The 57,671-nt window shown below is 68.0% G+C and carries 46 protein-coding genes and 1 riboswitch (1 of these 47 running past the window's edge); of the genes, 21 read left to right on the forward strand and 25 right to left on the reverse strand.

Going from position 1 to position 57,671, the window contains the following annotated elements; translation table 11 throughout:
• Positions 1 to 612, reverse strand: a 612-nt coding sequence (locus J7520_RS16880; RefSeq protein WP_291190781.1) for a TonB-dependent receptor plug domain-containing protein, incomplete at its 3' end; no start/stop codon positions are given.
• 414 nt (positions 613 to 1,026) lie between these two features.
• Positions 1,027 to 2,055, reverse strand: a complete 1,029-nt coding sequence (locus tag J7520_RS16885) for a hypothetical protein (protein WP_291190784.1) — start codon at positions 2,053 to 2,055, stop codon at positions 1,027 to 1,029.
• A 364-nt stretch (positions 2,056 to 2,419) separates the two neighbouring features.
• Here J7520_RS16885 and J7520_RS16890 point away from each other — a divergent pair, with 364 nt between their 5' ends.
• The 6 genes from J7520_RS16890 to J7520_RS16915 all read left to right on the forward strand — a co-directional run bounded on the left by J7520_RS16890 (position 2,420) and on the right by J7520_RS16915 (position 11,863).
• Positions 2,420 to 5,959, forward strand: a complete 3,540-nt coding sequence (locus tag J7520_RS16890; protein WP_291190787.1) for a S8 family serine peptidase — start codon at positions 2,420 to 2,422, stop codon at positions 5,957 to 5,959.
• 92 nt (positions 5,960 to 6,051) lie between these two features.
• Positions 6,052 to 6,762, forward strand: coding sequence for a monofunctional biosynthetic peptidoglycan transglycosylase (gene mtgA / locus J7520_RS16895; RefSeq protein ID WP_291190790.1), 711 nt, complete (start codon positions 6,052 to 6,054; stop codon positions 6,760 to 6,762).
• A 63-nt stretch (positions 6,763 to 6,825) separates the two neighbouring features.
• Positions 6,826 to 7,755: a glycosyltransferase family 2 protein gene (locus J7520_RS16900; RefSeq protein ID WP_291190793.1), complete on the forward strand. Its 930-nt coding sequence runs from the start codon at positions 6,826 to 6,828 to the stop codon at positions 7,753 to 7,755.
• Positions 7,756 to 7,893: 138 nt separating this feature from the next.
• Positions 7,894 to 10,881: a hypothetical protein gene (locus J7520_RS16905; protein WP_291190796.1), complete on the forward strand. Its 2,988-nt coding sequence runs from the start codon at positions 7,894 to 7,896 to the stop codon at positions 10,879 to 10,881.
• A gap of 103 nt (positions 10,882 to 10,984) precedes the next feature.
• Positions 10,985 to 11,413: a CBS domain-containing protein gene (locus J7520_RS16910; protein WP_291190799.1), complete on the forward strand. Its 429-nt coding sequence runs from the start codon at positions 10,985 to 10,987 to the stop codon at positions 11,411 to 11,413.
• 6 nt (positions 11,414 to 11,419) lie between these two features.
• On the forward strand, positions 11,420 to 11,863 hold the full coding sequence (locus tag J7520_RS16915; protein WP_291190802.1) for a hypothetical protein: 444 nt from the start codon (positions 11,420 to 11,422) through the stop codon (positions 11,861 to 11,863).
• Between the two features lie 7 nt (positions 11,864 to 11,870).
• Here J7520_RS16915 and maiA read toward each other — a convergent pair whose 3' ends face one another.
• The 4 genes from maiA to hppD all read right to left on the reverse strand — a co-directional run bounded on the left by maiA (position 11,871) and on the right by hppD (position 16,185).
• Complete coding sequence (maiA, locus tag J7520_RS16920; protein WP_291190805.1) at positions 11,871 to 12,548, reverse strand: maleylacetoacetate isomerase; 678 nt, start codon at positions 12,546 to 12,548, stop codon at positions 11,871 to 11,873.
• 4 nt (positions 12,549 to 12,552) lie between these two features.
• Positions 12,553 to 13,539, reverse strand: coding sequence for a fumarylacetoacetate hydrolase family protein (locus tag J7520_RS16925; RefSeq protein WP_291190808.1), 987 nt, complete (start codon positions 13,537 to 13,539; stop codon positions 12,553 to 12,555).
• 109 nt (positions 13,540 to 13,648) lie between these two features.
• Positions 13,649 to 14,947, reverse strand: a complete 1,299-nt coding sequence (gene hmgA, locus J7520_RS16930; protein ID WP_291190811.1) for a homogentisate 1,2-dioxygenase — start codon at positions 14,945 to 14,947, stop codon at positions 13,649 to 13,651.
• A 152-nt stretch (positions 14,948 to 15,099) separates the two neighbouring features.
• Positions 15,100 to 16,185: a 4-hydroxyphenylpyruvate dioxygenase gene (gene hppD / locus J7520_RS16935; protein ID WP_291190814.1), complete on the reverse strand. Its 1,086-nt coding sequence runs from the start codon at positions 16,183 to 16,185 to the stop codon at positions 15,100 to 15,102.
• A 114-nt stretch (positions 16,186 to 16,299) separates the two neighbouring features.
• On the opposite strand from hppD, the gene J7520_RS16940 reads away from it, so the two are divergent.
• Complete coding sequence (locus J7520_RS16940; protein ID WP_291190818.1) at positions 16,300 to 16,740, forward strand: MarR family transcriptional regulator; 441 nt, start codon at positions 16,300 to 16,302, stop codon at positions 16,738 to 16,740.
• A gap of 85 nt (positions 16,741 to 16,825) precedes the next feature.
• Here J7520_RS16940 and J7520_RS16945 read toward each other — a convergent pair whose 3' ends face one another.
• Positions 16,826 to 18,325, reverse strand: a complete 1,500-nt coding sequence (locus J7520_RS16945; RefSeq protein WP_291190821.1) for an oligopeptide:H+ symporter — start codon at positions 18,323 to 18,325, stop codon at positions 16,826 to 16,828.
• Positions 18,326 to 18,532: 207 nt separating this feature from the next.
• On the reverse strand, positions 18,533 to 19,387 hold the full coding sequence (gene kynA / locus J7520_RS16950; protein ID WP_291190824.1) for a tryptophan 2,3-dioxygenase: 855 nt from the start codon (positions 19,385 to 19,387) through the stop codon (positions 18,533 to 18,535).
• A gap of 210 nt (positions 19,388 to 19,597) precedes the next feature.
• On the opposite strand from kynA, the gene pdhA reads away from it, so the two are divergent.
• The 5 genes from pdhA to J7520_RS16975 all read left to right on the forward strand — a co-directional run bounded on the left by pdhA (position 19,598) and on the right by J7520_RS16975 (position 24,013).
• Positions 19,598 to 20,677, forward strand: a complete 1,080-nt coding sequence (gene pdhA, locus J7520_RS16955) for a pyruvate dehydrogenase (acetyl-transferring) E1 component subunit alpha (RefSeq protein ID WP_291190827.1) — start codon at positions 19,598 to 19,600, stop codon at positions 20,675 to 20,677.
• Positions 20,678 to 20,693: 16 nt separating this feature from the next.
• Complete coding sequence (locus J7520_RS16960; protein ID WP_291190830.1) at positions 20,694 to 21,674, forward strand: alpha-ketoacid dehydrogenase subunit beta; 981 nt, start codon at positions 20,694 to 20,696, stop codon at positions 21,672 to 21,674.
• Between the two features lie 14 nt (positions 21,675 to 21,688).
• Positions 21,689 to 22,045: a DUF1304 domain-containing protein gene (locus tag J7520_RS16965; protein ID WP_291190833.1), complete on the forward strand. Its 357-nt coding sequence runs from the start codon at positions 21,689 to 21,691 to the stop codon at positions 22,043 to 22,045.
• A gap of 34 nt (positions 22,046 to 22,079) precedes the next feature.
• Positions 22,080 to 23,495, forward strand: a complete 1,416-nt coding sequence (locus J7520_RS16970; protein WP_291190836.1) for a dihydrolipoamide acetyltransferase family protein — start codon at positions 22,080 to 22,082, stop codon at positions 23,493 to 23,495.
• A gap of 128 nt (positions 23,496 to 23,623) precedes the next feature.
• Positions 23,624 to 24,013 carry a VOC family protein gene (locus J7520_RS16975; protein ID WP_291190839.1) on the forward strand — a complete coding sequence of 130 codons (390 nt, stop codon included), beginning with the start codon at positions 23,624 to 23,626 and terminating at the stop codon, positions 24,011 to 24,013.
• A 126-nt stretch (positions 24,014 to 24,139) separates the two neighbouring features.
• On the opposite strand, the gene J7520_RS16980 is transcribed toward J7520_RS16975, so the two are convergent.
• On the reverse strand, positions 24,140 to 26,749 hold the full coding sequence (locus J7520_RS16980; RefSeq protein WP_291190842.1) for a M36 family metallopeptidase: 2,610 nt from the start codon (positions 26,747 to 26,749) through the stop codon (positions 24,140 to 24,142).
• A 192-nt stretch (positions 26,750 to 26,941) separates the two neighbouring features.
• Between J7520_RS16980 and metK the strand changes: the two genes are divergently transcribed.
• From metK to J7520_RS16995, 3 genes are all read left to right on the forward strand, one after another.
• Complete coding sequence (gene metK / locus J7520_RS16985; RefSeq protein ID WP_291190845.1) at positions 26,942 to 28,141, forward strand: methionine adenosyltransferase; 1,200 nt, start codon at positions 26,942 to 26,944, stop codon at positions 28,139 to 28,141.
• 160 nt (positions 28,142 to 28,301) lie between these two features.
• Positions 28,302 to 29,333 carry a hypothetical protein gene (locus tag J7520_RS16990; RefSeq protein ID WP_291190848.1) on the forward strand — a complete coding sequence of 344 codons (1,032 nt, stop codon included), beginning with the start codon at positions 28,302 to 28,304 and terminating at the stop codon, positions 29,331 to 29,333.
• Positions 29,334 to 29,530: 197 nt separating this feature from the next.
• Positions 29,531 to 32,353 carry a hypothetical protein gene (locus J7520_RS16995; RefSeq protein WP_291190851.1) on the forward strand — a complete coding sequence of 941 codons (2,823 nt, stop codon included), beginning with the start codon at positions 29,531 to 29,533 and terminating at the stop codon, positions 32,351 to 32,353.
• Between the two features lie 101 nt (positions 32,354 to 32,454).
• Here the strand turns inward: J7520_RS16995 and J7520_RS17000 are convergent, their stop codons facing one another.
• Positions 32,455 to 33,909, reverse strand: a complete 1,455-nt coding sequence (locus tag J7520_RS17000) for a hypothetical protein (protein WP_291190854.1) — start codon at positions 33,907 to 33,909, stop codon at positions 32,455 to 32,457.
• A 123-nt stretch (positions 33,910 to 34,032) separates the two neighbouring features.
• The gene (locus J7520_RS17005) at positions 34,033 to 35,508 is read right to left on the reverse strand and encodes a hypothetical protein (protein WP_291190857.1); all 1,476 of its coding nucleotides are present in this window, start codon (positions 35,506 to 35,508) and stop codon (positions 34,033 to 34,035) included.
• Between the two features lie 179 nt (positions 35,509 to 35,687).
• Here J7520_RS17005 and J7520_RS17010 point away from each other — a divergent pair, with 179 nt between their 5' ends.
• Positions 35,688 to 36,923, forward strand: a complete 1,236-nt coding sequence (locus J7520_RS17010; RefSeq protein WP_291190860.1) for a delta-60 repeat domain-containing protein — start codon at positions 35,688 to 35,690, stop codon at positions 36,921 to 36,923.
• Positions 36,924 to 37,155: 232 nt separating this feature from the next.
• A riboswitch (S-adenosyl-L-homocysteine riboswitch) is annotated at positions 37,156 to 37,232 on the forward strand.
• A 40-nt stretch (positions 37,233 to 37,272) separates the two neighbouring features.
• Complete coding sequence (gene ahcY / locus J7520_RS17015) at positions 37,273 to 38,703, forward strand: adenosylhomocysteinase (RefSeq protein WP_291190864.1); 1,431 nt, start codon at positions 37,273 to 37,275, stop codon at positions 38,701 to 38,703.
• 136 nt (positions 38,704 to 38,839) lie between these two features.
• On the opposite strand, the gene J7520_RS17020 is transcribed toward ahcY, so the two are convergent.
• Together J7520_RS17020 and J7520_RS17025 are read right to left on the reverse strand one after the other, a co-directional pair.
• A complete protein-coding gene (locus J7520_RS17020; protein ID WP_291190867.1) occupies positions 38,840 to 39,802 on the reverse strand; it encodes an alpha/beta hydrolase in 963 nt (320 codons plus the stop codon).
• A 394-nt stretch (positions 39,803 to 40,196) separates the two neighbouring features.
• Positions 40,197 to 40,751, reverse strand: coding sequence for a DUF3228 family protein (locus J7520_RS17025; protein ID WP_291190870.1), 555 nt, complete (start codon positions 40,749 to 40,751; stop codon positions 40,197 to 40,199).
• Between the two features lie 125 nt (positions 40,752 to 40,876).
• Here J7520_RS17025 and metF point away from each other — a divergent pair, with 125 nt between their 5' ends.
• Positions 40,877 to 41,704, forward strand: a complete 828-nt coding sequence (metF, locus tag J7520_RS17030) for a methylenetetrahydrofolate reductase [NAD(P)H] (RefSeq protein ID WP_291190872.1) — start codon at positions 40,877 to 40,879, stop codon at positions 41,702 to 41,704.
• Positions 41,705 to 41,722: 18 nt separating this feature from the next.
• Here the strand turns inward: metF and J7520_RS17035 are convergent, their stop codons facing one another.
• Positions 41,723 to 44,116: a serine/threonine-protein kinase gene (locus J7520_RS17035; RefSeq protein WP_291190875.1), complete on the reverse strand. Its 2,394-nt coding sequence runs from the start codon at positions 44,114 to 44,116 to the stop codon at positions 41,723 to 41,725.
• Complete coding sequence (locus tag J7520_RS17040) at positions 44,113 to 44,667, reverse strand: ECF-type sigma factor (RefSeq protein WP_291190878.1); 555 nt, start codon at positions 44,665 to 44,667, stop codon at positions 44,113 to 44,115. The genes J7520_RS17035 and J7520_RS17040 overlap by 4 nt, the downstream gene beginning before the upstream one ends.
• Before the next feature lie 180 nt (positions 44,668 to 44,847).
• Between J7520_RS17040 and J7520_RS17045 the strand changes: the two genes are divergently transcribed.
• The 3 genes from J7520_RS17045 to J7520_RS17055 are packed head-to-tail and all read left to right on the forward strand — an operon-like array spanning position 44,848 to position 49,107.
• Positions 44,848 to 47,565, forward strand: coding sequence for an Ig-like domain-containing protein (locus tag J7520_RS17045; protein ID WP_291190881.1), 2,718 nt, complete (start codon positions 44,848 to 44,850; stop codon positions 47,563 to 47,565).
• Positions 47,566 to 47,617: 52 nt separating this feature from the next.
• Positions 47,618 to 48,133: a hypothetical protein gene (locus J7520_RS17050; protein WP_291190884.1), complete on the forward strand. Its 516-nt coding sequence runs from the start codon at positions 47,618 to 47,620 to the stop codon at positions 48,131 to 48,133.
• Positions 48,134 to 48,189: 56 nt separating this feature from the next.
• On the forward strand, positions 48,190 to 49,107 hold the full coding sequence (locus J7520_RS17055; RefSeq protein WP_291190888.1) for a branched-chain amino acid transaminase: 918 nt from the start codon (positions 48,190 to 48,192) through the stop codon (positions 49,105 to 49,107).
• 158 nt (positions 49,108 to 49,265) lie between these two features.
• Here the strand turns inward: J7520_RS17055 and J7520_RS17060 are convergent, their stop codons facing one another.
• The 10 genes from J7520_RS17060 to J7520_RS17105 form a co-directional block, all read right to left on the reverse strand.
• Entirely contained in the window at positions 49,266 to 50,555 is a 1,290-nt protein-coding gene (locus tag J7520_RS17060) for a HAMP domain-containing sensor histidine kinase (RefSeq protein ID WP_291190891.1), read from the reverse strand.
• On the reverse strand, positions 50,539 to 51,225 hold the full coding sequence (locus J7520_RS17065) for a response regulator transcription factor (protein WP_291190893.1): 687 nt from the start codon (positions 51,223 to 51,225) through the stop codon (positions 50,539 to 50,541). Before J7520_RS17065 ends, J7520_RS17060 begins: the two co-directional genes overlap by 17 nt.
• 420 nt (positions 51,226 to 51,645) lie before the next feature.
• Complete coding sequence (locus J7520_RS17070) at positions 51,646 to 53,592, reverse strand: M56 family metallopeptidase (protein ID WP_291190896.1); 1,947 nt, start codon at positions 53,590 to 53,592, stop codon at positions 51,646 to 51,648.
• Entirely contained in the window at positions 53,589 to 53,993 is a 405-nt protein-coding gene (locus tag J7520_RS17075) for a BlaI/MecI/CopY family transcriptional regulator (RefSeq protein ID WP_291190898.1), read from the reverse strand. Before J7520_RS17075 ends, J7520_RS17070 begins: the two co-directional genes overlap by 4 nt.
• A 61-nt stretch (positions 53,994 to 54,054) precedes the next feature.
• Entirely contained in the window at positions 54,055 to 54,549 is a 495-nt protein-coding gene (locus J7520_RS17080; RefSeq protein ID WP_291190901.1) for a hypothetical protein, read from the reverse strand.
• Positions 54,550 to 54,698: 149 nt separating this feature from the next.
• Positions 54,699 to 55,187, reverse strand: coding sequence for a hypothetical protein (locus J7520_RS17085; RefSeq protein WP_291190904.1), 489 nt, complete (start codon positions 55,185 to 55,187; stop codon positions 54,699 to 54,701).
• Positions 55,188 to 55,267: 80 nt separating this feature from the next.
• Positions 55,268 to 55,741 (reverse strand): hypothetical protein, encoded by a 474-nt coding sequence (locus J7520_RS17090; protein WP_291190908.1) that lies wholly within the window; start codon positions 55,739 to 55,741, stop codon positions 55,268 to 55,270.
• Positions 55,742 to 55,829: 88 nt separating this feature from the next.
• The gene (rimK, locus tag J7520_RS17095) at positions 55,830 to 56,735 is read right to left on the reverse strand and encodes a 30S ribosomal protein S6--L-glutamate ligase (RefSeq protein ID WP_291190911.1); all 906 of its coding nucleotides are present in this window, start codon (positions 56,733 to 56,735) and stop codon (positions 55,830 to 55,832) included.
• Positions 56,736 to 56,745: 10 nt separating this feature from the next.
• Complete coding sequence (locus J7520_RS17100) at positions 56,746 to 57,216, reverse strand: RimK/LysX family protein (RefSeq protein ID WP_291190914.1); 471 nt, start codon at positions 57,214 to 57,216, stop codon at positions 56,746 to 56,748.
• Positions 57,217 to 57,503: 287 nt separating this feature from the next.
• On the reverse strand, positions 57,504 to 57,671 hold the 3' end of the coding sequence (locus J7520_RS17105) for an Hsp20 family protein (protein WP_291190917.1). It continues 333 nt past the right edge of the window; only the last 168 of its 501 coding nucleotides appear in the window; the start codon falls outside the window, past its right edge — the gene reads right to left on this strand; it ends in the stop codon at positions 57,504 to 57,506.

Raw genomic sequence — 57,671 nt, forward strand, 5'->3', positions numbered from 1 at the left:
CATGCTGTAGGTCTGCTTGGTGCCGTCGCCGTCGTCGTACTGACCGATGTAGGCGCTGGCTTCCGCACCGTCGTAGTTGCGACGCGTGATGATGTTGACCACGCCCGCGATCGCGTCGGAACCGTAGATCGCCGAGGCGCCGTCCTTCAGGACTTCGATGCGCTCGATCGACGCCACCGGAACCTGCGAGAGATCCTGCAGGCCATCGCTGGTCGCGCCGAGGCGCTTGCCGTTCAACAGGATCAGCGTGCGGTTCGGGCCGAGGTTGCGCAAGTCGATGTAGTAGCCACCGACGTTCTCACCGGAGGCCAGCACGCTCGAGCGGCTGATCGGCGGCGAGCCGGCTTCGGTCAGGTTCGACAGGATGTCGACGACCGAGTTGAAACCCTGCTTCTCGATCGCGGCGCGATCCAGAACAAGGATCGGCTGGGCGGTTTCGACGTCCGCCTTACGAATGCGCGAACCCGTCACCGTGACGGTTTCCAGCGACTGCGTTTCGCCCTGCGGATCTTGCGCGAAGGCCGGTGCCGCGGTCAGGGTGACCGCTGCAGCGGCACCCGTGTACAACGCATAGCGCACGGCTTTGAAAAGCTCGTTGCTCGATAAATTCATTTCACTCTCCAACGTCAGAGTTGTGTCACAGCTCGGGACATGTGCTCTCCCATCCTGGGAACGACCAAAACGGTCCACCAAAACCCTCGGCAGTTGCCGATACTAACAAGATTCTTACGACATGGGAATCCCTGAGCGAGGGCTTAACGAATCTGTAAATTCTTTTTACTTCAATGATTTACAACTTTCAGCCGAAGCGGTCGGGCTCACGCGACCGGCGCCGAACGGAAATGCGGCCGGCGCTCGAATCGAGCCCGGATTACGTCCGTCATCGGCCGCCGCATCACATCGAGAGGGAGTTCGCGACGACGCCGGAAGAACGGCCGCCATCGAATCGACAGCGTCCGCCACGGACCGTGGCGAGGTCGATGCAATCACGCGAATGAGGAAGAGAGAATCGAGGGGCTTGCGCCCTCAGAGATCCTGGCGGTACTGGATATACGGCGTGCGGTTCTGCTGCCCGTCCGCATCGCGCGGAGTATTGAGCGGGGCATTCAAGATGTTCTGCGTGCCGACACTGAGTTCGCCGCTCCACGGCGTGCGCCACGAGACGCCGAGGTCGAGCGTGGTCCAACGCTTGCCGGCGAACATCGGATCGTCGCTGCGCAGGACGTGCCCGACGATCGCACCGCGCAGCGAACCTGCGCCGAGGCCCAGACTCAGCGAAAGCTGATCGAGGTCGATGCCGGGCAATCCGCCCTGACCGAGCGCGGAAAGACGTCCACGACCGTAGCTCGCCGACAGATCCAGCGCAGGACCGTTCTCGAACTGCCAGCGACCGCGCGCGTACAGCGAAGTCTCCGAGTCCAGCCCGTAGGAATTCAATCCGCCCGGCAAGGTCAGCACCGGCACGACACCGTCGCCGAGCGAAAGCGGCTGCTGTCCGAAAGCACGAACATTGCTGGGCTGCGATTGCAGCCAGGACAGGCCATAGGAGAGATCCAAGGCGCCGTCGACTCCGGTCCAGCCCAAGCCGACCGCACCCGTCATCGAATTGCGCGCCCACGGCGTGACCACTGCCGCATTGCAGTCGCTCGACGTGCAGTTGGCCGATGGCGTGGCCAGATACTGGCCGAGCACCGCATCGGCACGAAAGCCATTGCCGAGCTGCCAGCTCAAGCCACCCGCACTGGCGGTCGAGCTTCCGGCGAGATACCAGCTCGACGGACCGGCGTAGCCGGGAGTCGGATCGATCGGGGAGTGATTCAATTCGCGCGGCAACGCCACGACCGCCAGCAGCTGGCCGTCCGCGCCGGACCAGATCGGCACGACCGGCGCGCCTTGCGGCAGCGTCGACGGCGAGGCATCCAGCGCGAGCAGCTCATCGACCAGCGGCGTCTTGCCGTGCGCCTGCACCGGCGCCAGGGACGGCAACGGCTGCTGCGCCGCACCCGCAAGCGGGAACAGCGCAATCAACAGCCAACTGGCGAGGCGGGATTTCATCGATGCCGCTACTGCTGCAACCCTGGGAAAGACGTTAAGGAAAGAGTACTTGCGAACCGCCGAGTTCCCTGATCCTTTGGTGGCGGAGTATAGCTCATTTACGAAAACCTAACAGGGGCCTGAGGGCTCGAGCTTTGCGAAAAATCGCGTCGCAGCTCACGAAACCGCTCTTCCAAGCGCCCGTGCGGCGGGCTGCAGGCTTCTGCCGAGCGACCGTCAAGAAGAGCCGCGCCATTGCTACTCTGCCCAAGCCAGAGCCGAGCACCTCCAGCCGGATCGAGGATTCCATCTGGAGGCCTATGCCGAAACTCGAACCTCGTCGCATACTCGACCAGTTGTCGGCTCACTTCCTGGGGAACACCACATGCTGAACCTGCCTGCCCGCACCGCGCTCGCCGCGGCTCTTGCCGTCGCCTTGAGCGCCGGCGCACCCGTCGCTTCCATCGCTGCAGAAACAGTGGCCGCCGCCGCGCCGTCGATCGAGGCCATCGAAGCCGCGCGCGCGAATCCGAATCTCATCATCCTGCGCAGCGGCGTCCTGAACCCCGCCACGCAACAGCTGGACGCCAGCGCCGTCGGCGCGGCTCCGGACGCTCCCTCGGCCTACGCCATCGTGCAGTTCCAGCCGGGTCAGCTGCGCCAACAGAAAGCGCTCGCCGCCAGCGGCGTGCAGTTCCTCGGCTACGTGCCGAACAATGCCTATTACGTGCGCTTGAACGGACACGGCATCGAAGCGCTCAAGGCGCATCCGGGAGTGCGCTGGGCCGGAACGCTGCAGCCGGCGATGAAGCTCGATCCGCAGCTGTGGACCGCGAAGCGCCTCGCCTCGGCCGCCAAGCAGGAAGGCGGCAGCTATGAGATCATCGTGCACGCATTCAATGGCGTGTCGTCGGCGAACATCGCCGAATCGCTGCGCAAGGCCGTTCCCAGCGTGACCATCACCGCACGCAGCGAGCGCGCAGAGGCGACGCCGTACGTGCGCGCCGAAGTCGACGCGGCGAATCTCGACGCATTGGTGCGTGCCGCCACCGCCGTCGACGGCGTCAGCTACGTGATGCCGTGGATCCAGCCGCGCACGATGAACTCCGGCTCGGTCGGTGCCATTCAGGGCAACTCGACCGCGGCCTGCGCCGGCAGCGGCGTGATCTGCGGACCGTCGCCGATCTGGGATCATGGCCTCACCGGCAGCGGTCAGATCGTCGCGGTTGCCGATTCCGGCACGACCCCGAACGCAGCGTGGTTCGCGACGCTGGACAAGGGCACCGGACCGCACACCGAAGTCACGTTCGCCGACAACCCGGCGCCGACGCTGCCGAACATCGGCGCGCTGTACCCCGACAACAAGATCATCGCGTACTGGACGCAACCGGGCGGCGCCGTCGACTACGACTACACCTCCGGCCACGGCACGCACACCACCGGCACCGTCGTCGGCGACGCCGCCGGAACGTTCGGCGCTTCCACATATGTCGCGTCGACGCCGGCGTTGCCGAACCACGAACTGGCCGACGGCATGGCGCCGAACGCGCAGCTGCTGATGCAGGATATCGGCGGCACGTCGCCGACCGCCGTCATCGTCACCGACTTCCAGGGCACGCTGGAGCAGGCGCACGCCGGCGGCGCGCGCCTGCACAACAACAGCTGGGGCGCGCCGACTGCCGGCCAATACACCGGCAACGACGCCGACCTCGATCACATCACGCGTCGCCACGAGGACCTGCTCGTGATCGTCTCGGCCGGCAACGACGATCCGGGCCCGACGCAGACCGGATCGCCCAGCAACGCGAAGAACGCGCTCAGCGTGGCCGCGCTCAACCATGCGGGCAGCACCGCACACGCGAGCTACTCCAATCTCGGACCGGCCGCCGACGGTCGCGCCAAGCCGGACATCGCGGCGCCCGGCAGCAGCGTGGTCTCGGCGCGCAACAGCACGTCGGCGACCCCGGTGACTTCGACCGTATTGGCGCCGCAGACGCGCTCGATCTCCGGCACCTCGATGGCGGCGCCGACCCTGACCGGCAACGCCGCGCTGATGCGCCAGTACTTCAGCGAAGGCTTCTATCCACGCGGCGAAGAGACCGCGGCCGATCCGCACAATCCGACCGGTGCGCTGATGAAGGCGGTGCTGCTCAACGGCACCAACCCGTTGGTGAGCACGACGTGGCCCACGGTCGAGAACGGCTGGGGACGCGCCTGGCTCGACGGCAATCTGTGGTTCAAGAACACGATGCCGGGAGGCGACGACAGCCGCCGCCTGCGCCTGTTCGAGCGCACCAACGCCGCTGGCCTGGAGACCGGAGACGTCAACGAATACACCATTGCGAACGTGGCCGCCGGCGTCGAACTGCGCGCGACGCTGACCTGGTTCGACGTCGACGCCGCACCGGGCGTTGCCTCCGCGCTGATCAACGATCTCGACCTCGAAGTCGTCGGACCGGGCGGCACCTATCTCGGCAACCACTTCGCTTCCGGCGTCTCGACTCCGGGCGGCTCCGCGAACGCGAAAGACACCGTCGAACAAGTGCGCCTGACCACGCCGGTCGCCGGCAGCTATACCTTCCGGGTCAAGGCGGCCAACGTGCCCGGCGACGGCAGCTCCGGCTCCGATCGCCAGGGTTACGCGCTGGCGGTCTCCGGCGCCTTCGGCATGCCCGACTCCGCTGCGTTCCCGGCACCGACGGCGTTGAGCGCGGCCAGCAACGGCACCGGCGGAATCGGCATCGGCTTCACCGGGGCGGCCGGTGCGCAGAGCTTCCAGCTCTATCGCGCCGACGGCACCTGCGCCAGCGCGGCGGCCGGGGACTTCCACCTCGTCGCCGCCGGCGCCGCCTCGCCGCTGGTCGACACCCGCACGCAAGGCGGCTACAGCTATGCCTACAAGGTGCGCGGCGTGCAGAACGACGTCGAGGGTGAGATCTCCGCGTGCTTCAATGTGGTTTCGCAGGACGAGTGCACGCTGTTGCCGTCCTTCGACACGCATTCGCTGGTCGCCGACGGCGCCAATTCCAGCTGCAGCGTCGATCTGAACTGGGCGGCCGCGACCTCGCAATGTCCGGCCGCGACCGACATCCAGTACACCGTGCTGCGCGATACCGATCCGTACTTCGGTGCGCCGACCACGCTGACCAGCGCGTTGACTGCGACCACGTTCGCCGACACCGGCGTCACCAACGGCACGCCGTACTTCTACCGCGTGTTCGCCAAGGACTCCACCGGAAACACCAGCGTGGTGTCGAGCACGGTGGCCGCGACGCCCAGCGGTGTCGACGGACCCGATCCGGCCGCGTTCCTCGACGACGTGGACACCCACGCCTATATGACGATGCAGGCGCCGTGGCAGATCACCGACACCGCGGCCAGCGCCGGCACCTTCAGCTACCACAACGCCGCCGACGGCGCCCTGTATCCGGCCGGAGCATGCGCCAGCATCGAAACGCCGGCGTTGACCCTGCCCGCGAACGCGAGCCTGAGCTACAAGGCGCAGTACAACATCGAGTATCAGTGGGACGGTGCCGTCACCGAAATCTCGACCGACGGCGGCGCGACCTGGAACGATCTGCCGCCGACCGGCGGCTATCCGAGCAGCTTCGCGCAGACGCAGGGCAATGGCTGCAATTTCCCGACCTCGCGCCGCGCCTTCAATGGCGTCAGCACCGCCAGCAACGCGGCCGACCCGAACAACGACACGGCGACGCCGGTGTTCCGCTCGTTCGGCTCGGACCTGGCGTCCTACGCGGGCCAGACCGTGAAGATCCGCTGGCGGTTCTCCAGCGACGGCGGTGCCGAGTATTCGGGCTTCTGGCTCGACGAAGTCAGCATCGGCAACGGCGGCCCGACCGACGTGATCTTCGCCAACGGCTTCGAGCAAGCCAGCGGCAGCGGCGGTGAATACATGTGCCACTGAGACGAGTACCGCCCGCAGCGACGGCGGGCTAAGCTGCAAGTCACCGGCGCGGACCTCCGCGCCGGTGTCGTTTTCGGACCGCCACACTTCCGATGTCCACCGCCCGCTCCTTCACGCGTCGCCTGCTTCGCTGGCTGCTGCTCGCCTCGGCGGTGTGGCTCGCCGCCAGCCTGCTCGCGGTGCTCGCGCTGCGCTTCGTGCCGCCGCTGACCTCGGCGGTGATGCTGCAGGACTGGCTCGGCGCCCGGCTCGCCGGCGATCGCGACTTCTCGCTGCACTATCGCTGGACGCCGTGGGAACGCGTGTCGCCGGCGCTGCCGATCGCCCTGGTCGCCGCCGAGGACCAGAAGTTTCCCAGCCATCACGGTTTCGACTTCGACGCGATCCAGGACGCGCTGGCCGAGGCCGAGGACGGCGAGCGCCTGCGCGGCGCCAGCACGATCAGCCAGCAGGTCGCGAAGAACCTGTTCCTGTGGAACGGCCGCAGTTTCGTGCGCAAGGGCCTGGAAGCGTATTTCACCGTGCTGATCGAGGCGCTGTGGCCGAAGCGGCGCATCCTCGAGGTCTATCTGAACATCGCCGAGTTCGGCGACGGCCTCTACGGCGCGGCGGCGGCGAGCGAACGCTATTTCCACGTCGCGCCGGCGCAGCTCGACGCGCGCCAGTCGGCCCTGCTCGCCGCGGTGCTGCCCAATCCGGCGCGCCTGCGCGTCGATCGGCCCTCGCCGTACGTGCAGCGCCGTGTGGCCTGGATCCAGCGCCAGGCGAACCAGCTCGGCGGCGCAGGTTACCTGCCGCGTTGATCGCACGATTCCGCGCGTCATCGCGGTCGGCTAGCATCGGCGCTTTCCAGGATGGTCGCTTCCATGCCGAAACTCACCGTCGTCGTGCCGGCCTACAACGAGAGCGAGGGCTTGCGTGAGTTCCACGCACGCCTGGCCGCCGTACTCGATCAACTCGATGTGCAATCGGAAGTGCTCTACGTCGACGACGGCAGCCGCGACGACACCTACGCGGTGATGTCCTCGCTGCGCGAGGGGGATGCGCGCGTGTCGACGCTGAAGCTGTCGCGCAACTTCGGCAAGGAGCTCGCCCTGACCGCCGGCCTCGATTACGTCGACGCCGACGCCGCGGTCGTCATCGACGCCGACTTGCAGGATCCGCCCGAATTGATCCCGACCTTCGTGCAGCACTGGCGCGAAGGCTACGACGTCGTCTACGGCACGCGCGCGTCACGCGCCGGCGAGACCGGCTTCAAGAAGTTCACCGCCTCGGGCTTCTATCGCGTCATGGAGAAGCTGTCCTCGACGCCGATCCCGCGCGACACCGGCGACTTCCGCCTGCTCTCGCGCCGCGCGCTCGACGCGCTGAAGCAGGTGCGCGAGCGCCAGCGCTTCATGAAAGGCCTGTTCACCTGGGTCGGTTTCCGCCAGATCTCGGTGGTCTACCACCGCGACCCGCGCTACGCCGGCGAGACCAAGTGGAACTACTGGAAGCTGTGGAACTTCGCCATCGAGGGCATCACTTCGTTCTCCGGCGCGCCGCTGAAGCTGGCGACCTATTTCGGCCTGCTCACCGCGATCGTCGCCTTCCTGTTCGGCCTATGGGTGCTCGGCAAGGCGCTGTGGCTCGGCGACCCGGTGCGCGGCTACCCCTCGCTGATGGTGGTCGTGCTGTTCCTCGGCGGAGCGCAGCTGATGGCGCTCGGCGTGATCGGCGAATACCTCGGCCGCCTGTACGTCGAATCCAAGCAGCGTCCGCTGTATCTGATCGACGAATACCTCCCCAGCAGCTGACCTCGCCGCCCGGGCGGGACGCAGGCACTGGACAAATCCGCCGGCGCGTACAGCAGGTCTGCCACCTGCCTTGCAGCGGAATATGATCCGCTGCGAGACGGATGGATGCTCAGCCCCTGAGCGACTGGGAGAGAGTCGATGCGGAAGTTCGCTGGATGGATGGCCGCGGGAATCCTCGCAGCGGCCGGCGGCTGGTATTGGCACGCAGCCGAAAGGCCGTTCGCACGCGGAGGGTTCGAAGAAGCGGAGGAAGGCGGGCGCCCGCCGGTGGAAGGCGACTACTGGGCGACGCGCCTGGCCTACGCCGGCGATCCGCACCACATGCGCTTCGAGCCGACCTGGCTGCTCGATGCAGCCAAACAGGACAAGCGCATCGCGTCGGCCACGCCGACCGGCAAGCGCAGCTACTCGCGATCGCAGAACCAGGCCTTCGCGCTCGATCCGGACGCCTTCACCCTGCTCGGCCCGAAGCCGCTGGTCGGCGAAGGCTTCGGCAACGGCAGCAACGCCGGACGCACGAACGTGATCGTCAGCGATCCGAGCGATCCGGCGGTCGCCTGGATCGGCTCCGACGGCGGCGGCGTCTGGAAGACCACCAACTGCTGTTCGGCGGCGACGACCTGGGAAATCAAGACCGACTTTCCCGAGATCGCCAGCATGGCGATCGGCGACCTCACGCTCGATCCGAACAACCCGGCCGTGCTCTACGCCGGCACCGGCGACCTGCGTTTCGGCTCGTTCTCCTTCGGCGCGGCCGGCATCCTCAAGAGCACCGACCGTGGCGAGACCTGGAGCCTGCTCGGCCTGGACGTGTTCAATCCGATGTACGGCCCGTCCGCCGGCGGCTTTCCGCAGTACCAGGCGATCGGCAAGGTGGTGGTCGATCCGAACGATTCCGACAACGTCATCGTCGGCACCAAGACCGGCCTGTACTTCTCCTACGACGCCGGCGCGAACTGGGCCGGCCCCTGCTACACCAACGCCTACAACACGGCCACGCCGCCGCAACGCCAGGACATGACCGGCCTGGTCGCGGTGAATCGCAGCGGCAGCACCGTGCTGTACGCCGCCGTCGGCACGCGCAGCCAGCCGACGCCGGTGCAGCCCGACCTCGTCAACAACGGCGCCAACGGCGTCTATCGCGCGAACATGCCGGCGAGCGGCTGCCCGGCCGTCTCCGACTGGTCCCTGCTCGCCAACGGTTTCCCCAGCGGCACCGGCAACGGCACGCCGAACACCTCGCGCGGACGCCTGGAAATCGCCGTCGCGCCGAGCGACTCGATGACGCTCTACGCGATGTTCGCCAACCCGTCCGACAGCGGCATCACCGGCATCTGGAAGACCACCGACGGCGGCGACACCTGGGCGCAGACCGGCAAGCCCGGCGATCCGGGTTCGCAGATGTGGTACGACGCCGGCATCACCGTCTCGCCGACCGATCCGAACGTCGTCTTCCTCAGCACCGTCGACCTGTACCGCTCGTCCAACGGCGGCACCACCTGGACCAATCTGACCGGAGCCTACGACAACGGCCCGGTGCATCCGGACAACCATGCGCGCGCGATCGTCGGCGGCGACGCGAACAAGGTGCTCAACGGCAACGACGGCGGCGTCTACTACCTTAGCAACGCGCTGACGGCGACCAGCTACGACAACGCCAGCTGGATTTCCCTCAACGACACGCTGCCGACGATCGAGGTCTACCACGGCGACATCACGGCCAACTTCGCCACGTCCGCCAGCTCGGGCGTGACCGCCGGCTTCCAGGACAACGGCAGCGCGGCGGCGGTGTTCTCCGGCACGCCCGCAGCCAGCGCCTGGAACGCGACCAACGGCGCCGACGGTATCGTCTCGCGCATCGAGCCGGTGCTCGGCCAGCGCTGGTACTACTCCAGCCAGAACGGCAACGTGGTCGTCAGCACCGACGGGCCGAACGACGCGGACGCTTTCGCCTCCGGCGACTGGGGCGGCGACACGCTGAGCTTCATCTTCCCGTTCGACATCTACCGCTACGGCGCGCTCGACGTGGCCGGCAGCGGCTGCACCAGCACGCAGGGCTGCACGCACCTGATCGCCGGCTCCAATCGCGTGTGGGAAACCACCACCGGCGGCGTCAACGGCGACGGTTGGGCGGCCAAGACCGCCGACCTGACCAAGGGCTCGCTGCAGGCGCGCTCGTTCATCAATAACGTGCACTATTCCGTCACCGACCCGAGCATCGCCATCGTCGGCACCAACGACGGCAACGTGCAGTACGTGTTCGGCCTCGGCACCTCCGGTGCGGCGACGGCGGTCGATGTGACCGACGGCAACGTGGTGCTGCCGAACCGGCCGGTCATGGACGTCGCCACCGATCCGCTGAACCCGCTGGTCGGCTACGCTGCGATCGGCGGCTTCACCGCGAACGCGCCGGCGACTCCGGGCCACGTGCTGCAGGTGACCTGCACCGCACAATGCGCGAGCTTCGACTGGGTCGACAAGAGCGGCAACCTGCCCGACATCCCGGCCAACGCGATCATCGTCAATCCGCACATTCCCAGGCAGGTCTTCGTCGGCATGGACTGGGGTCTGTACTTCACCGACGACATCACAGCGGCGACGCCGGTCTGGCAGCGCTTCGACAGCCTGCCGCACGTGATGGTCTGGAGCCTGTCGATCGACCGCGGCTTCACCACCCTGGCCGCCTACACGCGCAGCCGCGGCGTGTGGGCCTGGCCGTTGCCGGTCGGCGAGGTCGGCGAAGGCGCCGATCTCGCCGTCACGCTGACACCGCCGAGCGGCGTCGAGCCCGGCATGGAGTCGAGCTATACGATCAGCGTGACCAACAACGGTCCCGCCGCGGCGACCAACGTGCAGCTGACCAGCGCGCTGCCCGCGGGCCTGACGTTCAAATCCAACAGCGGCGACTGCACGACGGCGTTCCCATGCGCATTCCCGACGCTGGCCTCCGGCGCGACGCTGGTCGTGACGACCCATGCCTGCGTCGCACGCTCGCTGGCCGGGCCGGTCACGCTCGTCGCCTCGGCGACCTCGGCCAGCACCGATCCGGTCGCCGCCAACAACGACGCCAGTGCGGAGGCGCCGCTGATTCCGGTGCTGTTCGCCGACGGCTTCGACTGCCCTTAGCCCCGCCGACTCGCCGCCGCGTGCTGCGCGGCGGCGAGCCTCGTCCGCGCGGCGGCGCTACACTTCCCGTCGCGGCGCAAGGCCGCGCTCCGGCGGAGGACGCATGCTTCAGGTCAAGCATCTGCTCGCGGAAAAAGGCAGCGACATCTACTCGGTCGGCCCCGACGCACCCGTCCTCGACGCCATCCGCACCATGGCCGACCACTACATCGGCGCGCTGCTGGTGATGCGCGGCGACGAGCTCGTCGGCATCGTTTCCGAGCGCGACTACGCGCGCAAGGTGATCCTGATGGGCCGCCACTCCAACGACACGCCGGTCAGCGAGATCATGTCGCCGAACGTGCTGACGGTCGGCCCCGACGACACCGTGGAAACCTGCATGCGCCTGTGCACCGACCGGCGCGTGCGCCATCTGCCGGTGGTCGACAGCCGCAAGGTCGTCGGCGTGGTCTCGATCGGCGACCTGGTCAAGGCGTTGATCAGCGAGCAGAGCACGCAGATCGAGCAGTTGCAGCGCTACATCGCCGGCTGAGCGGGAATGTCGCGAGTTCTGCTCGCCTCATTGGTCGCCGCAGCCGTCTTCGCAATCGCGCAGCTGCTGGAGTTTGGCAACGATTTCCCATGGCTGCTCGCCGAAAGCGCATTCCTTTTGACCTTCATACGCTTTCATCGGGACCGGGAAGTCGCGCTCGGTCTGCTCGTCATCGGCCTTTATCTGTTCGGCAGCGGCATACGTGCAGGGTTTCTGGCGCCCCATTCATTGGCCGCCGTGATGTCGCTGGATCCGTCGACGCCTCTGAAATGGCGGAGCGCTACGACAGCCGGCTATGCGTTTCTGCTTTGCAGCGCTGGCAGCTACGCATGGAGCGTGCTCGGAGGTGCGCCAATGACGGCCGCTCCGCGCTGGCGAAGAACCCCCTTGAGCGTCGAATCAGAAGCGCCGGACCACGTGATCCACGTGGATCGGACCAGGAACGACTAGGTGCGCCTCATGCGGCGTCCGGCTGCCGCTCCGGCCGCGCCGCATCGAATGCCGGCAGCGACAGGCAATGCTCGTTGACGCGCCGGATCGTCGGGAACGGCGCCAGATCCACGCCGAAGCGGTTCGCGTTGTAGACCTGCGGAATCAGGCAGGCGTCGGCCAGGGTCGGCGTATCGCCGTGGCAACAAAGACCGGTCGCGGCGTCGGTAGCGAGCAGCGCTTCGAAGGCGCGGAATCCTTCGGCCATCCAGTGCCGCATCCAGGTCTCGCGCACGTCCGCCGCCGCGCCCAGTTCGCGTTCGAGGTACTGCATCGCGCGCAGGTTGTTCAGCGGATGCACGTCGCAGGCGATCAGCAGCGCGAGCGACCGCACGCGCGCACGCGCGAGCGGGTCGACCGGCAGCAGTCTCGGCGCCGCCGGACCGGCGACTTCGTCGAGGTATTCCAGGATCGCCAGCGATTGCCGGATCACGTTCGCGCCGTGCACGAGCACCGGCACCGCGTCCATCGGATTCAATGCGTGATGCTCGGCGCCGTGCTGCTCGCCGCCGTTCCTGACCAGGTGCACCGGCTTCTGCGCGTAGCGCAGTCCTTTCAGGTTCAGGCCGATGCGCACGCGATAGCTGGCGCTCGAGCGCCAGTAGTCGTGGAGCGTGAAGTCGTCCGGCTCGGCGTCGGCGCTCATCGCCTCACACCGCCTGCTTCGTCACGACCTGCTCGATCGCGCCGAACAGGCTCTTGCCGGCGGCGTCGGTGATCTCGATGCGCACCGTGTCGCCGAACTTCAGGAACGGCGTCGACGGCTTGCCGTCGCGCAGCGTCTCGACCGTGCGCTGCTCGGCGAGGCACGAGGCGCCCTTGGAGGTGTCCTCGTTCGCGATGGTGCCAGAGCCGACGATCGTGCCGGCCGACAGCGGCCGCGACTTCGCCGCGTGTGCGACGAGCTGGGCGAAGTCGAACTGCATGTCGACGCCGCATTCGGCCTCGCCGAACCACTTTCCGTTGATCCAGGTGCGCATCGGCAGGTGCAGCTTGTTCGCGCGCCAGGCGTCACCGAGCTCGTCCGGCGTGACGAACACCGGCGACAGCGCCGAGCGCGGCTTGGACTGCAGGAAGCCGAAGCCCTTGGCCAGCTCCGCCGGAATCAGATTGCGCAGGGAGACGTCGTTGACCAGACCGATCAGCTGCACATGCCCCGCCGCATTCTCGGCCGAGACGCCCATCGGCACGTCGTCGGTGACGACGACGACTTCGGCTTCGAGGTCGATGCCCCAGTCCTCGCTGGCGGCGAGGATCGGATCGCGCGGGCCGTAGAAGCCGGCGCTGGTCGCCTGGTACATCAGCGGATCGACGTAGAAGCTCTCCGGCACTTCGGCGCCGCGCGCGCGGCGCACGCGCTCGACGTGCGGCAGGTAGGCGCTGCCGTCGACGAATTCGTAGGCGCGCGGCAGCGGCGCGGCCAGCGCGGCCGGGTCCAGCGCGAACGCGCCCTCGGCCTTGCCGTCGTTCAAGGCTTCCGACAGCGCGTTCAGCCGTGGCGCCACGTTCGACCAGTCTTCCAACGCCTGCTGCAACGTCGACGCGATCGCCGTCGCGCGCACCGCGCGCGCGAGATCGCGGCTGACGACGATCAGCGTGCCGTCGCGGCCGCCTTCCTTGAGACTGCCAAGCTTCATGGTCGGACTCCGTTTTCGAGGATGTCGCCGATGGTCGCGGCTACTGCGGCGACCGTCTGCGGGAAGAGTGTGTGTCGATGTCGCGATCCGCGAGTGCCGGGGCTTCCCGTCACGCCGCCGGGAAATTCTTGCGCAATCCCTGCCAGCACGCCTGATAGTCGCGCTGACGATGCGCCGCGTCGATCGCCTGCACGGTCGGGCGGATCACCGCGCGCGATTCGAACATGAAGGCCATCGTGTCCTTGATGTAGTCCGGTTTCGAGGTGTCCGCCGCGCTCGCCTTCTCGAAGGTCGCCGCGTCCGGACCGTGACCGGTGAAGCTGTTGTGCAGCGAGCAGCCGCCTGGCGCGAACCCTTCGGCCTTCGCGTCGTAGGCGCCATGGATCAGTCCCATGAACTCGCTGGCGACGTTGCGGTGGAACCACGGCGGACGGAACGTGTCCTGCATCGCCAGCACGCGCGGCGGGAAGATCACGAAGTCCATGTTGCTGACGCCCTCGTGCTCGCCGGGCGAATGCAGCACGAGGAAGATCGACGGATCGGGATGGTCGTAGCTGATCGAGCCGATCGTGTTGTGGCGGCGCAGGTCGTACTTGTACGGCGCGTAGTTGCCGTGCCAGCCGACCACGTCGATCGGCGAATGACCGATCGGTGCGCGCCACAGGTGGCCCTGGAACTTCGCGACGAGTTCGAAATCCCCTTCGACGTCTTCGTACGCGGCGTTCGGCGCGAGGAAGTCACGCGGATTGGCCAGGCCGTTGCTGCCGATCGGACCGAGGTCGGGCAGCTTGAGCATCGCGCCGAAGTTCTCGCACACGTAGCCGCGCGAAGGACCGTCCGGCAGCGCGACGCGGAAGCGCACGCCGCGCGGAATCACGGCGATCTCGTGGGGAACGACGTCGAGCACGCCGAGTTCGGTCTCGATGTGCAGGCCGCCCTGCTGCGGCACGATCAGCAGTTCGCCGTCCGCGTCGTAGAACCAGCGGCCCTGCATGTCGCGATCGGCGGCGTACAGATGGATGCCGATGCCGGTCTGCGCGGCCGCCGACCCGTTGCCGGCCATCGTGAACAGGCCTTCGACGAAATCGGTCGGCTGCCGCGGCAGCGGCAGCGGGCTCCAGCGCAGCTGGTCCGGCGTGACGGGGCCGTCGCCGAAGTCGTTGTGGAAGTACGGCTGCGCGAACGGCACGAACGTGCCGTGCATCGCCGCCGGACGGATGCGGTAGAGCCAGCTGCGTCGGTTGGCGTGACGCGGCGCGGTGAACGCCGTTCCGGACAGCTGCTCGGCGTACAGCCCGTGCGCGACGCGCTGCGGCGAATTGCGCCCGACCGGCAAGGTGCCGGCGACCGCCTCGGTGACGAACTCGTTGCCGAAGCCGGATTGGTAGCCGTTGCTGACGATCGACATCGGAAGTCTTCCTGCCGGCATCATTCCCGCGATGCGGGAATCCATGGCGTTTCATCGCCGCCTCGAAATGGATGCCCGCGTTCGCGGGCCTGACGCCGAAATGGTGCGGTGGAAGGAACGAAGGATGCTGCGGTTCGCGTCGAGCGCGGCGATTACAGCACGCCGCGCTTCATCTGGTCGCGCTCGATCGATTCGAACAGCGCCTGGAAGTTGCCTTCGCCGAAACCCTCGTTGCCCTTGCGCTGGATGATCTCGAAGAAGATCGGCCCGAACGCGTTCTGGGTGAAGATCTGCAGCAGCTTGCGCTGCTTGGTCTCCGGGTCGGCGTCGATGAGGATCTTGTTTCTGGCCAGGCGCGGCACGTCCTCGCCGTGGTTCGGCACGCGCACGTCGATGACTTCGAAGTAGGTGTCCGGCGTGTCGAGGAACTCGATGTTCCGCGCGCGCATCGCCTCGACCGTCGCGTAGATGTCGTCGGTGAACAGCGCGATGTGCTGGATGCCCTCGCCCTTGTAGGCGTCGAGGTATTCGTTGATCTGCGACTTCGGATCGCTCGATTCATTGAGCGGAATGCGCACGATGCCGTCCGGCGCCGTCATCGCCTTCGAGACCAGGCCGGTCTTGGCGCCCTTGATGTCGAAGTAGCGGATCTCGCGGAAGTTGAACAGCTTCTCGTAGTAGTCCGACCACTTCTGCATGTTGCCGAAGTAGAGGTTGTGGGTCAGATGGTCGATGAAGGTCAGGCCGAATCCGGCCGGATTCGACTCGGCGCCCTCGACCGGCACGTAGTCGGCGTAGAGGTCGTCGCGGGCGCGGTCGACCAGGTACAGCATGCAATCGCCGATGCCCTTGATGACCGGCGCGTCGACCGCGCGCGTGTCGGCCTTGTCGACGATCTTCTCGCCGCCGTTGGCGAGCACGGCGTCGAGCACTTCGCTCACCGGCTTGTTGAAGCCGATCGCGAAACCGCAGGCGCTCGGACCGTGCGCGCGTGCGAAGTCGGCCGCGAACGAGTCGGGCGACTCGTTCAGCAGGAAGTTCACCCGGCCCTGGCGGTACACCGTGATCGGGCGCGACTGGTGGCGCAGCACGGCGGAAAAGCCCATGCGGCGGAAGTAGTCGTGCATGAACTCGCCCTGGCCTTCGGGCGCGGCGAATTCGACGAACTCGAAGCCGTCGATCCCCATCGGATTGTCGAACGTGGTGACCTGCATGCCGAGATTGGGCTGGGCGTTCATGGCGATACTCCGAAAGATGGGAGGATGCGGCTTCTGACGGCCGCTCCTGCGCGACAATGGATCGACCCGGACAGACTAGTTACAATTGAAACCATTTTCAAGGCGCGCCGCCGCATGACCGATCACACCCCGCTCGAGCTCGAACGCTTCCTGCCCTACCGGCTGTCGATCCTGTCCAACCGGATCAGCCAGGCGATCGCGCGCGAGTACCAGCAGCGCTTCGACCTGACCATGACCGAGTGGCGCGTGATCGCGGTGCTGGCGCGCTTCGACGGCGCCGGGCTGTCCGCGCGCGAGGTGGCCGAACGCACCGAGATGGACAAGGTCGCAGTCAGCCGCGCGCTGGCGCGCCTGGTCGAGGCCAAGCGCGTCGTGCGCCGCACGCACGACGGTGACAAGCGCCGCTCGGTACTGCTGCTGTCGGCCAAGGGATGGAAGATCCACGACGTCGTCGCGCCGCTGGCGCGCGAGCACGAGCGCGAACTGCTGGCGCGGCTCGACGCCGACGAGCGACGCGCGTTGCAGCGCGTGCTCGACAAGTTGGCGCCTGTCTGAAGCGAAGGAGCGAGTTGGAGAAGCGAGGAACGGGGGCTGGTGCGTGCGACTCTCGTTTCTCACTCCGCCGTTTTCTCGTTCCTCACTACCTCACCCCGTGCATCAACCGATTGATCAGCGGCGCGATCAGGAACAGCAGCACGCCGGCACCGACCAGGGCCCAGAAGCCGAAGGTGTAGCCGCCGAGGGCCGATTCGACGGTCATGCCGCCTTCGCCGCTGACGTGGCCGGCGAAGATGCCGGACAGGTTGTTGCCGATGCCGGTGGAGAGGAACCAGCCGCCCATGCCGAAGCCGACCAGGCGCAGCGGGGCGAGCTTGGTCACCATCGACAGGCCGATCGGCGACAGGCACAGCTCGCCGACCGACTGGATCACGTAGACCATGAACAGGGTCCAGAACGGGATCTTGCCCGCGTCGCTGACCAGGCTCGACAGCGCGAACATCAGCAGCAGGAAGGCCAGGCCGTTGAAGATCAGGCCGAGGCCGAACTTGCGCGGGATCGACGGCTCGACGTTGCGCCTGCCCATCCACACCCAGATCACCGCGATGATCGGCGCCAGCGCGATGATCGCCAGCGAGTTGACCGATTGGAACCAGGCGTTCGGGAAGGTCCAGTCGCCGAACTCGCGGTTGACGATGCGATCGGCGAGGAAGGTGAAGGAGCTGCCGGCCTGCTCGAAGAACATCCAGAACAGCACGTTGAAGGCGAAGATGATCAGCATCGCGATGGTCTTGTCGCGCTGCACGGCGCCTTCGCGGACGCCTTCGACCAGCAGCAGCGCGCACAGCGCGACGAACATGATGCCAAGGATCCAGGCCAGCGTGCCGGCGCCCATCGCGAGCAGGCCGTACATGACCGGGATCGCGGCGATCACGCCGATCAGCACGTACAGCACGCGCGCCCTCGAGGCGCCGTCCTGCGGCGGCCGGCCGATGCCCTCCAGCTGGCTGCGGCCGATCCAGAACCAGACCAGGCTGATCAGCATGCCGATGCCCGAGGCGATGAACACCATCTTGTAGGCCGGCATCGCGGCGGTGCCGAACACCTGTTCGGCGAGGATGCCGGTCAGGATCGGCGACAGGAATCCGCCGAGATTGATGCCCATGTAGAAGATCGTGAAGCCGGCGTCACGACGGCCGTCGCCCACGCCGTAGAGCTTGCCGACCATGGTCGAGATGTTCGGCTTGAACAGGCCGTTGCCGCAGATGATCGTGGCCAGGCCGAGTTCGAAGATGTGCGGCTCCGGCAGCGAGATCATGAACAGGCCAGCCGACATCACGACCGCGCCGAGCAGGATCGAGCGCTGGTAGCCAAGCACGCGGTCGGCGATGTAGCCGCCGAAGATCGCGCTGGCGTAGACCAGCGCCAGATACGCGCCGTAGGTGCGGTTCGCCGGCGCCTCGCCGCTCGGATCGCCGCCGTGAAACTGCGCCACGATGTACAGCACCAGCGCCCAGCGGATGCCGTAGAACGCGAAGCGCTCCCAGAATTCCGTCATGAACAGCATCCACAGCGGGCGTGGATGCCCCATCTTCTGCGGGAAATTCGGCGGCGCGGCTGCGTCGGTAGCGGTCGTGGACATGGGTTTCCTGGAAGCGAACGTGAACAAACCGTTCACGTGTAACCGCTCGCGGCGGCGAGGTCAAACCGCAGCGCAATATGGACGCGGGGAATCGGACGAGCCGGGGCGCCGCGGATTCCCCGCCCGCGGTGGTGGAAAGTTTCCCAGCACCGATCGAACGCCAACGCGTCAATGCGCCGCGCTCGCGCAAACGAACGTTCGAACCGGTCAGCTGCCGATCTCGGTGCGCACGTCGATCAGCTCCGGGAAGAAGGTCAGGTCGAGCGCCTTCTTCAGGAACGAGACGCCCGACGAGCCGCCGGTGCCGCGGCGATGGCCGATGATGCGCTCGACAGTCTTCATGTGGCGGAAACGCCAGAGCTGGAAACTCTCCTCGATGTCGACCAGCTGCTCGCACAGATGGTATTCCGGCCAGAACTCGCTCGCGTTCTCGTAGATGCGCTTGAACACCGGCACCAGCTCGGGCGTGCGCTCGTGCGGCCGCGTGACGTCGCGGTCGAGGCAGGCCGCCGGGATCGCATGGCCGCGCCGCGCGAGATAGCGCAGGAACTCGTCGTACAGGCTCGGCGCTTCCAGCTGCGTGCGCAGCTCGGCCTGCGCGGCCGGATCGTGGTCGAACACCTTCAACATGCCGGCGTTCTTGTTGCCGAGCAGGAACTCGATCGCGCGGTACTGCAGCGACTGGAAGCCCGACGACGGCCCCAGCACCGGGCGGAACTGCATGTACTCCGTCGGCGTCAGCGTCTCCAGCACCGCCCACTGCTCGAACAGCTGGCGCTGCACCTGCTTCACGCGGGCGAGGATCTTCAGCGTCGCGTCGACGTCGTCGGCGCGCAGGCGCACGATCGCCGCGCGCAGCTCGTGCACGAGCAGCTTCATCCACAGCTCCGCGACCTGGTGCTGGACGATGAACAGCATCTCGTCGTGCAGCGGCGGATCGCTGAGCGGCTTCTGCGCCGACAGCAGCGTGTCGAGCTGCAGATAGCCGCCGTAGGTGGTGCGTTCGCGCAGGTCCGTTTCGATCCCGCTCTCGAGCGGACGCAGGTTGATCGGTTCGTTCATCGTGGTACCGGCGAAGGGAAGCTTGCAGTGTAGCGCGCGAGGCCACATGCCATGTTGCGTCGGGCCTTGCGAAGCACGGCGCGACTTGGCTACCGTTCCGGCCCCCGCCAGCCGAACGGCGAAGCGCTTGCCGGCGCTCGCCCCGAACGCCAGCCATTCGGCTACGTATTGAAAAAATGCGCTCTGCGCGCCGCTGTTTTCGGAGGCTTCTTGTCCACCGCCGCCACTTTCGAAATCGAATTCCTGCAGTACCTCGACGCCGACGGCAAGCTCGTCCGCGACGACCTGCCCGCGATCGCCCGCGACATCCGGCAACTCGTGGAACTGTACAAGTTGATGTTGTTCACGCGCACCTTCGACGCCAAGGCCGTAGCGCTGCAACGCACCGGCAAGCTCGGCACCTACGCCTCCTGCCTCGGCCACGAAGCTGCGCACGTCGCGATCGGCAGCGCGATGCAGGAAGACGACGTGTTCGCGCCGATGTATCGCGAGTACGGCGCGCAGTTCTATCGCGGCGTCCGTCCGCGCGAAGTGCTGCTCTACTGGGGTGGCGACGAGCGCGGCAACAATTTCTCCGGTCCCGCGCACGACTTCGCCTGGTGCGTGCCGATCGCCACGCAGTGCCTGCACGCGGCCGGCGCCGCGCTGGCGTTCAAGACGCGCAAGGAACCGCGCGTCGCCGTCACCGTGGTCGGCGACGGCGGTTCGTCGAAGGGCGATTTCTACGGCGCGATCAACGTCGCCGGCGCGATGACGCTGCCGCTGGTCGCCGTCATCGTCAACAACCAATGGGCGATCTCGGTGCCGCGCAGCATCCAGACCGGCGCGAAGACGCTCGCTCAGAAGGGCATCGCCGCGGGCCTGGAATGCCTGCAAGTCGACGGCAACGACCTGATCGCGATGCGCGCGGCGATGGACCACGCGATCAAGCGTGCGCGCCACGGCCACGGCGGCATGGTGATCGAGGCGGTCACCTATCGCCTGTCCGACCACACCACCGCCGACGACGCGCGCCGCTACCGCGGCGAGGCCGAGGTCAAGGACGCCTGGAACCGCGAGCCGTTGCGGCGCATCAAGAACTACCTGATGTCGATGAACGCCTGGACCGAGCAGGAGGAAGAGGCGTGGAAGGCCGAGTGCGCGGCGAAGGTCGACGCCGAAGTCAACGCCTACCTCGAAACGAAATCGCAATCGGTCGAAGCGATGTTCGACTACACCTTCGCCGAAGTGCCGGCCGATCTGGCCGCGCAGCGCGCCGCAGCGATCGCTGCCGACAAAGCCGCGCACTGAACACGGATACGAGCCCATGGCACAAATCACTCTCATCGAAGCCGTCACCCAGGCGCTCGCCCACGAGATGCGCGTCGACCCCAGCGTCGTCGTGCTCGGCGAGGACGTCGGCGTCAACGGCGGCGTGTTCCGCGCGACGCAGGGATTGCAGGAGAAGTTCGGCGCGGCGCGCGTGATCGACACGCCGCTCGACGAAGCCAGCATCGCCGGCCTCACGGTCGGCCTTGCCTCACAAGGCATGAAGCCGATCGCCGAAGCGCAGTTCGAAGGCTTCATCTATCCGATGATGGAACACATCGCCTGCCACGCCGCACGCATGCGCACGCGCACGCGCGGCCGCCTGACCTGCCCGGCCGTGTTCCGCGCGCCGTGGGGCGGCGGCATCCGCGCGCCGGAGCACCATTCCGAAGCGAACGAGGCGCTGTTCACCAACATCCCGGGGCTGCGCGTCGTGCTGCCGTCGTCGCCGGGGCGCGCCTACGGCCTCCTGCTCGCGGCGATCCGCGATCCGGATCCGGTGATGTTCTTCGAGCCGAAACGCATCTACCGCCAGTACAAGGAAGAAGTGCCCGACGACGGCGAAGCGCTGCCGCTCGACGTGTGCTTCGTGCTGCGCGACGGCAGCGACGTGACCCTGGTCAGCTGGGGCGCGCAGGTCAAGGAAACGCTCGAAGCCGCCGACGCACTGGCCGAACAGGGCATCAGCGCCGAGGTCATCGACGTCGCCACGCTGACGCCGCTCGACTTCGACACGATCCACGAATCGGTGAAGAAGACCGGGCGCTGCGTGATCGTGCACGAGGCGCCGCGCACGGCCGGCTTCGGCGCCGAGATCGCGGCGCGGCTGGCGGACGAGGCGATGTACGACCTCCTCGCTCCGGTCGAGCGCGTGACCGGCTACGACACGCACATCCCGCTGTACCGCCTGGAGATGAAATATCTGCCGAGCGTCGAGCGCATCGTCGCGGCGGTGAAGCGCACGCTGGCGGCGAGCTGAGCAGGAGGCCGCGCGTGAACGCGATCGCGAACCTCCTCGTCGGCCTCGTCGCCTTGCTGCACGGGTACTTCCTCGTGCTCGAGATGTTCCTGTGGACGACGCCGTTCGGACGGCGCGTGTTCTCGCTCACGCCGGAGTTCGCGCAGGCCTCCAAGGCGCTGGCCGCGAACCAGGGCCTGTACAACGGATTCCTCGCCGCCGGCCTCGTCTGGGGCCTCGCCGCGGGCGGCGAAGGGTTCCACATCAAGATCTTCTTTCTCTCTTGCGTGATCGTCGCCGGCGCCTACGGCGCATGGACGGTCAGCCGCAAGATCTTCTACGTGCAGGCGCTGCCGGCGATCGCCGCGCTGGTGCTGCTGCATCTCCACTGACGACGCCGCGCGCGCCGCACCAGGACGAAACTTCATGGCCGACATCAAGACCTTCCACCTCCCCGACCTCGGCGAAGGCCTGCCCGACGCGACCATCGTCGAATGGCTGGTCGCCGAGGGTGCCACCGTCAAGCTCGACGAGCCGCTGGTGTCGATGGAAACCGCGAAGGCGGTCGTCGAAGTGCCCTCGCCCTACTCGGGCAAGCTGACCAAGACCCACGGCAGCGCCGGCGACGTGATCGCGACCGGCGCGGCGTTGGCCGAATTCGAACCCGATCCGAACCTGCCGCAGCGCTCCGAAGCCGAATCGACCGGCCACCATCACGCACCGCCGAAAGCGGCCGGCGCGCCGGCCAAGGGCGCCGGCGCCGAGGCGCCGGATCACAAGGGCGTGGTCGCCTCCGACGAGGGCGGCGAGATCGCCAGCGGCGGCGCCGCTCAGCGTGCCGACGAAGGCACCGTGGTCGGCGCGATGGAATCGAGCGGCCGCGTGCACGCCGAGCAGGCGACCAGCATCGGCGGCGTCAAGGCCGTGCCGGCCGTGCGCGCGCTGGCGAAGAAACTCGGCGTCGATCTCGCACGCGTGCGCCCCAGCGGCGCCGACGGCGTCGTCACGCTGAAGGACGTCAAGGACGCCGCAGCGGCCGGCACCGCAAAACTCGGCGCGGCGCCCGCCGCACCGGTACGCGCCGAAGCGGCCCCGCCCGCGGCCGCTGCAGCACCCGCTGCGGCCGCGCGCCGCGACGCCGAACGCACCACGCTGTCCGCCGCCGGCAAGCCGATGCGCACCACGCCGCCGACGGTGCAGGCCAGCGGCCAGCCGGAACAACTCAAGGGCGTGCGCCGCAACATGGCGCGCGTGATGGCGGCGGCGCACGCGCAGGTGGTGCCGACGACGCTCTGCGACGACGCCGACATCCACGCCTGGCTGCCCGGCAGCGACGTCACCGTGCGCCTGATCCGCGCGCTGGTGCGTGCGTGCAAGACGGTGCCGGCGCTGAACGCGTGGTTCGACGGCGAGAACCTCACGCGCACGCTGCATCCGCAGGTCGACATCGGCATCGCGGTCGACACCGAGGACGGACTGTTCGTGCCGGCGCTGCGCAACGCCGACGTGCTCGACGCCGCCGGCCTGCGCGCGGCGGTGAACCGGCTGCGCACGCAAGTCGAGGAGCGCTCGATTCCCGCCGACGAGCTCAAGGGCTACACGATCTCGCTGTCGAACTTCGGCGTCTTCGCCGGACGCTACGCGACGCCGGTGGTGGTGCCGCCGTGCGTGGCGATCGTCGCGGCCGGCAAGGGCCGGCACCAGATGACGCCGGTGATGGGCGGTTTCGAATCGCATCGCGTGATTCCGCTCTCGCTGACCTTCGACCATCGCGCCGCGACCGGCGGCGAGGCGGCGCGCTTCCTCAAGGCGATGCTCGACGACCTGGCGCTGGCGCAGTAACCGCAAGATGCGCGTGCAACGGGAAGTCCCGTTGCGCGAACTTCAGGCGCTGGCGGCTACAGTCGTCGGGCGGTCGCACCGCGAGTGCGACGCGCGCCATCCGGGGCTTTGACGGTCAGGAGGTTCCCATGTCGCATCGCAGCCGTTTGTGCAGTCTCGTCATCGACTGCCACGTCGACGATCTCGGCCCGGCCACGGAATTCTGGAGCCGGACGCTCGGCAAGAAGATCGCCAGCGTCGATCAGGACGGCGACGGCAAGTACGCCGAACTGGAAACCGCGCCCGACGAGCCGATGATCCTGCTGCAGAAGGTCGACCACGCCTCGCGCGTGCATCTGGACATCGAGACCGACGACCTCGAGGCCGAGGCCGAGCGCCTCGAAGCGCTCGGCGCGAAACGCATCGCCTTCGTGCATGAGCGCTGGTGGGTGATGGAAGCGCCGACCGGCCATCGCTTCTGCATCGTGCGCCGGCAGCGCGAGAAGTTCGGACCGCATCTGAACGAGTGGCCGGACTGAGCGCACCGTCGCGCGGACGGTCGGCGCTGCATCGAAGCGGAAATCCGGGTCCGGCGACTGCGCGACTCGACAAAAAAAGAGGCGGGGTTTCCCCCGCCTCCGGAAGCGCCTGGCGCGATCGTCTTCCTACGGAATCACGATCGGCTCGCCGGCCTTGTTGTACCAGTACTGGTTCAGCGTCGCCGGCGTGCCGTTCGGCCCGGTGGTGGTCAGCTTGACGTAGCCGTAGTTGACCGCGCTGGTCTCCGTGTTGACGAAGCTGAAGCCCAGGTACTTCTCGCCGTCCGTGCGGAACAGGGCGGCATCGCTGTCGTCGAACGTCGAGGACGGACCGATCTCGGCACCCGAGGCCAGCACGGTGCAGCTGGTGCCGTCGCCGACGCAGAAGCTGGTGTCGGCGATCGCCGTGCCCCAGAAGAAGTTCAGCGTCGAACTGCCCCAGGCGTTGAAGTCGTACGCCTGCGCCACGCTGCCGCAGCCGCCGCCGGACGCCGTGCTGCACGTCGCGCCGGTCAGCCAGTTGATGTAGAGGCCGTTGGTGTCCTGCGCGATGGCGATGTCCAGCACGCCGCTGTCGACGATGTTCGGATCGACCTGGTCGCCGTCGAAGCCGTCCTTGAAGATCTCGTCGCCCGGCGGATCGACCGTGAAGGTGACCGGCACCGCGACGACCGCCGTCGCGGGATCGTTGCTGTGCACGCAGAGGTTGGTCGTGTACTCGCCGACCGCGAGCGAGGCCGAGTCGAGCGTCACGGCGACGTCGGTGTCGGCGGCGCCCTGCGCGACGGTGCCGCTGGTCGGTGCTGCGCTGAGCCAAGCCACCGTCGAGGGCGTGGCGCAGCTCGCGTCGTCGGAGGTGTCGATGTTCCAGGTCAGGTCGCTGCCGCCGGCGTTGCCGATCGCCAGTGTCGCGCCGACGCTGGCGCCGATCTCGGCGGTCGCCTCGAGCGTGGTCGGGTCGACGCGCACGACCGGGTCGTCGGTGACGATCGGCACGGTGACCGCGTAGGTGCATCCGGTGTTGCCGCCCTGGTTGCCGGAGTTGTAGGCGGTGGCGATCGCGTCGATCTGCGCCTGCGTATAGCCGAGCGTGGCCGCGGCGTCGATGACCGCCTGCGCGGCGTCCTTCTGGTTGGTGCTGGCGCCGGTGGTCGACAGGCCTTCGAGGAACGCCTTGTCGAAGGTGCTGCCACCGTTGGCCGCGTCGAGCACCTGCAGATTCTTGCGGGCCTCCAGATTGCACGAGGACCAGTACTGGCCCGCGGAATGGATCGCCTCCGTGCGCGCCTGCGCATACGTGCGTATCGTCTGGTAGTTCAGCACGCGCCCGGCCCAGAACGGGTTGTGGCCGTCCCAGCTGTAGACCCAGTTGTAGGCCGTGTCCGCCGGCGTCCACTGGTCGGGGAAGTCGCGGCTGTACGCGCCCGCCAGGTAGTCGCCGGTGCCTTCCGAAAGACCTTCGGTCTGTGACAGGTGGCCGCCGGTGACCCAGTCGTGGATGCCGTGACCGAGTTCGTGGATGAGCACGTCGGCGTCCTGCGCGTCGTCGACGCCGCCCTGGCCGAAGGAGAGATCCTCGCCGGACGGCGAGTAGCGCGAGTTGTCCTGACCGCTGAAACCGTGCGGATCGACGTGCACGCCACCGGGATGGTTGCGCGGCATCGCCGTGACGCCGAGCGTCTGGTTGACGTACTTCAGATAGGTCGAGATGTGGTAGTAGGCCATCACCGCGTCGAAGGTCATCGCGCTGCGCGTGACCGAGAAATCGGTGCCGGGCTGCGACGGGCAGGCGGCATCGTTGGGCGACTCGATGTTCGCGCAGACCATGTACGGGCCGGACAGCTCGTAGTTGGCGCCGTTCTGCGTGATGTTCGGCAAGGTGACCGTGACCAGCGCGTCGGTCAGCTGCTGCGTGTCGGCGTTGTTGCCGTCGACGTAGCCAGTCTGGCCGTAGGTCGCGCGTGCGTGCGAGAGCGGATCGGGAGCGTGCACGGTGCCGGTGCCGTCCACGTAGGCGGCGCGGTCGCGCGCGAGCAGCACGTCGCCGGAGTTCGCGTCGACCAGCACTTCCCAGTCGCCGGTGAACGTGTCCCGGCCGATCGCGTTGACGCGCCAGACGATGCGGTTGCTGCCGTCCGCAGCGACGAACACCATCTGCTTGGTGTTCTGCAGACGCAGCTCGCCGAGACCGAGGTATTGCCTGGCGGCCGCCACGGCATCGTTCGCGCTCTTGCGGACCGAAGCCACGGCGTTCTTCGCCGCCGGACCGGTCAATTCGACCACGCCCTGCACCGACGCGTTGGCGACGTGGACGATCCTGCCGTTCGGCTTGACGGTGACCGCGATGTCGCTGCCGTAGACCGGCAGGCCGCCCGTGCTCTGCGTGAAGCGCACCACCGAGAAATGACGCCCCTCGCGCAGCGAGGTGCGCACCAGCGTGCCCGCCTGCGCGCCGGAGAGGCCGAGCTGGGCGGCGCGGCTGGCGAGGAATTCGCGCGCCATCGCTTCCGGCGCGGCGACGCGCGCGGTGAACTCCGGCCGATACAGCGAAATCGGTACGCCGCTCGTCGAGTAGCGCCCGTCGGCGCGTTCGATGCCGGCCTCGGGCGCCTTGACGCCGCGGGTCAGGGCGGCGCTGGCCGGCGGTGCGTTTCCGAGCGCGGAAACCTGAGACGTGAAACCCAATGCAGCGGCGATGGCGCTGGGCAGTACCGCCGCGCGAATCCAACTTGGCATGATGTTTCCCCATGACTGAGTGAGTGACGAAACCGGCGGTCCGTTCACGCTCCGAATGGCGAACGGGCGCCGTCGCGCCTGCGAGCTGCCGGCGCTGCCCGAGAATATCCCAGGCGTCTGCGCCTGCAATCAGACTCGTGTATGATGCGCGCCCTTTCATCCATCCATCCGTATTGAAGGATATTTGCCGCGATGAGCAACTACCTGTTCACCTCCGAATCGGTGTCCGAAGGTCATCCGGACAAGGTCGCCGACCAGATCTCCGACGCCGTGCTGGACGCGATCCTGGCCCAGGACAAGCGCGCCCGCGTCGCCTGCGAGACGATGGTCAAGACCGGCGTCGCGATCGTCGCCGGCGAGATCACCACCAGTGCCTGGATCGACCTCGAGGCGCTGACGCGCAAGGTCATCCTCGACATCGGCTACAACAGCTCCGAAGTCGGCTTCGACGGCGCCACCTGCGGCGTGCTGAACCTGATCGGCAAGCAGTCGCCGGACATCAACCAGGGCGTCGACCGCAAGAACCCGGAAGAACAGGGCGCCGGCGACCAGGGCCTGATGTTCGGCTACGCCACCAACGAGACCGACAGCTTCATGCCGGCCGCGATCCACCTGTCGCATCGCCTCGTCGAGCAGCAGGCCAAGGTGCGCAAGAAGAAGAACTCGCCGCTGCCGTGGCTGCGCCCGGACGCCAAGAGCCAGGTCACGCTGCGTTACGAGGACGGCAAGGCGACGGCGATCGACGCCGTGGTGCTGTCGACCCAGCACGACCCGTCGGTCAAGCAGAAGGACCTGGTCGAGGCCGTGCGCGAGTACATCTTGAAGCCCGTGCTGCCGTCCAAGTGGCTGCACAAGGGCACCAAGTACCACATCAACCCGACCGGCAAGTTCGTCATCGGCGGCCCGGTCGGCGACTGCGGCCTGACCGGCCGCAAGATCATCGTCGACACCTACGGCGGCTGGGCCCGCCACGGCGGCGGCGCGTTCTCGGGCAAGGATCCGTCCAAGGTCGACCGTTCGGCCGCCTACGCGGCGCGCTACGTCGCCAAGAACATCGTCGCCGCCGGCATCGCCGACCGCTGCGAGGTGCAGGTGTCCTACGCGATCGGCGTGGCGCATCCGACCTCGATCTCGGTGACCACCTTCGGCACCGGCAAGATCGACGACAGCAAGATCGAGAAGCTGATCCGCAACCACTTCGACCTGCGTCCGTACGGCATCATCAAGATGCTCGACCTCGTGCACCCGATGTACCAGGCCACCGCGAGCTACGGCCACTTCGGCCGCGCCCCGGTGCAGGTCAAGCACGCCAACGGCGACAGCTTCACCGCGTTCTCGTGGGAGAAGACCGACAAGGCGGCCGAGCTGCGCAAGGCGGCCGGCCTGAAGTAAGACCGGCGTTCCATTGCCGTGAAACGGGCCGCCGCGTGCGGCCCGTTTCGTTTGCGCGGTCTCGCGACGATCGGCAGACTGAAGTAGCCTAGCGGGCTAACCGCACTCCGCCCGACGCGGGGACGGACCTCCGTCTTTCCACTGATCAGGACCGCCGCCGATGCCGTCTCCAATCCGCTCCGTTCTGTCCAGGCTCGCCTGGGCGGCCGCTGCACTCTGCCTCGGCGCCTCCGCACTGCAGGCCAAGCCGGTCGACCCGCCGCTGGAGCTGCTCTATTCCGACGACAATCGCCTGGTCGCGGGCTCGCTGATCGAGATCAATCCCGCCGGCCGCCTGGTGTTCCAGCGCAAGGACGTGCTCGACGGCAAGAAACCCCGCCCGCCGGAGAAGATCGACGTGCGCGTGCCGAGGACGCTCCTCGATCGGGTCACGCTCGGCGAGCGCTACATCGTCGGCTACGCGACCGGACGCAAGGATCCGCGCGATCCGCTGCACCGGGCGCAGAATCCGGACGGCCCGCAGATGCTCGTCAGCATCGGCCTCGATCCGGCCCTGTTCCGCGACACGCCGCAGGTGCGCGCGCTGCTCGCCACCGCGCGCAGCGAGCGCGGCCGCGAGTCGCGCAAGATGTTCGATCAGCTGATGCAGGCGCTGGCCGGTCCCGATCGCGCGCTGCAGGATCTCGCCGCCGGCCAGATCGCGCTCGACGCCGAACTCGGCGAGCGCCTGCGCGAACACGGCCATGCCACCGTCGAGAAGGTCGCGCGCGATGCGGGCACGCCGCCGGACGTGCGCGCCTCGCTGCTGCAGTCGGCTGCCCTGCGCCCCGCCGATCTCGGCGGCTGGTGGCAGGAGGTCGGCATCAACCTAGTGACAACTACGCCTGTAGGCGGATATTCTGAGGCGTCGCCAGACCCATCGAATTTGGTGCTGACGACGCTCGAGCTGCTCGATCAACACGCGGTCAAGGTTCCTTCCGACGCACTCAAGCGCTGGGTCTGGAGCGCGAATCCTGCGGTGGCCGAACGGGCGAGCCTGATGTTGAGGCGGCAATCCGCGGCTTTGGAGCGTTCGACGATTCAGCAAGCCCTGGCCGACCCGGCGCTGCCGGCGACCACACGCAAGTTCCTCGAAGGCCATCTGCGCCGTCTCGAACGGCTCGATGAGCGCGCCAAGGCAGGAACCGGCTGATCAACGACGGCAGTGGCGACAGGCCACCCCCACAGCGAACGGTAGCCGTCACCTGGGTCAATCGCTGAAGGGGTTCGACAATGAGTAGGTCCTGTTTCGCTCTCGCCGCGCTAGGCGCGGCTCTCCTGTTGCCCGTCGCGGCGCAGGCCAGTGGTACACGCCCGGCCGAGCCGCGCGATCCGCACGCCGCTCCCGACGTGATCCGCGCGGTCCGCCACGACGTCTCCGCGCCGATCCGCGACATCCTGCGCGCCAATCCGCCGCTGGCGCAGCCGAAAGGCACCGAGCAGGAGCCCTACGAGATCCCCAACATCCTGCTCAAGCTCAGCGGCCAGGTCGACAAGACGGCGCAGACGCCGGGCCAGCGGCGCGTGCAGAACGCGCCGAACGGGCTGCCCGCCCCCACGATCGACCTCAGCTTCCAGGCCATCACCTCGACCACCTCGGCCTGCGGCTGCCTGCCGCCGGACACCAACGGCGACGTCAGCGACCTGCACTACATCCAGTGGGTCAATTCGGCCTGGCAGGCCTTCGACAAGACCACCGGCACGCCGGCGCCCGAGACGCCCGCGCCAGTGCAAGGCAACTCGTTCTGGACCGGCTTCGGCGGCAAGTGCGAGACGACCAACTCCGGCGACCCGATCGCGCTGTGGGATCCGCAGGCGCAGCGCTGGGTCATGAGCCAGTTCGTCACCAGCGCGCCGTATGCGCAATGCGTCGCGGTGTCGACGTCGCCGGACCCGTTCGGCACCTATAACCGCTACGAGTTCAACTGGCCGCGCTTCGGCGACTACCCGAAGATGGGCATCTGGACCGACGAGGGCGGCAGCCAGAATTCCTATCTGCTGATCACGCACGAGTTCAACACGTCCAGCCAGTATCAAGGTTCGGCGCTGATCGCGATGGACCGCACCAAGATGCTCGCCGGCGATCCGACCGCCGGCATGGTGCGCTTCCCCGGCTTCGACGCCTACGGCGTGGAACCGCTGCACCTGCTCGGCACGATGCCCGCGCCGGCCAACGCCTGTCCGTCGTTCGTGCATTTCGACGCCGGCACCAGCGAATACCTGTTCTGGGACATGTGCCTGGACTGGACCACGCCGGCCAATACGACGATCACCAATACGCCGAACCGCGTGCAGGGTGCGCCGTTCGTTCCGTTCTACGGCCCGGTCGCCCAGCAAGGCACCGCCAGCGCGCTCGACGCGTTCGGCACGCACATCATGTACCGCGCCACCGCGCGCGCGTTCTCGGCCGATGCGCCGACGCGCGTCTCGCTGGTCGTGAACCACACGGTGACCGGCGACGCCGACCAGGGCGGCATCAACTGGGTGCACTTCAATCTCGACAACGGCGGCACCGCCCCGGCCACGCCGGCCGCGCTCAGCAAGACCATCGTCGACCAGGGCACCTACGCGCCGGACGCGGAGACCCGCTGGATGGGCGGCATCGCCATCGACGGCAGCGGCAACATCGGCGTCGGCTACTCGAAGTCGAGCGCCGCCTCGCGCCCGCAGATCGAAGTCACCGGCCGCACGCTGGATGATCCGCTCGGCACCCTGCGCGACGAGGCGAACTGCACCGACGGCGTCGCCGCCGGCTCGCAGACCAGCAGCAGCGGCCGCTGGGGCGACTACTCGTCGATGAGCGTCGACCCGGTCGACCAGTGCACGTTCTACTTCACCACCGAGTACTATGCGACCACCGCCAGCGGTTCGTGGCGCACGCGCGTGTGCTCGTTCAAGTTCCCGGGCTGCGGCGATCCGAGCTACGCGCTGGTCGCCCAGACGCCGACCCGCATCGAGATGTGCGGCGCCACGGCGACGACGGATCCGTCCTACTCGCTGCGCCTGGGCGTGCTGAACGGCTTCACCGGTGCGGTCAACCTGAGCGCCAGCAACGTGCCGAGCGGCGCGACCGCGCAGTTCTCGTCGAATCCGGTCAACGCACCGGGCAGCACCGACCTGACCATCGCCGGCGGCATGAGCCTGCCTTCGGGCGAGTATTCGATGGACGTCACCGCGACCAGCGGCAGCCAGAGCCGCCACATCGGGCTCGAACTGGGCGTGTCCGCCGATGCGCCGTCCGCGGTGCAGCTGATGGCGCCGGTCGACGCGGCCGGCGACGTCAAGATCCGTCCGCTGCTGAGCTGGGGCGGCATGAGCAACGACCGCATCTTCGGCGACGGCTTCGACGGCACTTCCCTGCCGCCGCTGGGCGGACCCACCGACGCGCTGAGCTACACGGTCGAAGTCGCGACCGATTCGGCGTTCACCAACATCGTCGCCAGCGCCACGGTGCCGACGACCTCGTGGTCGGTCGATCCGGCGCTCAGCAACTCCACGTCGTACTACTGGCGCGTCACGCCGCACAACTACTGCGGCGACGGTCCGGTCTCGGCCACGTTCTCGTTCACCACCGGTGTTCCGGGCCAGTGCCCGGCCGGCACCACGGCGACGACCGTGTTCGAGGACGATTTCCAGAGCGGCGTCAACGGCTGGGTCGCCGCTGGCACCGGCGGAACGGGCTGGACGCAGGGCACGCCGCCGACCGGTACCGGCATGACCGCCACGGTGTGGAAGGTGCCGGACAACACCACCAGCAGCGATCGCACGCTGACCACGCCGGCGATCACCATCCCGAGCGGCGCAGCGGCGGTGTTCCTGTCTTTCGACGCGTACCACAAGTCCGAGCAGGATCCGCCGAGCGGCTGCTGGGACAGCTCGTCGATGGAAGCGAGCACCGACGGCACGACCTTCACCTACCTCGACGGCAGCCATCTGTTCACCGATCCGTACAACGGCCTCGCCTCGCCGGGCGCGCCGCTGGCCGGACGCAAGGTGTGGTGTTACGTCGGCCCCGGTGGCGCTTCGGCGCCGACGCGCTCGATCGTCGACCTCGACAGCTTCGCCGGTTCGAACCTGCAGCTGCGCTTCCGCATGGTCAGCGATTCGAACACGGCGGCAGCGGCTCCCAATGGCCTGGTCATCGACAACGTCAAGGTCGAAGCCTGCCAGTAAGCCGCAGGTTCCAGTGCAATGAAAACGGGCCGCGCAAGCGGCCCGTTTTTTTTTCGTCCGATCACCGCGCGTCTCGACGCGGTGCCGGGCCGCGCGGCGAATCAGTCGCGCGACGCGCGCGGCAGGATCTCGAGGCGCCGGCCCGGCTGCCGCGACGTCGGCGCGGCCTGGAAGCCGTCGGCGAAGATCTGGTCGGTGATCACCGACTCCTCGACGAGCACGAAGATGTCGGTCCCGCCGTTGTGGTCGTCCGGGTCGATGTTGCTCGCATCCGACTCCCACGCCATCGACAGGCCCGACGCGTTCACCGCGAGCGAATAGCCCGATTGCGCGTTGCCGGCCTGGCCCGACGCGTTCGCCGACAGCAGTTCGGGCGCGCCCTGGCCGGGAACGTAGAGGAACACCTGCGGAAAGCGGTTGACCTCGCCGGGGAGCGTGTAATAGCACTCGAGCATCACCGAGCCGATGTCGGAGACGGACGACGTGCGGCAGATGTCGTAGTCGTCTGCAGACACGGCGCCCGGGCGTGGAATCGCCACCGTCGTGCCGCTCTGGCGGTCGCGCAGGTAGACGCCGCTGTTGCCCGTGCTGTCGACGCCGTTCGCGTAGCCGAGCCCGGCGTAGCCGCGAAGCTGGAACGTGATGAAGCGGCCATTGGGCGAGATCGCCGGGCGATACGCGAACGCGCTCGTTCCTGAGGGATGGGCATTGTCGCGGCTGATCAACTCGGTCGTATTCGCCTGCAGGTCGCGCACGTAGATCTGCCCGCTGGTCGCGCCGGGAACCATCGCGGTGCCGCAGTTCATGACGAGGTAGCGGCCATTGCCCGACAAGGCATGCGGCATGAAGGTGCAGCTGCCGCCGCCGTCGGGCTCGTCGATCGATGCGGCCGAAGACGTCGATGCGCTCCCCTCCAACGGGCCGCTGCCGGATGGACTGCCGTCGGACCGGACCGACGCCATCTCCACCGCGCCGGTCTGCATGTCCTTGACGAAGATCTGCGTCCCGGCGCCGGGCGACAGGTCCGGCGAGGACGTGTCGAACACGACGTAGCGGCCATCCGCGGAAATGGCCGGATTGTTGTCGTTCGTACCGCCGCTGACCGCCACGCCGGCCGCGGTCGAGCTGGCAACCACCAGCGCGCCGGTCTGCCGGTCCTTGCGCAGTACCTGCCAGTTCGGGCCATACGGAGTGCTGTAGGTCAGGAACGCGACGTAGCGTCCGTCGCCGGACACGACAGGCGCTTCGCCGCGGAATGCCCCGCTTCCCGAAACCGACAGCTCTTCGATCACGCCGGTATCGAGATCCACGGCGACGGCGCGGTCGCCGTGATAAGTGGAACCGGCCGACGACCAGTTCATCGCATCACTGGAAAACACCACGGTGCGGCCATCGGCGGACACGTCGACGGCGCTGGACGATCCATCGGCCTCGAGGCCGGGGCCGGGCACGAGGCGCGCGTAGAGGAAGTCGGCGCGCGCCGGGACGGACGCAGCGGCGAGCGCCGACAGCGTCAGCGAGGAAGCGAGAAAGCGGCGAGCAGTTGCGAGGTCCATTGCGAGCTCCGGCAGAAAGGTCTCGGACTCCGATACGCGGTTCCGCGCGCGATCTCCGAACGCGGGGCGCGAAAAAAAGGGCCGCGCGAGCGGCCCATTTTTTCCCTTGAGTCACGCCGTGGATCAGTCGCGCGGCGCACCGTCGGCACGCCGTGCCGGCATCACCGGCTTGACCTGAAAATGTCCGGCCCGCGAGCGCAGCGTCGGCGCGGGATCGAAACCGTCGGCGAAGATCGTGTCCGTGACGACCGATTCCTCGACCAGCACGAAGATGTCGCTCGCGCCGTTGTGGTCGTTCGGAGCGATGTCGCTCGCGATCGACTCCCACGCCATCGACAGACCCGACGCGTTCACCGCCAGCGTGTAGCCGGAGGCGCTGTTGCCGGGCTGGCCCGCGCCGTTCACGCTGAGGACCTCGGGCGCACCGGCGCCGGGAACGAACAGCAGGACCTGCGGAAACCGACTGACGCCGCTCCAGTTGTACAGGCAGCTCATGACGACGCTGCCGATGTCGGAAACGCTGGTCAGGCCGCAGCTGTCGTAGTCGTCGACCGGAATCGCGCTCGGGCGTGGAATCGGAATGATCGTGTTGTTCTGGCGGTCGCGCAGGTAGACGCCGCTGTTGCCCGCGCTGTCGGCGCCGTTGGCGTAGCCCAGCCCGCCGTAGCCGCGGTTCTGGAAGGTGACGAAGCGGCCGTTCGGCGAGATCGCCGGCCGGTACGCGAAAGCGCTCGATCCGTTGGGCGCGGACGTGCTGCGGCTGATCAGTTCGGTCGTGTTCGCCTGCAGGTCGCGCAGGTAGATCTGCCCGCCGCTCGCCCCCGGCACCATCGCGGTGCTGCAGGACATGACGAGGTAGCGCCCGCTGCCCGACAGCGCATCCGGCACGAGCCCGCACGCGCCGCCGCCGGTCGGGCTGTCGATCGAGCCGCCGGACGCCGTCTCCGCCGGCGTGCCGCCGTCGTTACCGGCCGGACTGCCGTCGGACCGCACCGAGGCCATTTCCACCGCGCCGGTCAGCATGTCCTTGACGAACACCTGCGTGCCGCCGCCGGCCGGGACCAGGTTCGGCGCCCCGGTATCGAACGCGACGTAACGGCCATCCGCCGACATGGACACGTAGTTGTCGTTGGTGCCGTTGCTGGCCGGCTCGCCGGCGGCGGTCGCGCTGGCCACTTCCAGCGCGCCGGTCTGGCGATCCTTGCGCAGCACCTGCCAGCTCGGGCCATACGAACTGCCGTAGGTCAGGAAGGCGACGTAGCGACCATCGCCCGACACCACCGGCGATTCGCCGCGGAAGACCGTTCCGCTGGGGGTGGCGGAGACGATGTCGATCGCGCCGGTGTCGAGATCGACGGCGACGACGCGATCGCCGTGATAGTCCGAACCGAGCGACGACCAGTTGGTCGCGCTGCTGGAGAACACCACCGTCCTGCCGCTGGAGGAAACATCGACGGCAGTCGAGTCGCCGTTCGGCTCCGAACCCGCCGGTTCGAGGCGGCCGTAGAGGAAGTCGGCGTGCGCCGGATTCGAAGAGGCCAGCGCAGCGGAAAGCGCCAGGAAAAGGGCGAGCGGGCGAGCGGGGACGGCGGACGACATGATGAGCTCCGGATTGGGTTCCGCAGCCTTCTACGCAGTTCCGCGGCGATTCCCCGAATCGACGTCCGCACTGACGATTTTGCGCATCCTGCGCGCTTGCGCTGCCTGCGCGATCCCGCTGATAGCTTTGCCCCCGCAGCCGCGTACTGAAAGGACATTCCCCTGTCGCGGAGTCTTCCATGCTGGCCCCGTTCGTTCGCGCGAGCGCCTTCCTGCTCGCCGCACTCGTCGCTCCATCCCTCCTTGCGCAGAGCGCCGACGCCGATCCGGACCTCGGCCTGCTGCGCGACAACGGCAGCGCGCAGCTCGTCTCCGGCCAGGTGCGCGCGCTGGCGATGCAGGGCACGCGCAAGATCCTCGTCGGCGGCGACTTCGTGCGCACCGCCGACGGCAGCGCACGCACCAGCCTGCTCCGCCTCGACGCGGACGGCACGCTCGATGCGGACTTCCACGTCGAGCTCGCCTCCGCCGGCATCGTCCAGGTCAACGCGATCACGGTCGCGGACGGCTTCATCTACGTCGGCGGCCGCTTCCAGAGCGTCAACGGCGAGCCCCGCTCCAACATCGCCAAGCTGACCGCCGACGGCGAGCTGGTGCCGGGCTGGAACGCCGCCCTCGACGGCCCGACCGACACCGTGCACGCGATCGCCGTCGGCGCCGATGCGGTCTACGCCGGCGGCGACTTCACCGCGCAGGACCTGTGGGGACTCGCGCGCCTCGATCGCGCGACCGGCGCCGTCGATCCGGTCTGGCGCGCGCAGACGCAGGCCTTCGTCACCCCGACGCCGAGCGCCAGCGGTCGCGGCAACGTACGCAGCCTGCTGCACACCGGCACCGATCTGATCGTCGGCGGCTACTTCCGCCAGATCGCCGGGCAGGCGCACGCCAGCGTCGCCCGTCTGTCGCTGACGGCGCCGACCACGCCGGCGGCGGCGTTCCAATCGCCGATCAACGGCGGCGAGCGCTACGTCTACGCGCTGGCGCTGAGCCGCGATCGCAACACGCTGTACGTCGGCGGCGATTTCTTCGCCGGCGCCCAGCAGCACCTGCTGCGCCTCGACGCGCGCCTGGCGACTTCCGACGTGAACTGGAAGCCGCAGCCGAGCGCGCCGGTGCGCGCGCTGGTCCTGCTCGGCGAATGGCTCTACGCGGGCGGCAGCTTCGGCGGCACGCAGCCGCAGGCCTACGCCAACCTCATGCGCGTCGCCTCCGGTGGCGCCGGCGCGCGCGACACCGGCTGGCTGCCCAATCCCGACGGCCGCGTCGGCGCGCTCTACGAGGACGGCGTGCGCAAGCGCCTCTACCTCGGCGGCGAGTTCGCCAAGGTCGGGGTGAGTTCGCGCAATGGCCTGGCGCGCATCGGCCAGGTCGTCGATCCCGACGTGATCTTCTACGACGGCGTCGACATCGAGTAACCGCCGGCCGCCGGCCGCCGCCCGGAACGCCCCAACCTGGCGGCGGCCGGTCGGCCGGCGCCTCCGGCCGCGCGCGATGCGCGCCGAAGACAGATCCGGCACGCCCGCCCGCTGAGCGGCGCAGGGCGAATCCCCGCCCGGCTGCGCGGCGCTCCCGCAGCGAGCGGCGCCAAGCCGCCGGACGGAATAAATCTCTTTATCCGGAACAAGCGATATACTCCCGCTCCAGCCTTCCGCCGAGGGGCGCTGCAGCGGGTTCCCCGCGACGCTCGGCGGACATGCATCCCATTGCAAGGGCGCCCGGTGGGCCTGCGACACGCACGCCGCCACTCGATCCGGAGACCACCCGATGAACGCCGTCGTCAAGAACACCCCTGCGCACGATTACAAGGTGCGCGACCTCGCCCTGGCCGACTGGGGCCGCAAGGAAATCGACATCGCCGAAGCCGAAATGCCGGGCCTGATGTCGATCCGCAAGAAGTACGCCGCCGCGCAGCCGCTCAAGGGCGTGCGCGTGACCGGCTCGCTGCACATGACGATCCAGACCGCCGTGCTGATCGAGACGCTGAAGGATCTCGGCGCCGACGTGCGCTGGGCTTCGTGCAACATCTTCTCGACCCAGGACCACGCCGCCGCCGCGATCGCCGCCGCCGGCACGCCGGTGTTCGCGTGGAAGGGCGAGACGCTCGAGGAATACTGGGACTGCACGCTCGACGCGCTGTCCTTCCCCGCCGGCAAGGGCCCGCAGCTGGTCGTCGACGACGGCGGTGACGTGACCTTGCTGATCCACAAGGGCTACGAGCTGGAGAAGGGCGACGAGAGCTGGGTCAACAGCGCGTCCGGCAGCCACGAGGAGCAGGTCATCAAGAACCTGCTCAAGCGCGTCGCCAAGGAGCGCCCGGGCTTCTGGACCGCCGTGGTCAAGGACTGGAAGGGCGTCTCCGAAGAGACCACCACCGGCGTGCACCGCCTGTACCAGCTCGCCGAAGCCGGCAAGCTGCTGGTGCCGGCGATCAACGTCAACGACTCGGTCACCAAGAGCAAGTTCGACAACCTCTACGGCTGCCGCGAATCGCTGGCCGACGGCCTGAAGCGCGCGATGGACGTGATGCTGGCCGGCAAGGTCGCGGTCGTGTGCGGCTACGGCGACGTCGGCAAGGGCTCGGCGCATTCCTTGCGCGCGTACGGCGCGCGCGTGGTCGTCACCGAGATCGACCCGATCAACGCGCTGCAGGCGGCGATGGAAGGCTTCGAGGTCAACACGGTCGAATCGACCCTCGGCCGCGGCGACATCTACGTCACCACCACCGGCAACAAGGACGTGCTGACGCTCGCGCACATGCAGGCGATGAAGGATCAGGCCATCGTCTGCAACATCGGCCACTTCGACAACGAGATCCAGGTCGACGCGCTGAACACGTCCGGCGCGACCAAGCTCAACATCAAGCCGCAGGTCGACAAGTACACCTTCAAGGACGGCCGCGCGATCTTCCTGCTCGCCGAAGGCCGCCTCGTCAACCTCGGCTGCGCCACCGGCCATCCGAGCTTCGTCATGTCCAACTCGTTCTCGAACCAGACGCTGGCGCAGATCGATCTCTGGGCGAACAAGGACGCCTACGAGGCCAAGGTCTACATCCTGCCGAAGAAGCTCGACGAGGAAGTCGCACGCCTGCACCTGGAGAAGATCGGCGTGAAGCTGACCACGCTCACCGCCGAACAGGCCGCCTACCTCGGCGTGGCGGTGGAAGGTCCGTACAAGCCGGATCACTACCGCTACTGATCGACTTGCAGGTCACTGCAACACGCAACGAGACGGGCGCCGCGAGGCGCCCGTTTTCGTTTACGGCTCCGTCGCGCCTACGGAGCGCAGGCGCGCGGGAGCGAATGACCTTCGGCGAGAGGCGGTGCGCCGCTTCTCATTGTTTCGGAGAAGGCAGCATCCCGATCGCATGCAACCAGGTTTCGACCAACGCAGGCCAGCGCGTGATCGGCTGCGCGGTCGGACGCAGGCCGAACGCATGACCGCCGTGCGCATACAGATGCAGTTCCGTCGGCACTTGCGCCTTCAGCAGCGCGAGGTAGTAGACGATCGATTCGTGCACGTCGTCGACGGGATCGTCCTGTGCCTGCACGATGAACGTCGGGGGCGTCGCCGACCCGACGGGAGCGAGGTTCGTCACTTTTTCCAGATGCTTGCTGTCCCACAGATGGCCTGGGTAGAGCACTATCGAGAAATCCGGTCGCGAGCCCTGCTCGTCTGCGGCGTCCACCGGCGCATAGCGACGCGTAGGCTCGTTGCTCACCGCCGCCGACAGGTGGCCGCCAGCGGAGAAGCCGAGCACGCCGATCCTGTGCGGATCGATACCCCAGTCGTTCGCGCGCGAACGCAACAGGCTGATCGCGCGTTGCGCATCCTGCAGGGCCATCGATACGGGCGGCGTACGTCGGCAGTTGCAGCGCCTGTCCCAATGGTCGCCGGAGCCCGGCACGCGATACTTCAGCACCGCGCAAGTGATGCCGAGTGGCACGAGCCAGTCGCAGACCTCGGTGCCCTCGAGATCGATAGCGAGCACGTTGTAGCCGCCACCGGGAAACACGACGACGGCAACGCCGGTATTGATCCCCTTCGCCGGGAACACGGACAAGGTCGGCCGCACGACGTCCTCGACCGCAATCCACGGTCGACCGGCGACGAGCGACGTCTGCTCGACTGCCCGCTCTTCGCCGCTCACTTCGGGCCGCAGAATGGCCGCGTCTTCGGGCCATAGCGCGATCTGCTCAATGCCGGTCGGGGGCCTCCATTCCGTAGCGTGGACGATCGGCGCGCCTGCAACAGACGCGTTCGCGAGGAGGCAGAGCAATACGAACGATCTGATCACGGCTCGGGCTCCGGACGAGATGCGCAAGCATGCCACGCGAGCATCATCGACGATGCGACAGCAAGCGCTCTGGTGCGCCTCGCCACTCGACGCGAGCCGGGGACGGAAACGGAGGCCGAGCCATCTCTCCTCGCTGCCGGCAGGCGGGCCCAGATGAAGTCAGCATCGGGGTCCAGCCGCGCCACGGCGAAGCCGATGCGAGGGACCTCGATGGCGGTTGCCTGGAAGAACGTACTTGGCTCGCGCCAGGGGTCGTCCATCCGAGCCACCGCCGCAGCGAAACCGTGACAACGGCGCTTCGCCGAACCGGCTTCCTCATCCGCGACGACAGGGGATGCCAGGCAACTCACCGGCCCATGCGGAGCGTCCGCACGATTCGCGCACGGCGACGCCGCTAGCGCCAGTTCGCATTCCGCTCCCAGAACGCCACGCTGCGCCGGTAGGCGGCGCGATCGATCGGCACGCCGGAGCCGCCCTCCTCCACGCCGAGCGCGTTGCGCATCATCGTGATCGGCGCCATCGGGATCTCCTCCGGCTCCATCGTGTAGAGGCAGCCGACGATGCCCCAGTCGGCGTCGATCGGCGCACCCTCCTTCGCCAGCTGCTCGCGGCTGTAGAGGATCGCGACGAGGTAGTTCGCGACCGGCGGCTCGACGCCCTCGAACCAGCGCACCAGCACCGGCAGTTCCTCCGACGAGCGCGCCTCGTAGGCCGAGCGCAATCGATCGCGGTTGTCCTCGGTGACTGGAACGGTCAGGCAGCGCGTCGACGTCCAATTGCGATGGACGTGCAATGTGCAGAATGGCGCGTAGCCGTCGAGGATCTTCAACGGCGGCTCGCTGCCGAGGCGCCGCTCGAACGCTTCCGGCGTGCAGTCCTGGATCGTGTTGCGGCGCGACTCCTTCGGAAAGAGGCGGGTACGGGCGAACGGCGTCAACACGATGGACATGCGGCGAGCGGGCTTTCCGGACGGACTGTGCGGAAGATAGCCTGCGCAGCAGCGCCAGACCTAATATCGCTTCATCGCGACGAAGAGATATATACTTCGCGTTTCCGCTCTTCCGACCCGCCGCGATGCCGCCGATCAGCTTCGAATTCTTTCCGCCGAAAACCGACGAGCAGAAGGCGACCCTGGAAGCCGCGCTGCCGAAACTGAAAGCGCTCGATCCCGACTACGTCAGCTGCACCTTCGGCGCCGGCGGTTCGACGCTGTCGTACACGCCGGAAACCGTGCGCCACCTGCGCGAGGAACACGGCCTCGACGCCGCGCCGCATCTTTCCTGCATGGGCGGCACGCGCGAGGAGATCCGCCGTCTGCTCGACCAGTACAAGGCGATGGGCTGCAAGCGCATCGTCGCGCTGCGCGGCGACCTGCCGTCCGGCATGGCCAGCTACGGCGATTTCCGCTACGCCAGCGAGCTGGTCGAATTCATCCGCCGCGAACGCGACGGGTGGTTCCACATCGAAGTCGCCTGCTATCCGGAAGTGCATCCGCAGTCCGACGACGCGCTGGCCGATCTGCGCCACTTCAAGACCAAGGTCGCGGCCGGCGCGGACGGCGCCATCACGCAGTACTTCTACAATCCCGACGCATATTTCCGCTTCGTCGATGCCGCGCGCCGGCTCGGCGTCGAGGTGCCGATCGTGCCCGGCATCATGCCGATCGCGAACTTCACCCAGCTGCGCCGCTTCTCGGACATGTGCGGCGCGGAAATCCCGCGCTGGCTGGCCAAGCGCCTGCACGCCCTCGGCGACGACGTGGAGTCGATCCGCGAGTTCTCCGCCGACGTGGTCGCCGAACTGTGCCGCCGCCTGATCGAAGGCGGCGCGCCGGGCCTGCACTTCTACACGCTCAATCGCGCCAAGGCGACGCTGGCGGTGATCGACCGCATACGCGCGTAGCGCACCGGACTCCTCGCTTCACGGCGAGGAGCCGTCCGGCACGGCGGCGAGTCCGCCGATTTCGTCCAGACGCCGCTTCGCCTCGGCGATGAAGTTGTCCTGCCCGCGCGTCGCGCGGAGCCGCTCGTAGGCCTCGCGCGCCAGCGCCAAGCCGGCGGCCGCGTCGCCGGTGTGCGCCTGCAGCCAACCGAGCGCGCTCTGCGCGTCGAGCAGTTCGCCGTAGTCGGGCGCGTAGCGCGCCTGATACAACGCCACCGCCTTCTGCGCGATCGGCAAGGCTTCGGCGTGCCGCGCGGCCAGACCCAGCGCGAGCGCGTACTTCTTCGCCGCGCGCGCGGTGACGTAGTTGGCCATCGGCTCGGCCAGCGCGTAGGCGCGGCCGGCGTACGCCAATGCGCCCTCGCGATCGTGCTGCTCGATGCGCAATTGGGCGAGCTTGGTCAAGGCGTCGATCACGCTGCGGTGCGACTCGCCGTACAACTCGATCTTCATCGCCAGCGAATCGCCGAGCGCGCTTTCCGCCTCGGCGTAGCGGCGCAGGCGCGTCAGCATCGCACCGCGGTTGCTGAGCTGGGTCGCCAGCGCGAGTCCGCCGCGCGGGCGATCCCGGCGCAGCAGCTCGATCGAACGGCCGTTCAAGTCGAGCGCGCGCTCCAGCACGCCCTGTCCGTACTCCACCGAGGCGAGATCGCCGAGCGCATAGGCGCGCGGCTTGATGGCGTCGTCCGGCAGCAGGTCCAACGCGCGCAGATGCCATTGGCGCGCCTGCTCCGGACGGCCGCTGCTGAATTCGACCTCGCCGATGCGATTGGCGATCTCGCCGCGCTGCCGGGCCGTGCCGGAACGCTCGGCGAGGACCTGCGCCTGCGTCAGCGCCGCCGATGCCTCGGTGTACTTGCCCTGGTTCCACAGCGTCACGCCGAGCACCAGGCGCGCGTCGATCTCGGTGGCGACGTCGCGTGCGCGCAGCGACGCCTGCACCGCGCGCTCGGCGCTCTGCAGCGCCGGCTCGTAGCGGCCGAGCTGCTGCAGCGTCTGCGCCAGCGTCAGCTCGGTCAGCATCGCGCTGGCCGGATCGTCGCGCAGTTCGCGCTCGACGCGCCGCTGCGCGCGGTCGAGCGCCTCCGCCACGGTCGCGTCGCGCCCCATCTCGGCCGGATCGCCGGCCGCCAGGACCGAATTGAAGAACTCGTTGATGCGATCGGCGCGCTCGCGCTGCGCCTGCGCGCGCCGCAAGTCGAGCAGGGTCAGCGCGACGAAGGCGGCCAGCAGCGCGGTCGCGCCGAGCGTGCCGGCGAGCGCGTAGCGATGACGCCGCACGAAGCGCCGGCACCGATAGAGGAGGCTGCCGCGGCGCGCAAGCACCGGCCGGCTGTCCAGATAGCGGCGCAGATCGTCGGCGAGTTCCGCCGCGCTCGCATAGCGCCGCTCCGGTTCGCGCCGCATCGCCTTCAGCACGATCGCCTCGACGTCGGCCGGAACGCGGCCGAGGCGCGACGGCGGCGTCGGCTCTCCTCGCGCGATCGCCTGCAGCAGCGCCGCGTCCGATTTCGCGGCGTCGAACGGTCGCACGCCGGTGACCAGCTGGTACAGCAGCGCGCCGAGCGAATAGACGTCCGTCGCCGTGCCGAGCGCGCGGCCCTCGATCTGCTCGGGGCTGGCGTAGGCCAGCGTCAGCGCGCGCGTGGCGGTGCGCGTCTGCTCGGCGCCGGCTTCGAGCGGGCGCGCGATGCCGAAGTCGAGCAGCTTCGGTTCGCCGGCCGCGGTGACCAGCACGTTGCCGGGTTTCAGGTCGCGATGGATCACCAATTGCGCGTGCGCGTGGCTGACCGCCGCGCAGACCTTGAGGAACGCCTCGATCCGCGCCGGCAACGCGCGCTCCGCGCACCAGCGGTCGATGGCGCTGCCGTCGACGTACTCGACCGCCAGGAACGGCTGGCCGTTCGCCAGCGTGCCGGCATCGACGAAATGCGCGATGTTGTCGTGGCGCAGCCCGGCGAGGATGCGCTGCTCCTCGCGGAAGCGGCGCGGGCTCGCGCTCGCGGCGGTGCGCAGCAGCTTCAGCGCGACGAGCTGGCGCACCTCGCCTTCGGCGCGCTCGGCCAGATACACCAGGCCGGAACCGCCCTCGCCGAGCGGACGCAGGATGCGGTATTCGCGCGGCGCCAGCGCGGCCAATGCGGTGCCGTCCAGCGGCCAGTGCGCTGCCCCGACGATGCCGTCGCGCTCGTCCGCGGCATCGCCCTGCGCGGCGCGCAGCATCCATTCCGCCTCCGAACGCAGCGCCGCGTCGTCGGCGCAGGCGCGATCCAGCGCGGCGGCGCGCTCGGGCTCGGGCAGGTCCAGCACGGCGTGCGTGATGCGCAGCGCGCGCGCGTAGCGATCGGCGGCCGGATCCTGCGTCGCGCTCATTCGCCGGCCATGCGCTGCGCGAGCCAGGCACGCGCGATACGCCAGTCGCGCACGACGGTGACGCGCGCGACGCCGAGGACGTCCGCGATGTCCTCGATGCCCATGCCGGCGAAGCACTTCAGCTCGACGATGCGCGCCTGCCGCGCGCTACGCTGCGCCAGCTCGCCGAGCAGCGCGTCGAACAGCAGCACGTCCGCGCGCGCGCCGGTCTGCGGCAGGTCCGCCAGGTCGAGCGGCGGCTGGCGCTTGCGCGCGTCGCGGCGGCGCGCCTCGTCGACGAGGATGCGGCGCATCGCCTGCGCGGCCATCGCGACCAGCGCGCGGCGCCCCACCTTCCACACTTCGTCGCGCTCGCGCAGGCGCAAGTAGGCCTCGTGCACCAGCGTGGTCGTCTGCAGGCCCGCCTCGCGCCGGCGCAGCGCGCGCGCCGCGATCGATTTCAGCTCCAGGTAGACCAGCGGCATCGCCGCATCGAGCGCGGCGGCATCCGCCTTGCCGGTCCAGCCGGCGAGCAGGCGGTCGATCGCCTCGATGTCCTCGGTCTCCCCCATGCCGGGATGGTAATCCAGTCGTCGGCGAGTGCGGACGCGGCGGGACCGTTGCCGTCGCCACGCGCGCGAGCGCCGTCGTCGACCCGGTCCGATCGCGGCGCCGATGATCCGGTTTTCGCCCGGTTCGCGATGTATGAGGGCAGGCGCCGACGCGCCTGCCACGCCACAGGGGGAAAACCAATGTCGACCGATCGCTTCCACGAAAATCTTCACCACGCCGCGCGAGGAACCCGGCGCGCGGCGTTTCGTCCGCTCGCCGTCGCGATCGCGTTCGCGCTGCTCCCGGCGCCGGCGGCGCGCGCCGCGACGATCGTCGTCACCAACCCCGGCGACACGACGATCGCCGCGCCCGACACCTGCACGCTGCGCCAGGCGATCCAGTCGATGAACACCTCGACCCTGAGCGGCGACTGCGTGAACAGCGGCGGCGCGTTCGGCAGCGGCGACACGATCCGCTTCGCCGCCGGCATCCACACCGTCACGCTCGCCGACGCGCCCGCCAACCAGCTCACCGTGCTCGACTACGACCTCACGATCGACGCCGGCGCCGGCCGCAACGTCACCGTCGAAAGACCCGTCGACGCGCAGAACGAATTCACCGTGATCGCCGCGCGCAACTGGCGCCAGGTCACGCATTGGCAGGCGCTGCCGGGCCGGCTCACGCTGATCGGACTGACCGTGCAGAACGGCGTCGCCAACCAGGACACGACCAAGTACGGCTATTCCGGCGGCGGCGTCGCCGGCCTGCAATCGCACCTGACGCTGGAACGCTGCGTGGTGCGCAACAACCAGGCCACCGCCGGCGGCGGCGTGTTCGCGGCCGGAGGCTCCAGCTCGCTGACGCTGCGCTCGAGCCTGATCAGCGGCAACCGCGCCGAGCAGATCGCCGGCGGCATCGGTTCCAACAACGCGATCTCGATCACCGACTCGACGATCGAAGGCAACTGGGCCGACGACATGGCCGGCGCGATCATGACCACCCGCGGTCCGCTCACCCTGGTCAACTCGACCGTCAGCGGCAACATGGCCGACGACGCCACCGCGATCCAGGTGCGCGATCCCCGCCATCCGGTGACCCTGCTCAACAGCACGATCGCCTGCAACAGCGCGTTCGCCGGCCCGAGCAGCACGCGCGCCGCGATCGACGTGCTGAGCACGTCCTACACGAGCATCAACGCGATCAGCACGATCCTCGCCAACACCAGCAACACCGCGTGCACGACGGCCACCGCGCGCGAGATCCGCGTCCCCAACGGCTCGACGCAGATCGCCGGCGAGCGCAACCTGCTGGTCGGTGCGAACGCGATCGACGCCAGCGCTCCGTTCGCGAACACGCCGTCGTTCGGCGATCCGAAACTCGGCGCGCTGCAGGACAACGGCGGCGCGACGCCGACGCGCGCGCTGCTGCCGGGCAGTCCGGCGATCAACGCCGGCAGCAACCCGTCCGGCCTCGCCCACGACCAGCGCGGAGGCGACTACGCGCGTGCGGTCGGCGGCAGCGCCGACGTCGGTGCCTACGAGTTCCCGTACGCGGGCCTGTGCGGCAGCGCGCACGGCGGCAGTTTCGTGAACCTCGGGCCCGCTTCGCCGGGGCTGTGCTCGTCGAGCGCGTTCCTGCAGGGCGGCCTCATCGGCTCGGGGCCGTGGGTGTGGTTCTGCGCCGCCAATGCCGATCCGTCCAGCAACGAATTCTGCCGCGCGTCGGTCGCCGCGACCGCCGCCCTGGGCGTGACCAATGCCGCCGGCAATCCGATCGGCACGTCGATCTACGGCGAGCCCCTGCGGCTCACGTCGATCGTGAGCGGCGGCGCCTCGTCGCCGACCGGCTCGGTCTCGTTCTTCGACGCGACCGTCGGCAACTACGTCCCTCTGTGCGTCGGCGTCCCGCTCGGCAACGGAGCCGGCGCTTCGTCCGCGCTCTGCGACGTGCCGGTCAACGCGCTCGGCGTCGGCCCGCGCGTACTGAAGGCCGTCTACGGCGGCAGCACCGTCTACGGCAGCACCAGCAGCGCAGGTGTCCCGCTGACGGTCCAGCCGGCCTCGTCGACGACGGCCTCGCCCGTGCTGACGCCCGATCCGGTCACGATCGGCACCCCGCTCGGCGTGACGGCGCAGGTGACCGCGAATGCGCCGAGCCTCGCCGGCCCTCTTGGCGAGGTCACCGTCGAAGACCAGACCGACGATCTCTCGTGCCGCTACGACCTCGCCGATCCGGAGCCCGGCTGCACACTCACGCCGCTCAGCGCCGGCCTGCACACCGTGCTCGTCACCTATCCGGGTGACGGCAACATCGGCTCCAGTTCCGCCACGACGATCGCGACGGTCCTGCGTGCGGGCACGACGACGACGATCGCGGCGCCGGCGGCGATCGCCTTCGGCCAATCGGTCGAGGTCGCGGTCGACGTCGCCGGCGCGGTCGCGATCGGCGCGCCGGGCGGCAGCGTCCTGGTCAGCGCCGGCGCGAGCTCGTGCTCCTTCGACCTGGCGAGCGCGACGCGATGCACACTGACTCCGCTCGCGCACGGCGCGCTGGCCTTGCAGGCTTCCTATGCCGGCGATGCACGCTTCGAGGGCAGCGACGCGAGCGTTGCGCTCGACGTCGTGCCGCACACGATCGGCGGCACGCTCGCCGGGCTGACACCGGGCAACAGCGTGGTGCTGCGTCTCGCCTACGACGGCGGGGCGGAAGAACTGTCGCTCGCCGAGAACTCGGCTTTCGCGTTCGGCGCCGCGGTTCCCGCTGGCGCGAACTACACCGTCAGCGTGCTGACGCAACCGGCCGATCCGCCGGAGGTCTGCACCATCGCGAACGGCTCCGGTTCGATGGGCGTGGAGAATCGCGACGACGTCGTGGTGACCTGCATCGATTCGATCTTCGCCGACGACTTCGATCCTTGATCGGCACCGGCTGAGGCCGCCGGTGCCGGCACCGAGGTGCTAGCCTGCGCGCATGGTCCGTTCGTTCCTTCTCGCCGGCTGGATGCTCGCCACGGCCATCGCCGTCCCCCGCCCCGTCGACGCGCAGGAGTCCGGCCAGCGCGTGCACCGCTGCGTCGGCGCGCGCGGCGAGATCGTCTTCTCCGGACTGCCGTGCGCGACCGAAGCCGCGGCGGCGACGCAGTTGCCGGTCGGAGAGGCATCCGCGACGGCCGCCTGCCCGGCTTCCTCGGCCGAACTGCGCCAGCGCATCGGCGCGGCCATCGCGCGCAAGGACGCCAATGCCCTCGCCGGCCTGATCCGCTGGCAGGGCATCGGCGGCGGCGAAGCCGGATCGCGCCTGGGGCAGCTGCGCCAGCTCGCGCAGCGCCCGTTGCTGGCGATCGAGGCGGACGGCGGCGAACCGGACGCGGCGGCATCGGCTGCCGATTCCCTGCGCGTGCGCACCGGCAGCAACGAGCAGGACGGCGTGCGCGAGCATCGCTTCGGCGTCCTGCTCGAATCCGGCTGCTACTGGCTGACCTGGTAGGCCGCCGAACCGCCGCTGGTATCATGGGCGTTTCCCCACGCCCGGCGGGCCCGCACATGGCGCAGCAGTATCCCGATCACATCTGGCACAACGGTCGCATCAAACCCTGGGCCGAAGCGACCGTGCACGTCATGGCGCACGCGCTGCACTACGGCTCGTCGGTGTTCGAGGGCATCCGCAGCTACGAGACGCCGAACGGCCCGGCGATCTTCCGGCTGACCGATCACATCAAGCGCCTGTTCCTGTCGGCCAAGATCTACGACATCGCCATTCCGTACACGCTGGAGGAAATCAACGCCGCGTGTCGCGAGGTCATCAAGGCGAACGGCCTGACCAAGGCGTATCTGCGCCCGGTCGCCTACCGCGGACTCGGCGGATTCGGCCTCAGCGCGGAGACGCCGACCGACGTCGCGGTGGCGTCCTGGTTCATGGGCCCCTATCTCGGCGCGGGCGTGCTCGAACAGGGCATCGACGCCTGCGTGTCGAGCTGGCAGCGCTTCGCGCCGAACACGATCCCGGCCGGCGCCAAGGCCGGCGGCAATTATCTGTCCGGCCAGCTGGTCGCGCGCGAAGCGCGCCGGCTCGGGTTCGGCGAAGGCATCGCGCTGGCGTCGACCGGCCTGCTCAGCGAAGGCGCCGGCGAGAATCTGTTCCTGGTCTTCGACGGCGCGCTGCACACCACGCCGGTCAGCGCGGCGCTGCTCAACGGCATCACGCGCAACACCCTGATCACGCTCGCCCGCGAAAACGGCATCGAGGTCGTCGAGCGCGACCTGCCGCGCGAATACCTGTATCTGTGCGACGAGCTGTTCATGTGCGGCACCGCGGCGGAGATCACGCCGATCCGTTCGGTCGACGGCAAGCCCGTCGGCGCTGGCAAGCCCGGCCCCGTCACTGCGCGCATGCAGAAGCTGTTCTTCGGCCTCTTCGAGGGATCGACGAAGGATCAGTGGGGCTGGCTCGAGCCGGTCTGAGATTCGAGCGTCCTAGCTTACGGGCGCGGTCGAGCGGGAGCTTTTTCTCGCAGAGGCGCAGAGAACGCGGAGAGAAGATCAGGCTTTGTCTTTTCCCTGCGTTCTCTGCGTCTCTGCGAGACATCTTCTTGTTCGCCCCTGAAGAGCAGCGCTCGCCACTAACTGCGATCGAACTCCAGCGTCGCCGTCGCGCCGCCCTGCGGGCGTGGCGCGAGCGATACCTTCCAGCCGTAGAGGTCGCACAGCCGGCGTACGATCGCCAGGCCCAGGCCGCCGCCCTTGCCGACGGTGGTGCCGCGCACGCCGCGCTCGAACAGCTTCTCGGCGTCCTCGGCGTTGATGCCGGGCCCGCTGTCCTCGACCGTCACGCGGCCGTAGCCGACCGTCACGATGACCTCGCCGGCCGGCGTGTACTTGAACGCATTGCCGATCAGGTTGCTGAGCGCGACCGCGACCACCGACGACGGCGCCGCCGTCGCCAGCGGCTGATCGATCTCCACGCGCACCTCGACCGGCTTGTTCGCCAGATGCGGCCGCTGCGCGTCGACGACCTGCTCGACGATTCGGGCGACGTCGGTGCTGTCGCCGTCGGTCGGCGCCTGACGCTCGCGGCGCGACAGCAGCAGCAGCGCGTCGATCAGTTCGCTCGACTGGCGCACCGCGCGCTCGATGCGCTTGAGGCGCTCGCGCAGCTTGTCGCTGAGATCGGGCGATCCTTGCAGCAGTTCGGTCGTGCTGGCGATGACCGACAGCGGCGTGCGCAGTTCGTGGCTGACGTCGGCGTTGAACTCGCGGTCGCGCTGCACGATTTCGGTCAGGCGCGTGGAATAGTCGTCGAGTACCGAGGCCAGCTCGCCGACCTCGTCGTCGGCGAAATGCTTCTTCAGCAGTTCCGGCTGGCCGCTGCGGCTCATCGCGCGCACGCGCCGCGCCAGGGCGATCACCGGACTCATCACGCGCGCCGACAGCCAGAAGCCGATCACCAGCGAGAAGATCGCGAACAGGAAGACCGCGGCGCCGAGCGCGGTGAGCAGCTGGCGCTCGTTGAGCTTCTGCGTGCTGAGGTCGAAGCGGAGATAGGCCCAGTAGTCGGCGTCCTTGTACACGGCGAGCCGGTACGGACGGTTCTTGCCTTCGCGCCCGATCTCCTCGATGTCGTAGACGCCGGAATCGAACTTCTGCCACGTCAGCGGCAAGGTCGCGGAACGGCCGGCTCTGACGATCACCGCGTCGTACAGGCTCATGCCCCAGAGCGCGTTCGGATCGGGATTGTCGCGCTTGAAGTCGACGAAGTTCTTCAGCTCGCGCTGCAGCGTGTTGTTGATCAGCTGGTCTTCGAGCCGCGCGCGCAGGTAGATCGTCGCAGCCGCGAACAGGGCGGTCAGGCCCAGTCCGAACAGCGCGAACGAGATGATGATGCGGCTGCGCAGCCTACGTCGGTAGCGCATCCGGATCGACCATGCGGTAGCCGATGCCGTGACGCGTCTGGATCAGCGGCTTGTCGAACGGCTTGTCGATCGCCGCCCGCAGGCCGTGAATGTGTACGCGCAAGGAATCGCTGTCCGGCAATTCCTCTCCCCAGACGCGCGTCTCGAGTTCCTGTCGCGTGACGACCGACGGCGCGGCTTCCATCAGCGACTGCAGCAGCTTGAGGCCGATCGGATTCAACTGGATCGGCTTGCCGGCCCGGCTGATCGTCAGCGTGTCGAGGTTGTAGGTGAGATCGGCCAGCTGCAGCAGTCGGCTCTTGTTGCCCTTGCCGCGGCGACCCAGCACTTCCAGCCGCGCCGCCAGCTCCTGCAGCGCGAACGGCTTGACCATGTAGTCGTCGGCGCCGGAATCGAAGCCGGTCAGCTTGTTGTCCAGCGTGTCGCGGGCGGTGAGCATCATCACCGGCGTCTGCCGCTTGGCTTCCTGCCGCAGCTTGCGGCAGACCTCCAGGCCGTCCATGCCGGGCAGGCCTAGGTCGAGCACGATGACGTCGAAGTCGTTGACCACGGCCAGATGCAGGCCGGTCACGCCGTCGCCGGCGAAATCGACCACGTGGCCCTTGTCGGCGAGGAAATCACCGATGTTCGCGGCGATGTCGCTGTTGTCTTCGATAACGAGAATGCGCATGGTGTTTACTTTAACGCGGAAATCATCCGGATGCGGAGCATGGTTGTCCGGGGAAAGTTCCGCGTGAAATGCGAACGATTCTCCGAAAGGTCAACCGCTGGCACCCGCTCGAAAATGCGGGCAATGGGAAATGCGACGGGCGGCCGCTGCTGGATCCAGCGAAAGCGAAGACTTCGGTGGTGGATCAGCATCGAGGCCGGCGCGATCCGTGACGAATCGCACGGATGCGTCTACACAAAAGAAAATGGCCCAAGGAGGCGCCATTGGGGGAACGCGCCTCGCTTGGGCCAAAAAGCTACTGCCCCGATTACCGTAATTCGCCAGTCACCTGACCTGACTTAGGAGTGTCGAGCAAACTACAGTGGACCGACTATAGGCATCCGGGAATTAAGGTGTCGTTAAACCGCTCTGAGCCTTCCGTTAACCGCCCCGGGTCGTGCCGGAATAAGGCGACTGCACGACCTGCTTGAGGTTGTCCATGACTTGAATGTTGAGCTTCACCGAGCCGTTGCAGATGCGCGAGCCGAGCGACCGATCGCACGTGGCTTCCGTTTCGGCGGTACGGCTGTCGTTCTGCGGCGCCAGCGCGTCGATGCCCGATTCGTTCGGACGACGGCACAGGCGCGAACCCGTGCGGCGCTCGCAACCGGCGTCGGCGGTTTCGCCCTCGCTCCGCGGCGAAGCGAACACGAAGGTCTGCGCATAGCGCTTCTTGCCCGACTGGGCGAACGTACCCGGCTGGAACCGCCACTGCTTCAATGCGCGCTCGGCCGCGCGAGCGAACGCGATCGGCTGGTCGGAAGCGACGCGCACGTCGCGCACGCTACCGTCGGAGGAGATCGAGAACTCGAGCTTGACCCGCTCGGCCCGACTCGACGGGGAGGACTCCGGATATTCCGGCGAGACCGTGTGGATCGCCAACGGCGCCGACTTCTTCTCCTTCTCCACCGGCGCAGGAGCGACCGGCGCCGAAGCGATCTGGGTCGACACGTCGGCGACCGCCAGTGCCGCGGGGGCCGCGTCCGGCTGCGTCGGAGCAGGCGCATCGGCGGCAGCCGCCATCGTCGCGGTCGGAGCCGTGGCGATCGCCGCGTCTTCCTTCACGGCGTTCTGTGACGGCGTCGGCAATGCGGCTTCGGCCTGCGGCGACGTCGCGGCAATGCGCGGCTCTTCGAGCTTCGCCGGCGGCGGAGCGTCGATCCGCGACGCTTCGCCCGGATGGTGCTGCGGTGGATCGCTGTCGCGCACCGGCAGGAGCAGACGTGGGCGAACTGGCTGGGCCGCAAACCTCGTCGGAACCAGCTCGGCCAGCACCGGACGCTCCAGCAGCAATTCGAATCCGGCGACCTGCACCGGCTCGCGCTGCTCGACCCGCATCGCCACCAGGAAGGCGATCGCCGCGCCGGCAATCGCGAACAGCCACGGCCAGCGTCCCGAGCGCTTCATCGTGCCGCGCTGGCCGCCGAGGATGCGGCGCACGCGATCGAGCAGAACGCCGCCGGTCGCCGCCAGCGCCAGCTGGGCCGGCGGTTGGCGAAGCTCCTCCAGTGCAGCCAGCGTGCGCGCGTATTCGCGCGGATCGCTGGAGGTCTTGTGCAATACCAGGGTGTCGCAGCAGATCTCACGCTCGTTGCGGACCTCGCGCGAAATCCAGTGCACGACCGGGTGATAGAAAAGCAGCGTCTCGACCATCGCCTGCACGAGATTGACGACGTGGTCGTAACGGCGCAGATGGCCGAGTTCGTGAGCGAGAATCAGTTCGATTTGCTGGCGCGGAAAACCCAGCACGACCGCGGTCGGCAGCAGGATCACCGGCTTGAACCAGCCGATCAGGATCGGCGTGTCGATGTGGTCGGAAACCAGCACCTTGATCCGGCGCATGAATTCGAAGCGCCCGGCCAAGGCGAGCAGCGCCGCTTCCAGTTCGGGATTGGACTGCGACCACTTGCGCGCGATCTGCACCAGCGAACGCCACTGGTACCAGGACCGGTACGCCATCAGCAGCACCCCGGCCACCCATAGGCAGACGATCCATTGCAGTGCAATGTCCATCATCGACAACGCAGTGGAGTGCGTCGCCGCAGCAGCGACCGTGACGGTCGACATCGCCTCCGCCGCGCCCGGCAACACCGCTTCCGACTGCATTTCCGGACGCAGCATCGCGAACAGCGTGATCAGCGGGAAGGCCAGCAGAAGCGCCAGTGCGGCCAGGCCGTTGGCATACCGCGCATTGCAATGGCTGGCGGGAATCAGCGAACGCAGGCCCGCGAATACGACACCGACCAGAGCGCCCTGCCAGATGAAGTGCAGCAGGGTCCATCCCAGCGCCTGCATCCATGGCAGCTGCGCCATCTGCGACAAGGTCATGATTTGCCTCCATCCAGCCGGTCGAGCAAGGCGCGGATCTCGTCCAGTTCCTCGCGTGTCGCGCGTGGCCGGCCGCCGAGCGCCTGCAGAACCAGTTGCGAAGGCGAACCGTCGAACACGCGCTGCACCATGTCGGTCAGGAAGCGCTTCTGCGTACGCTCCTTGTTCACCGCCGGTCGGTAGACGTGGGCGCGCTGCGAATCGTCGCGCTCCACCAGGCCCTTCGCGTGCATGATCTGCAGCAGCTTCAAAGCCGTCGTGTAGCCGCCGCCGTCGTCGCGATACAGCTCCTGGTAGACGTCGCGTACCGTCCCTTCGCCGTTTTCCCAGAGGACGTTCAAGATCGCCAACTCGGCTTCGGTCGGCTTGGGAACTTCGATCGGCTTGCGCGGTGGAGTCATCGGAAAGGTCTCCCTTGGCGGCGGCGATGGGGTGGGTTGCAGATGGTAACCCAGAGCGGACCTATCTCTGCTTCAAATCCGGAACCGGCTGCTGGCGGGTCAGCCGGTCCATTCCTTCCTGGCTCTTCTGACGGGTGCGCTCGCGCTCGCTGGCGGTCATGCAGTTCTTGTACTTGAAATTCGAGCCCGAGCGCCGTTCATACGTACAGACCAGCCGGTCGCCGTCGTTGCGGGTCAGGATCGCGTTCACTCGCTCCTGGGCATTGGCCAGTTCGACCTGCTCGCCGTCGCTGAGCGCGCTGGCCGAGCCTTTTCGCTCGAGCAAGGCGCCGATTTTGTCGAGTTCGGATTCCACCACGCGGCGATCCGAGGCGCTGATGCCGGCATAAGGTCCAGACGGGCGCATTCCTTCGCGCACCTTGGTCGCCTGCTCGGCGAAAGCGGCCGGTGTATCGGCCTTGAAGGTCCAGGCCGCCTCGCCGCGTTTCGCAACCGCTGTGCTTGCGAACCCGCATGCAATGAGCGCCACCGCGAGCCCAAGCGATTTCATCGTCATGTCGACCTATCCTCGTGGATTACGGGCTGGATCCGCCGATCCAACCGGCTCAATCGCTCGACGATTCGAGTCGGCTCGCTCGACGAGACCTTCGGAAAGCACGGCCGGCGGCAGCCGGCCTCGTCGCCCGCGACGACGATCCAGGCGCGTCAGTTGCCCATCGCCTGGCTGCCGCCGCCCTTCATCAGCTGGTTCTGATAGCCGTCCTGGCTCTTGCGGCGCACGCTTTCACGCTGGCTCGCCGTCATGCAGGTCTTGTACTTGAAGTTCGAACCGGAACGGCGCTCGTACGTGCAGACCAGGCGGTCGCCGTCGTTGCGGGTCAGGATCGCATTCACGCGCTCCTGGGCATTGGCCAGTTCCACCTGCTCGCCGTCGTTGAGCGCATTGGCCGACCCCTTGCTCTTGAGCAACGCGCCGATCTTCTCCAGGTCGGCTTCCACCGCTTTGCGGTCCGCCGCGCTGATGTCGCCGTACTGCCCCGACTCCTGCATGTCCTCGCGGACCTGCGCGGCCTGCTCCTCGAATGCCGCCGGCGTATCCGCCTTGACGGCCCACGACGTCTCGCCGCGTTTCGCGACCGCCGGCCCAGCAAAACCGCAGGCGACCAGCGCCAGAACGAGCCCGAACGACTTCACCGACATACCATCCTCACTGAATTCAAATAGACCACTGAAAACGGGGCGTTCGATCGAACCGGCCCCGCCGACCTTTCCCGCTAGTCCCCATGCACCGACTGGCTGCGCTTCTTCATTTCCGTGAAGTAGCGATCCTTGCTGCGCCGCTGCCGCTCGATCTCGCCGTAGGTGCGACAGGTCTTCACCGGGACCAGCGCGCCGATCGGCGCTTTCTTCTCGCAGACCAGGCGCTGGCTGTCCGAACCGGTCAGCACGCCGTTCAACTTTTCCTGCAGGTTGAACAGCTGCAACCGTTCGGGCTCCCGCATCGCGGCGACCGAACCGTCCTTCTCCAACATGCCCTGCATGTCGTGGAACAACGCTTCGACCTGCTGGCGCTTTTCCGGCTCGATGAACTCGTACCGCCCTCCGGCCGCCATTTCACCTTCGACCGAAGCCTTCGTTTCGGCCAGCTTCTGCGGCGTGTCCGCATTGACGACCGCCTCCGGCGATTCCGCCAGCGCCGAACCGGCGCAGGCCAGCGACAGGAGCAGCGTCAGCGAGCGGAGTTTCATGACATTCCATCGTACGACCAGCCTCGTATGCATGCTATGCCTCCCTTGAAAAGGTGTCAACGACATACTTCGTAGGATTGCAAGCCCTTTACTTCCGGCTCTTCAAAACGGGCTTCTTTTGTTGTAGGGCGCGCTCCAGGCTCTTGACGATCTTGGCCGCGACGTCGACTCCCGAAGCGCCCTCGATGCCTTCCAGCCCCGGCGAGGAATTGACCTCGACCACCAGCGGGCCACGGCTCGATCTCAGCAAATCGACGCCGGCGATTCCCAGTCCCAGAAGTCGTGCCGCGCGCACGGCGGTGGTCGCTTCGATCTCGCTCAGTTCCACCGCGCTCGCCTTGGCGCCGCGGTGCAGGTTGGCGCGGAACTCGCCGTCCGGCGCCTGCCGCTGCATCGCGGCGATGACCTTGCCGCCGACCACGAAGCAGCGCAGGTCGGCGCCCTTCGCCTCGCGGATGAACTCCTGCACGAGGAAGTTCGCGTAGAGGCCGCGGAAGGCCTCGATCATGCCCTGCGCGGCGGAGCGCTTCTCGGCCAGCAGCACGCCCTGCCCCTGCGCACCTTCGTTGAGCTTGATCACGTGCGGCGGGTCGCCGAGCATCGCGAGCAGGTCGGCGGTGTCGTCCGGGTTGTCGCCGAACACCGTGGTCGGCAGATCGATGCCTTCGCGAGCGATCAACTGCAGCGTGCGCAGCTTGTCGCGCGCGCGCAGGATCGCGTCGGAGCCGTTCGGCGTATACACGCCCATCATCTCGAACTGGCGCACGACGGCGGTGCCGTAGAACGTGATCGACGAGCCGATGCGCGGAATGACCGCGTCGACGCCGCGCAGCACGCGGCCCTTGTAGTGCATCTCGAACTTGCCGGCGGCGATGCGCATGTAGCAGCGCAGCGGGTCGAGCACGCGCGCGCTGTGTCCGCGCGCGCGTGCGGCCTCGACCAGGCGTATCGTCGAGTACAGACGCGCGTTGCGCGACAGGATGGCGATCTTCATAGGGAATTCTTCAGATGGGAATTCGCCCGATCCGTGACGGTCGGGGACAGGAATAGGAAAGCGCCGGATCGACGGCGAAACGGCCGCCGAGCGCGCTGCGACCGAGCAGCAGCGGAAACAGCATCGCGCCGCGGTCTGTCAGATTTATTTCGGTGACGAAACGCCGGCCGGCGAGTTCGACGTCGGTTTCGATGAACCACCGCTCACCGCGATGCCCGCCGGAATCGGTCACCATGCGCCGGTCGCGCACCGGCGCCTCGCAGGCGACCAGACGACTGCCGCGGCGACGCGGGCGCACCGCGAAACGCACCTGCAGCACGCCGTCGCGATGGAACGTTTCCAAGGCCTCCACGTGCAGCGCCGACGAGCGCGCGCCGGTATCCAGCTTGGCCTTGATCGAGGCGATACCGAGCGCCGGCAGCGCCAACCATTCGCGCCAACCGAGATTCGTGCAGGAAGCCGCCGAGGCAGGCGACAGCAAATGGGAGTCGTCGGAGGACACAGCTGCGCGCCAGGAGGGGGGATGAAGCGAACAGCTTTCGCCACTTAACTCTATGAAAAAACGAAAGTTTTATGGCTTCTGCCGCAGCTGTGTGCGGGATGATGGACCGGCCGCCCGGATCGGTCAAGCAGAGGCTCGAGGGCGGCGGGTCCAGCGGCGGCGCGATGAAAATCCTGGTGCTCGGAAATCCGCGCGGCGGGCACCCCGGCGCCGGCGGGTCGCACGCCGACGTCGGGGTACCTGCCTGCTTTGTTGCCTATGACATCTCAGGCCGCTTTCGACGACTCGATCTGCCGCGTTTCCCCGCGTGGGATCGCGAAGCCTTCGCCTTGGATTTCGATCTTGCGCGGCTTCAGCGCCTCCGGCACCTCGCGCCGGAGTTCGACGGTGAGCAGGCCGTTCCGAAGCGAGGCACTCGCCACCTTTACGTGGTC

The organism is Dokdonella sp. (assembly GCF_017744955.1).
Lineage (GTDB): Bacteria > Pseudomonadota > Gammaproteobacteria > Xanthomonadales > Rhodanobacteraceae > Dokdonella_A.

Bases quoted from the DNA above. Each gene is read 5' to 3' on its own strand.
- J7520_RS17090 (WP_291190908.1), bottom strand. From the start codon at position 55,741: ATGAAACTCCGCTCGCTGACGCTGCTCCTGTCGCTGGCCTGCGCCGGT.
- J7520_RS17070 (WP_291190896.1), bottom strand. From the start codon at position 53,592: ATGACCTTGTCGCAGATGGCGCAGCTGCCATGGATGCAGGCGCTGGGA.
- J7520_RS17045 (WP_291190881.1), top strand. From the start codon at position 44,848: ATGTCGACCGATCGCTTCCACGAAAATCTTCACCACGCCGCGCGAGGA.
- metK (WP_291190845.1), top strand. From the start codon at position 26,942: ATGAGCAACTACCTGTTCACCTCCGAATCGGTGTCCGAAGGTCATCCG.
- J7520_RS16940 (WP_291190818.1), top strand. From the start codon at position 16,300: ATGACCGATCACACCCCGCTCGAGCTCGAACGCTTCCTGCCCTACCGG.
- J7520_RS16890 (WP_291190787.1), top strand. From the start codon at position 2,420: ATGCTGAACCTGCCTGCCCGCACCGCGCTCGCCGCGGCTCTTGCCGTC.
- J7520_RS17050 (WP_291190884.1), top strand. From the start codon at position 47,618: ATGGTCCGTTCGTTCCTTCTCGCCGGCTGGATGCTCGCCACGGCCATC.
- J7520_RS17005 (WP_291190857.1), bottom strand. From the start codon at position 35,508: ATGTCGTCCGCCGTCCCCGCTCGCCCGCTCGCCCTTTTCCTGGCGCTT.
- hmgA (WP_291190811.1), bottom strand. From the start codon at position 14,947: ATGTCGATCGTCAGCAACGGCTACCAATCCGGCTTCGGCAACGAGTTC.
- J7520_RS17000 (WP_291190854.1), bottom strand. From the start codon at position 33,909: ATGGACCTCGCAACTGCTCGCCGCTTTCTCGCTTCCTCGCTGACGCTG.
- J7520_RS16970 (WP_291190836.1), top strand. From the start codon at position 22,080: ATGGCCGACATCAAGACCTTCCACCTCCCCGACCTCGGCGAAGGCCTG.
- J7520_RS17025 (WP_291190870.1), bottom strand. From the start codon at position 40,751: ATGTCCATCGTGTTGACGCCGTTCGCCCGTACCCGCCTCTTTCCGAAG.
- J7520_RS17075 (WP_291190898.1), bottom strand. From the start codon at position 53,993: ATGACTCCACCGCGCAAGCCGATCGAAGTTCCCAAGCCGACCGAAGCC.
- mtgA (WP_291190790.1), top strand. From the start codon at position 6,052: ATGTCCACCGCCCGCTCCTTCACGCGTCGCCTGCTTCGCTGGCTGCTG.
- kynA (WP_291190824.1), bottom strand. From the start codon at position 19,387: ATGAACGAACCGATCAACCTGCGTCCGCTCGAGAGCGGGATCGAAACG.
- J7520_RS16885 (WP_291190784.1), bottom strand. From the start codon at position 2,055: ATGAAATCCCGCCTCGCCAGTTGGCTGTTGATTGCGCTGTTCCCGCTT.
- J7520_RS16990 (WP_291190848.1), top strand. From the start codon at position 28,302: ATGCCGTCTCCAATCCGCTCCGTTCTGTCCAGGCTCGCCTGGGCGGCC.
- J7520_RS17060 (WP_291190891.1), bottom strand. From the start codon at position 50,555: ATGCGCTACCGACGTAGGCTGCGCAGCCGCATCATCATCTCGTTCGCG.
- J7520_RS16975 (WP_291190839.1), top strand. From the start codon at position 23,624: ATGTCGCATCGCAGCCGTTTGTGCAGTCTCGTCATCGACTGCCACGTC.
- J7520_RS17035 (WP_291190875.1), bottom strand. From the start codon at position 44,116: ATGAGCGCGACGCAGGATCCGGCCGCCGATCGCTACGCGCGCGCGCTG.
- J7520_RS16915 (WP_291190802.1), top strand. From the start codon at position 11,420: ATGTCGCGAGTTCTGCTCGCCTCATTGGTCGCCGCAGCCGTCTTCGCA.
- J7520_RS16900 (WP_291190793.1), top strand. From the start codon at position 6,826: ATGCCGAAACTCACCGTCGTCGTGCCGGCCTACAACGAGAGCGAGGGC.
- maiA (WP_291190805.1), bottom strand. From the start codon at position 12,548: ATGAGCGCCGACGCCGAGCCGGACGACTTCACGCTCCACGACTACTGG.
- hppD (WP_291190814.1), bottom strand. From the start codon at position 16,185: ATGAACGCCCAGCCCAATCTCGGCATGCAGGTCACCACGTTCGACAAT.
- J7520_RS17010 (WP_291190860.1), top strand. From the start codon at position 35,688: ATGCTGGCCCCGTTCGTTCGCGCGAGCGCCTTCCTGCTCGCCGCACTC.
- J7520_RS17040 (WP_291190878.1), bottom strand. From the start codon at position 44,667: ATGGGGGAGACCGAGGACATCGAGGCGATCGACCGCCTGCTCGCCGGC.
- metF (WP_291190872.1), top strand. From the start codon at position 40,877: ATGCCGCCGATCAGCTTCGAATTCTTTCCGCCGAAAACCGACGAGCAG.
- J7520_RS16980 (WP_291190842.1), bottom strand. From the start codon at position 26,749: ATGCCAAGTTGGATTCGCGCGGCGGTACTGCCCAGCGCCATCGCCGCT.
- J7520_RS16945 (WP_291190821.1), bottom strand. From the start codon at position 18,325: ATGTCCACGACCGCTACCGACGCAGCCGCGCCGCCGAATTTCCCGCAG.
- J7520_RS17080 (WP_291190901.1), bottom strand. From the start codon at position 54,549: ATGACGATGAAATCGCTTGGGCTCGCGGTGGCGCTCATTGCATGCGGG.
- rimK (WP_291190911.1), bottom strand. From the start codon at position 56,735: ATGAAGATCGCCATCCTGTCGCGCAACGCGCGTCTGTACTCGACGATA.
- J7520_RS16960 (WP_291190830.1), top strand. From the start codon at position 20,694: ATGGCACAAATCACTCTCATCGAAGCCGTCACCCAGGCGCTCGCCCAC.
- J7520_RS17055 (WP_291190888.1), top strand. From the start codon at position 48,190: ATGGCGCAGCAGTATCCCGATCACATCTGGCACAACGGTCGCATCAAA.
- J7520_RS16905 (WP_291190796.1), top strand. From the start codon at position 7,894: ATGCGGAAGTTCGCTGGATGGATGGCCGCGGGAATCCTCGCAGCGGCC.
- ahcY (WP_291190864.1), top strand. From the start codon at position 37,273: ATGAACGCCGTCGTCAAGAACACCCCTGCGCACGATTACAAGGTGCGC.
- J7520_RS17065 (WP_291190893.1), bottom strand. From the start codon at position 51,225: ATGCGCATTCTCGTTATCGAAGACAACAGCGACATCGCCGCGAACATC.
- J7520_RS16925 (WP_291190808.1), bottom strand. From the start codon at position 13,539: ATGAAGCTTGGCAGTCTCAAGGAAGGCGGCCGCGACGGCACGCTGATC.
- J7520_RS16910 (WP_291190799.1), top strand. From the start codon at position 10,985: ATGCTTCAGGTCAAGCATCTGCTCGCGGAAAAAGGCAGCGACATCTAC.